A 44,084-nucleotide genomic window follows, 5' to 3' on the forward strand; every position below is an offset into this window, starting at 1 on the left:
TTCCTCTGGTGCGCCCGAGAAGATTCGAACTCCTGACCTTCTGATCCGTAGTCAGACGCTCTATCCAACTGAGCTACGGGCGCATGTTTTGCCGACCCTAGGGTCGTTGGCGGAGAGGGAGGGATTTGAACCCTCGATGGAGGTTTTGCCCCCATACTCCCTTAGCAGGGGAGCGCCTTCAGCCGCTCGGCCACCTCTCCGCGGTGTTCAACCGTCGACCGGGTCCCCGGCCGGCCTCGCCACTGACCTTACCTTGGCGGAGGGTGAGGGATTCGAACCCCCGGACGAGTCTCCCCGTCTACGGTTTTCAAGACCGCCGCCTTCGACCGCTCGGCCAACCCTCCGGTCAACCTGCTACCAACCAGCTCGCGGCAGCTCCCCGTGTACCCGTCCGATACCCGCCGCGGTGGCGTGGCGGGGCCGTCCGTACGGTCAGCGTCGAGAAGTATACGCAGCGCTTCTCGACGGTGTCAACGACACGACACGACGACGCGAGCGGGATCTCGGTAGGGGCAGCAGCTCGGCGCTGCCAGCACCCTCTCGGATCTGCTAACTTCTCCCATGCCCCCGTTCTGCGGCCAAGAGGAGCATCTAGCTACCCTTGCTTCGCGCTGGCAGGCGGTCAGCGAGGGTGGCGGTCCACGGGTGGTCGTCCTCCTGGCCGAGTCGGGTCTCGGCAAGACCCGCCTGGCACAGGAGTTCTACGCGCGCACGGTGCGCGCCGGGCAAGGCGATGGTGGGTATTGGCCGCCGGAGCTGGGCGCAGATGGCGACAACCTCCTCGTGAATCCCCTTCCCGGTAGTTGGAACGGTGCCGCGCGCATGCCGTTCTTATGGTGGGGCGTGCGCCTCTCGCCGCAGGTCGGCCGCAACCAGGTGACCACGGGGGCGCTGGCGGCGCACGTGGACAGTCACCTGGTCCCGCACCTGGAGCCGTTCCACCGCGAGCAGCGCCACCGGCAGCGGCTCGCGCAGTTGGCCAAGGTGGGCGGTGCAGTGGCGCTGGACGCGGTGCTCGACCTGGTCCCCGTACTCGGCCTCATCAAGAAGGTGGGTGAGGTGGGGCTTGAACTCAAGGGGATCCACGACGGTTGGCGCGACGACCGGCAAGCGCTCGACGCGGCCGCCTTGCTGGGGCGAAGGCGCGACTCCTTGGTGCGCCAGCTCATCGACGACCTCTCCAAGCTGTTCAACGGCCCTAGCGGCAGCACCGTACCCGCGGTCATCCTCATCGACGACGCGCAGTTCTCGGACGCCGACCCTGGCGTCAGCGCTTTCGTGGCCGCGCTCCTGACCGCCATGACCGATGGCGGCTGGCCCGTGCTCCTGCTGGTGACTCACTGGGAGCGAGAGTTCGCGGCAGCCGGCCGCGACGGCGCCGAAGACGACGCTTCGGTGGCGGCCGCGTTGACGCGGTATGCCGGCCTTCGGCCCAACACGGTGGAGCTGTTGCACCTGAGGCCCATAGCCGGACTCGAACCGCTGGTGACGGAGCGTCTGCCCGGCCTGACGCCGCACCAGGTGGCCCGCCTGGTCGAGCGGGCAGGCGGCAACCCGCAGTACCTGGACGAGATCGTGCGTCTGGGCCTGGACCCGCGCAGCCGCAGGTGGTTCGAGGATCGCGACCCGAGTGGCGCCTTGACCGAGGACGGCCTCGAGGCCTTGCTCTCCAAGAGCGTGAGTCTTCAGGACGTGGTCGCTGAGCGTTTCGCCAGCAGCCCCGAGGGGGTTCAGAGGGCCGTGTCGTTGGCGGGCCTGCAGGGCGCTGAGTTCCTGGAGCCGCTCGTGCGCTTCACGCACCTGCTCCTGGGAGAGCACGAGGTCTCGGGTGAGGAGGTCAGCGCTGCCCTCGCGGATGCCAGCGAGCGGTTCGGTTACCTGGCCTGGTTGGCGGAGGGGTTGGGGTCGTTCCGCCAGCGCATCTACCATGACGTGGCGCGCGAGTTCCTGCCCGCGTTCTACGGCGAGGCCGAGGCGCTGACCGCTCTGGGCACCGCTGTGCAGCAGCTCATGCTGGGCGAGCTCCCGCTGGACGTGGGGCAGGCCGGGTACCTCTCCTTGATGCGGTCGGCCGCCGCGCTGTTCGAGCGGTCGGACGACGAGGAGCAGCGCCGCCTGGCCGCGCAGGCGTTGCACGAGCTTACGCGGTACGCCTCGGCCGCCGGAGAGCTGGAGGTGGCCCACCGCTTGGCTGTGCGGCAGGCGGAGCTGCTGGGGAGCATCTCCGACGAGCGCCTCGACGGTGACCTGAACTGGCTGCGCGGCGCCAACGACATCCTGGCCACGGCCGGCGACCGCGAGGCGCGGCGTCCCGTGCTCATCCGGCTCGTGCGGCTCGCGGGCCAGACGTACGAGGAGGGCGACGTGAACGCCTGGTCTGGCAGCCTCTACACGCAGGTGCTGCTCGACGTGGCGGAGTTCCACGAGGCGGCCGGCAACCAGGAACGGCGCGCTGACGCCTTGAGCACGGCGGTCGCGGTCATGCACGGCCTAGAGGGGAGCGAACCCGAGGCGGAGGTGCTGGAGGCATCGTTGCGGCTGCACCGCCTCTACGCTGCCTGGCTGGAGGAGCTCGGCGAGACGGGCGACGCGGCGGAGACCTTACGGCACGCCCTCGGCATCGCTCAGCAGTTGCTGGGCCTGGACGACCACCCGGTGCGCCGGCTGCAGGTGGCTTCCGTGCAGAGCGAGGTGGGCGCGAACGCGCTCCTACGTGGCGACGTCCAGGCGGCGCTACTGGACCTGGAGCGGGCCACCGCCACGCTCCGGGAGCTCGCGGCGGGCGGCACGAACATCGATCTCGAGATCCGTCTCGCCATCGCCCTGGACCAGTTGGCGGACGCGTACGCGGCCACCGGCCGCATGCAGGAGGCGGAGGCCTTGTTGCTCGAGGTGCTGGCGGTCATGCGCCGGCACCTGAGCATGGCGCCCACCACGCCCAGGATCATGGCCAACGTCGCGGATTCGCTGGAGCGGCTTGCCGCCGTGCAGTGGCGGCGGGGCGACGGCGAGGGCGCTTGGTCGCGCATCCAGGAGGCGACCGCGGTGCGTAGGGCCGTTGCCGATTCGTCGGGCACGGTGCCCGACTTCGCGTTGCTCGGCTACTCCCTTACGCGCGCCGCGGAGGTGGCGCTCACCGTGGGTCACGCGGTGCAGGGCGAGGGTCTCGTGGCGGAGGCCCTGCGGCTGGCGCGCCTGGTGTGGGCGGGCGACACCAGCGCGCGGGCCGCCTGGCGCCTGATCTACGCCTTGAAGGTGGGCCTGGACCTGGCCCTGCGGCGCATGGACCTGACGGCGGCTCACGGGCTGTTGGCGGAGGTGGACGCCGTGAAGGGGCGCCTGGACGCCGAGGCGTTGGCGCCGGTGACATCCTACTTGCGAGCTCTGGAGGAGGGGCGCGCCCGCGTGTTGGAGGAGAGCGGCGACGCGGAAGGCGCCGCCCGGGCGCGCGCCGCGGCGCGGCTCGAGGGGCGCGGGTCCGTCAACTGAGCGAAGCGTCGATGGCGCCGGGCGCGCCCAGCTGGGTCCCGGTGGTTCATCCGCCACGGCGCGCTTCGGTCGATGAGCCTATGGTGAGACGGTCAGACGCACGCCCAGCACCCCGGCCGCCGTGCGCCGTGACGGAAGGTGGTGGCACGTGAAGGCGTTACTGGTGATCAGCAACGGTAGGGGCATCATCGCGGAGGCCGACGACATGCAGGGCCTGCAGGCCGCTTACGACAAGGCCGTCGACTACCATCACGGTCACGTGGACGAGCACATGCCGCGCTCGGAGCAGCACTGGCCCGCGTTCGGCAGCCTCGGGGAGTGCCACGAGGAGGGCGTCACCGGCACCGTGTGCATCCTCAAGACCGACGACCTGCCCAACGCCGCCAAGGAGTACTACCTGGCCGGCTTCGTGGCGTAACAGCTCCGGGGGCCGGTGCGCCCGGGGGCGGGACGCTCGGCGTGGGCCGCGGCCGCGGGCCGCGTGGCGCTGCCGCCGGCGCCATCCGCCGCGGTCAGGTCTGGGTGGCGCGCTCGGCCGCGCCGGCGACCGCCGCCGCGACCTGATCGGTGAGGCGAGCGACCTGTTCCGGGTCGGCGCCCTCGACCATGACCCGCACCAGCGGCTCCGTGCCGCTGGGTCTAAGCAACACACGACCGGTGCCCGCCAGTTCCGCCTCGGCGGCGTCGACGGCCGCCACCACGCCGGGGTCGGCTGCCACGTGGTCGCGCGCGCCGGGCGGCACCTTCACGTTCTTGAGTAGTTGCGGGTAGACGGGGATCTCGTCCATCCACGCCTCTAGCGGCTTGCCGGATTTCCGCACGGCGGAGAGGGCGATCAACGCGGTGAGCATGCCGTCGCCCGTGGGGGCCTTGTCGAGGAAGAGGAGATGTCCCGACTGCTCGCCGCCCAAGGTGAGGTCGCGGCGCTTGAGCTCCTCGAACACGTAGCGGTCGCCGACCTTGGCGCGGTGCATGGTCACGCCGCGCTCCCGCAGGTAGTTCTCGGTGCCCATGTTGCTCATCTGCGTGGCCACCAGGCCCTTCTCGCCCCGCGACATGGCGGCGATGGCGAGCATGTGGTCGCCCGTCACGACGCGGCCCTTGGCGTCGATCAGGAGGGCGCGGTCGGCGTCGCCGTCGAAGGTGATGCCGACGTCGAAGCCGCCGTCCACCACGTGTTCGACGAGGGCCTCGGGGTGGGTCGAGCCGCACGCCACGTTGATGTTGACCCCGTCGGGAGCGGCGTTGAGGACCTCGAGGCGGGCGCCGAGCTTGGCGAAGAGTTGTGGCGCGATGAGGTGGCTGGCGCCGTGAGCGCAGTCGACCACGACGCGCATGCCGTCGAGGTACGGAGCGTTGTCGAGCAGGTGCTTCACGTAGAGGTTGATGACGCTCGCGTCGGCCCCCGCCGTCGGGCCGGCCGCGTCCCAGGGTCGGGCCACCGTGACGCTGCCGATGCTGCTGCCCGAGACGGTGGGCAGGTCGTCGCCGGCCGTGCCGAGGCGGTCGACGACCTGCTCGATCTCCGCCTCGATCTCGTCGGAGAGCTTCTCGCCGTTGCGGTCGAAGAGCTTGAGGCCGTTGTCGAGGAACGGGTTGTGGCTCGCCGACACCATGAGGCCGGCGTCGGCGCCAAGCGCGCGCGTCAGGAACGACACGCCGGGGGTGGGGAGCACGCCCAGCCACGTCACGTGGACCCCGCGCGAGGTCAGGCCGGCGGCGGCGGCGTGCGCCAGCATCAGGCCGGAACGGCGCGTGTCCATCCCGATGAGCACGTGCGGCGCGCCGCCGCCCGTCGGGTGGACGGTCTCGCCCACGGCCATCCCCAGGCGGAGCGCGAACGTGGCGGTCATCGGATGGACGCCCGCCACGCCCCGAACGCCATCAGTGCCGAAGTAGCGCCTTGCGAACATGGGCAGCATGATAACCGGGTCCGCCCGCGGTGGCCGGGCGAACGACGCCACGGGCTGGTAACGCCCCGCAGTTCAGCTCCGGCTTGCGGGCTACTTGGCGTCGAGCCAGTTGCGGCCCAGGCCGACGGCCGCCTCGAGCGGCACCTTGAGCTCCACCACGCCGGCCATGATGCCCTTGACCTCGGCGGCGGCGCTCTCCGCGTCGTCCTCCGGGACCTCGGCCACGATCTCGTCGTGCACCTGCAACAGCAGGCGTCCGCGGCGGGCAGTAAGCGCCTCCGCCAACTCGAGCATGGCGAGCTTCATGACGTCGGCGGCGCTGCCCTGGATGGGCATGTTGTAGGCAACGCGTTCTGCCGCGTCGCGCACGCTGCGGTTGGGGCTGAGCAGGTCCGGCACCGCGCGGCGCCTGCCCATGATCGTCTCCACGTAACCCGTCTCGCGGGCGGCGGCCAGCGTGTCGTCGATGTAGGCCCTGACCTTGGGGTAGCGCTGGAAGTAGGTCTTGATGAAGGCGTCCGCGCGGTCGTAGCCGATCTCGAGCTCGCGGCTGAGTCGCTGCGCGGACATGCCGTACAGCACGCCGAAGTTGATGACCTTGGCCACGCGCCGCATGTCGCTCGTCACGCTGCCCGGCTCCACGCCGTACACGCCGGCGGCGGTGCTGCGGTGGATGTCCTCGCCGGCCTGGAACGCCTCGATCAGGGCGGGCTCGTCGGCGATGTGCGCGAGCATGCGCAGCTCGATCTGCGAGTAGTCGGCCACGAGGAGCAGGTGACCGGGTCCGGCCACGAACGCCCTGCGCACCTCCCGCCCGCGCGCCGTGCGCACCGGCACGTTCTGGAGGTTCGGGTTCACGCTGGAGAGGCGGCCGGTGGCCACGACCGCCTGCTCGAACGTCGTGTGCACGCGGCCGCGGGCGTCGGCCAACGCCGGCAGGGGGTCGAGGTACGTGCCCTTGAGCTTGGCGATCTCGCGGTGCTCGAGCACGAGGTCGACGGCCTCATGCTGGCCGCGCAGCGGCTCGATGGCGGAGAGCGCCGTGCTCTGCTTGCCCGTGGCCGTGCGGTGGCCCGAGGTCAACCCCAGCTTCTCGAACAAGAGCCACGCCACCTGATCGCGCGAGGCGACGTTGAATGCGGCGTCGCCGGCGATGGCCTGCAGGCGCTCCTCCAGGGCGGCCAGCTCCGCCGCCGCCTCGGCCGACAGGCGCTCGAGGAGCTCCGTGTCGAGCGCGATGCCGGCCACCTCCATGTCGGCGAGCACCGCCTGCAGCGGCCGTTCGATACGGTCGTACACCTGGCGCTGCGAGCCCCTGAGCCTGTCGCTCATGATGCGCAGCAGCTCGGCGCCCACCACGGCGTGCTCGCGGGCGGTGGTTCCCCACTCGCCTGCGCCGAGGCGCCTGGCCAACGTCTCGGCGCTCGCCCCGACCGAGTCGAGGAGGTAGGCCATCAGGAGCGGGTCGTCGCCCGGCACGGCTTCGACGCCGGCCATGCGCGCCGCCACCACGAGGGCCTTGGCGTCGGGCGCGTTGACCGCGCCTGCAACGTGGGGGGTCAGGTCGCCGCCCGGTGGGAGGGGCGCGGCCGCCACCAGGTGGCCGTCGCCCTCCTCGCCCGCCTCGACCGCCAGGGCGAGGTCCACCACGCGCGCGGCGGTGGGCCGCGCGTCGTCGAGGCGGTAACCGTACGACCAGGTGGCCGCGCGGTGGGCGGCGGCGCGCACCTCGGACCACGGCCCGGTCCTGAACGGCACGCGCTCCACCAGCCCGAGCTCGTGGAGGATGCTCCCGAACTCCAGCTCCCGCAACGCGGCCGTGAGCTCGGCGCGCTTCACGCGCCGGTCGGCAGCCGCAGTGAACTCGAGGTCGACCGGGGCGGTCGTGACGATGCGCGAGAGCTCACGCGAGAGCTCGAGGTCGCCCAGGGAGGCGCGGATGGCGTTCGCCTGCGACGTGCTCGGCAGGTCGTCGAGGTTGGCCAGGACACCGTCCAGGTCCCCGTAGCGCGTGAGGAGGTTGCGCGCCGCGACGGGACCGATGCCCTTGACGCCGGGGATGTTGTCGGACGCGTCACCCGTCAGGGCCCGGTAGTCGACCCACTGCTCCGGCGTCACGCCGTACTTCTCCGTGACGCCGGCGCGCGTCATGCGCTGCTTGCCGTCGGGGCTGACGACGGTCACGTTGTCGGTAACGAGTTGCAGGGCGTCGCGGTCGGCGGTGACGATGTCCACCGACCACCCCGCCGCGGCCGCGCCCGTCGCCAGGGAACCGATCAGGTCGTCGGCTTCCAGGCCCGGTTCCTCGACCCGCGTGACTCCCAGCAGGTCGACCAACGCCTTGATCGAGTTGAGTTGCAGGGGGAAGTCCTCGGGGGTCGGGGCGCGCTGCGCCTTGTACTCCTCGTAGCGCTCCTTGCGGAACGTGCGCGCGGGCGCGTCGAAGGCGACCACGAGGCTGTCGGTCGGGGCGAGGCCCTTCAGTAGCTCCAGCAGCGCGCGAACGAAGCCGAACACGGCGTTGGTCGGCCTGCCGCCGGAGGTCGACAGCTCGCGGATGGCGAAGTATGCCCGGTAGGCGAGACCGTGCCCGTCGACGAGCACCAGGCGCCGCGCGGCGCCAGGAGGCGCCGGCTGCTCCGAGCCGAACAGCGTCGGCTGCTCCGGGCCGCGTCCTCGTTTCGCCACGTCACACGTTCCAAGCGCCGGCCACCTCGAGGGTGGTGCCGGTGACGTAGTCGGCGGCCGGGCTCAGGAAGTACCTCACGGCCGCCACGACCTCGTCGAGGCGGCCGACCCGGGCCATGGGCAGCTCCTGCTTGGGGGCGGAGACGCTGTTCTCGATGACGCCCGGGCTCACCACGTTGACGGTCACCCCGGCGGCCGCCTCCGACAACGCCAACGCCTTCGAGTAGAGGATGACGCCGGTCTTGGCGATGCCGTAGGCGGCTATCCCGGGCCGCGCCTTCAGGAGCTCGGCGCCGGCATAACCGATGTTTACGATGCGCCCGCCGCGCGGCGCCAGGCGAAGGTACGGCACGGCCCGCTGGCAGGTGTAGAAGGTGGAGTGCAGGTTGCTGGCGAGCATGTGGTGCCAGACCTCCGCCGAGAGGTCCGCCAGCGGCCCGTGGTGGTAGTCGCCGACGTTGTTGACGAGCACGTCGAGGCGGCCGTGCAGGCCGTGGGCGGCGTCGACGAGGCCGCGGGCCTCCGCCTCCACCGTCACGTCTGCCGCCAGCGCCACGGCGTGAGCGCCGAGCGCCGCCGCCGCCGCGGCCACCGCCTCCGCCTCCGCGCGGCTGCGGCGGTAGTGCACCACCACGTCGAAGCCGTCGGCCGCCAACGCCAGCACGATGGCCTTGCCGATCCCCTTGGCGGACCCCGTCACGAGGGCGGCGGGTCGCGCGTGGTCGGTGGGGCGCGCCGCGCCGACCGAGGCGCCAGGCGCTAAGCCCTTGGTGCTCACGCGGCCCGCGCCGCCCGGCGGTAGCGCGCCACGCGCGCGGCCTGGACGACCAGCAGGTAGGGGACGAGGAGCCAGCTCAGCACGACCCAAGCGTAAGGCATGCCCAGCCAGAGGGCGACGCCAAGCGCCAGGTACTGGGTGCTCAGGCCGAGGTTGACGAGCGCGCCGGTGGAGAAGACGTCCGCCCAACGGCGGCGCTCGCCCGCGTCGGCGCCGTCCCACGCCCGCCCCGCCGCGAGCGCGAAGAGGCGCCGGTCGAGGGCCGCCAGGGCCCGGTCCTGCGGCGCCAGCACGACCCGGTAGAACCCCCGCACGAGCGACAGCGCCCACGGCCACGCGCCGGGCGGCACGGCCGGCGTGGCGCCACGGGGCGGCGCGTGCGCCTCGCGGTGCAAGCGCTCGGCGTTGAAGTCGGCCGAGAGCGCCACCGTGAGGGCAACGCAGCCCGCCGCCGACCCGAGCCACGGGCCGTGCCGCGCGAGCGCCCAGAAGAGAGCAACGTTCACGAGCAGGTCGCACACGGTGTCGAGGTAGCGGCCGAACTCGGTGACGCGCCCCGTTGCCCGCGCCAGGCCGCCGTCCACGTTGTCGAGGACGGTCTTCAACTGGAGGAGCGCCGCCGCCCAGCGCCAACCGGCGGGCGCCGCGCCCGCGACCAGGAACGCGGCAACGAAGCCGAGGAGGGTGTGAGAGAGCACCACCTGCCAGGGAGCCACGCGGGTGGTGGCGAGGCGCGCCACGACGCGGTCGGCGAGGGGCTGCACCAGGAGCATCACCGCCTCGCGTCGAGGCCTGGGCTTGGCGGCCGCCCGCATGGGGCCAGGCTAGCAGGTGCGCGTGGGCGGTTATCATCGAGGGCAGCCGTTAGGTAAGTCAGCACGATCAGCATGGGGAGGCCACCTGGCATGGACGTCAACTTCAAGCTCATCACGTCGAACAGCGTCGAGCACTTCGAGAGGCGCCTGAACGAGTTCGTGGAGGGGTTGAGCCGTGACGACGTCGTCGTCGACGTCAAGTTCTCGACCGCCACCTACGGCACGGGCGTCGAGTTCAGCGCGCTCGTCCAGTACCAGACGACGAGCGACTGGCACGAGTGACGTCTGCGTCGAGGTTGGGCCCGTCCCGGTGCGACTGCGACGGCACGCGGCGAGGTAGCGAACTTCATAAGGACGCCGCCGACGGCGCTGATAGACTCTGCTCGTGACGGCAACACTTGTCCTCGTCGTTGACGACGAACCGTCGATGCTCAAGGTGAGCGAACTGGCGCTGACGGCCGCGGGCTACGCCGTGATCGCCTTCGACGACCCGCGCGAGGCGCTGGAGGAGCTGCGCGACGGCCTCAGGCCCGATGTGGTCGTGTCCGACGTCTCGATGCCGCCCATGGACGGCTTCGAGTTCTACGGCCGCGTCCGCGAGATTGCCGAGCTGCGCGCCGTCCCGTTCCTGTTCCTCACGGCCCTCGAGGACCGCGCCTCCATGCGCAAGGGCATGACGCTCGGCGCCGACGACTACCTCACCAAGCCCGTGCAGAAGGACGAGCTCCTCGAGGCCGTCAACGTTCGCCTCAGGCGCGTGGCGGAGCTGCGGCGCCCCGTCACCGGCAAGGTCGCCGCCCGCGGCTTCGGGCACCCCATGGTCATGCGGGAGGGAGAGCGGCTCGATTGGGACTCGCTCAAGGCCCTCGAGCTCCTCTTCTACCTGCTGGAGCACCGTTCGGGCGTCACCACGTTCGAGGTCGCCGAGGCGCTGTGGCCCGGCAAGACCGAGTCGAAGGCGTCGAGCAGCTTCCACACCACCCTCTACCGGCTGCGCAAGGTGATGGGAGGCGAGCTGGTGGAGAGCGCCAACCGCCGCTACTACCTGCACGACAAGTTCGAGATCGACTACGACGTTGAGGCCTACCGGCGACTGGCGCGTCGCGCCCGCGAATCCGGCGACCTGCGCGACTACCAGGCGGCCGGGAGGCTCTATTCCGGGCACTTCCTCGCGGGCTTCGACTCGGCCTGGGTCGACAACATCAGGCTGCACCTGCAATCCTCGCACCTGTCGCTGCTCGAGGCGGCGGCCGACCTGGCGCGCGAGACGGGCGACCTGGCGCAGGCGACCATGCTGTTCCAGTTGATGACCGAGCACGAGCCGTATAGCGAGACCGCCTGGGAGGGACTCGCGGACACCTGGGAGGCGCGGGGCGAGCGCTCCCGCGCCGCCGAGGCGCGCGAGCGCTTCGAGCGCCTCATGGAAGAGGGCTGAGGCCTTAGCACATTGGCCCCGGCGTTGGCCGGAGCCGTGCGGGCGGCAAGGCGCGGCGCGGTAGACTGCCACGCCGGCCGTAAGGGGCCACCCACGAAGGAGCGTTCATGTACAGCATCGACCTCAGCGGCAAGACCGGCCTCGTCATGGGGGTCGCCAACCAGCGCTCGCTGGCCTGGGCCATCGCGCAACCGCTCGCGCAGGCCGGTGCCCGCCTCGCGTTCAGCTACCAGGCGGACCGCCTGCGCCCCACCCTGGAGAAGCTGACGGAGGGGTTGGTGTCGCCGCTGCTGCTCGAGTGCGACGTGGGCGACGACGCTGCGCTCGACGCCATGTTCGGCGCCGTCGAGGCGGAGTTCGGCCGGCTCGACTACCTCGTGCACGCGCTGGCGTTCGCGCCGGGCGCCACCTTCGAGAACCCGTTCGTGGAGACCTCGCGGCAGGACTGGCAGACCGCCATGGACGTGAGCGCCTACTCGCTCGTGGCGGCCGCCCGGCGCGCCGCCCCCTTGATGACGGGCGGTGGCAGCATGGTCACGCTCAGCTACCTGGCGGCCGAGCGCGTGGTGCCGCACTACAACATGATGGGCGTGGCCAAGGCGGCTCTCGAGGCCAGCGTGCGCTACCTCGCGTACGACCTTGGCCCCCGCGGCGTGCGCGTGAACGCCATCTCGGCGGGCGCCGTCAGGACCATCGCGGCGCGCTCCATCGCCGGCTTCGCGGACCTCTACTCCCAGGCGGGTGAGATGTCGATGCTCAAGCGGAACATCACCCAGGAGGAGGTCGGCGGCCTCGGCATGTCGCTGCTGGTGGAGCAGCTCGGCGGCGGCATCACCGGCGAGACCGTCTACGTGGACGCGGGCTTCCACGCCATCGGGCTGTTCCTGCCGCAGGCGAAGAGCCAGTAGCGTACGTGGTCACGGCAGCGGGCGGGGCTACGGCGCCGCGCCGCGCGCGGGCTATACTCCCCTCCATGACTTCCCTCCACCGTTGGACGGGCGCGCTGGGCCGATGGCGGCGCTTTGGTTGACGCGCCCGGCGCGCGCACCACGCCCGCGGCCCGGGAGCGGCCCCAAGGGGGCACGCTCCCGCCTCAGAAGCCAGTCCACGAACGGAGAGACCCCATGCAGGACAAGCACAGCGGCGCGCCGCCCCTGGCGGCGTCGCCACTAGTACGGCCCGTCTACCGCGAGGTGCTCGCGGACCTCGAGACGCCGCTCACCGCCTACCTGAAGATCGCCGGGCACCCGTCGTTCCTGCTCGAGAGCGTCGAGCAGGGCGAGCGGGTCGCGCGCTACTCCTTCATCGGCACGGGTCAGCGCAGGCGCATCGAGTCGCGCGGCGCCGCCATGACCGTCACGACGTCCGAGGGCGCCACCACCTTCGAGTCGAGCGACCCGCTGAAGGCCCTGTGGGACCTCGTGGTGCGGGGGAGCGAGGCCGCGCCGGGCCTGCCCGCCTTCTGGACGGGCGCCGTCGGTTACGCCGCCTACGACCTCGTCAGGCGCTACGAGCGGCTGCCCGACGCCAACCCGGACCTGATCGGCGCGCCAGACCTGCTGTTCGTGGAACCCGAGCTGGTGGTGGTCTTCGATCACCTGAAGCGCAAGCTGTTCATCATCGCGCCGGCCGCGGTCGGCGACGCGGCGGACGAAGCGCGGGCCCGCGCGCTCGTGGACGCCGCCTACGACCGGTTGCGCGGCCCGCTGCCTGGCGTGCCCGGCGACCGCGCCGGGCGCGTCACGGAGTTCGAGTCGAGCGTCACGCGCGAGGAGTACATGGCCGCCGTCGCGCGCGCCGTCGAGTACATCCACGCCGGCGACGCCTTCCAGGTCGTGCCTAGCCTCCGCCTCTCCGCCGACCTGGCCGCGCACCCGTTCGCCATCTACCGCGCCCTCCGCACCGTCAACCCGAGCCCCTACCTCGGCTACCTCGACCTGGGCGGGATCACCCTCGTCTCGAGCAGCCCCGAGAGCCTGATCCGTTCGGACGGCGTGCGCGTCGAGACCCTGCCCATCGCCGGCACGCGCCCGCGCGGCGCGGACGCGGCCGAGGACGCGCGCCTGGCGGCGGAGCTGCTGGCCGACGAGAAGGAGCGCGCCGAGCACGTCATGCTGGTCGACCTCGGCCGCAACGACCTCGGCCGCGTCTGCGCCCCCGGCAGCGTGGAGGTCACCGACCTGATGCGCGTGGAGCGCTACAGCCACGTCATGCACATCGTGTCGCAGGTCGAGGGGCGGCTGGAGGTCGGCCGCACCCCCCTCGACGCGCTCGCGGCCACGCTCCCGATGGGCACCGCCTCCGGCGCCCCTAAGGTGCGGGCGATGGAGATCATCGACGAGCTCGAGACCGTGCGCCGCGGTCCCTACGCCGGGGCGTTCGGCTACCTTGCGCCCAGCGGCGCCATGGACATGGCCCTCACGCTGAGGACGGTCGTCATCAAGGACGGGCGCATGCACCTGCAGGCCGGCGCGGGCGTGGTGGCCGACTCCGACCCGGCGACCGAGTGGCAGGAGTGCATGAACAAGCTCGCCGCCCTGCGGCGGGCGGTCGAGATGGCCACGGCGGGCCTCGCCTGATGGCCGGCCCTGACGCCGCCACGGTGTTGGTGGTCGACAACTACGACTCGTTCACCTACAACATCGTGCAGTACCTCCGCGAGCTGGGGGCCGAGGTCGTCGTCTGGCGCAACGACGCCTTCGGCGTCGCGCAGGTGACCGAGCTGGCGCCCGACGGGGTCGTCATCTCGCCCGGCCCGTGCACCCCGGCGCAGGCCGGCGTGTCGCTCGAGCTCGTGAGGCGCCTCGGCCCCGACCTCCCCATGCTGGGCGTATGCCTCGGGCACCAGGTGATAGGCGAGGCGTACGGCGCCCGCGTGGTGCGGGCCGAGCGGCTGGTGCACGGCAAGACGGCGCGCATCGACAACGACGGCACCGGCGTGTTCGCCGGCCTGCCGCCGAGCCTGACGGCCACCAGGTACCACTCCCTCGTCGTGGTCGACCTGCCGGAGTCGCTGGTGGCCAACGCCTGGACCACCGAGCCGGCCGAGGGCGGCCGCGTGGTCATGGGCGTCCGCCACGCTCGGCACCCCGTGTGGGGCGTGCAGTTCCACCCGGAGAGCATCCTGACCGAGAACGGGCGAGAGATGTTCGCCAACTTCCTCGCCTTCGCGCGAGGGCGCGCGGGGGTCGCGGCGGGGTGACGGTGACGCGTCCCGCCATCTCGGTCGTGGTGCCCACCCACGACCGGCGTTCGCTCCTCGAACGGAAGCTCCGGGCGCTCGAGGGGGAGGAGGCGTCGTTCGAGGTCGTCGTCGTGGCCGACGGCTGCACCGACGGCACCGAGCGCTTCCTCGCCCGCTACCAGCCCGGCTACCCCCTGTCGTGGGCCACCACGCCCGGGCGGCACGCCGCGCACGCCCGCAACAAGGGGGCGCGCATGGCGCGCGGGTCGGTGCTGCTCTTCAGCGACGACGACATGATCCCCAGGCCCGGCTGGTTGGCTCGCAACCTCGCCCTGCATGAGCTCCCCGACCGGGTCGGCGTGAGCCGGCAGGTGCTGCCGCCGCACCTGAGCCGCGGCGCCACCCTGGGGCGCGTCAACGGCTGGTGGAACGCCGTGGGCGGGTCGTTGAGCATGCGCGCCGAGCTGTTCGCAGCCGTGGGCGGCTACGACGACTCGTTCGACGGTTACGGCGGCGAGGACGCCGACCTCGGCTACCGGCTGAAGGGGGCAGGAGCCGAGTTCAGGTTCCTGCCGGACGCCGTGGTGGAGCACTGGGACGAGGATCGCGCCGCCGACCTTGAGGCCAAGGCCCGCGCGGCGGGCGCCGCGCACGTGCGCGTGTGGCGCAAGCACGGCCGCCCGGAGGTGGCGTGGGCGCTGGGCGTGCACCCCGCCCTCCTGGGAGCGAAGCGGCTCCTGCTCGCCAAGTCGTTCAGGTTGCTGTGGGGCGACGAACGTTATCGCTACGAGGCCGCGTACGCCGCCGGCGCGCGCGAGGCGCTCAGGGAAGGTGCTTGACAGATGACGCACTTCGAGATCGGCAAGTTCCTCAACCGCATCTTCGAGGGACAGACGCTGAGCCGCGACGACGCCCGCGAGGTGCTGGGCCGGTTGATGGACGGGCAGCTCTCGCAGGTGCAGGCCGCGGCGCTCCTGGCGGCGCTGCGCATGCGCGGTGAGACCGTGGACGAGATCACGGGCTTCGCCGAGGCCATGCGGGAGCGCGCCATCAAGGTCCCCGTGCGCCGGGCGGGGCCGCTGGTCGACACGTGCGGCACCGGCGGGACGGGCGTCGACACCATCAACATCAGCACCACCGCCATGTTCGTGGCGGCGGCGGGCGGGGCGCGCATCGCCAAGCACGGCAACGTGGGCGTGACCCGCAGGTCGGGCTCCGCTAACGTGCTGGAGGAGCTCGGCGTCGACCTCGACGCCAGCCCGGAGCGGCTGGCGGAGGAGATCGACGCCACGGGCCTCGCCTTCGTGTACGCGCGCCGCTTCCACCCCGCCATGGGCTTCGTGGCGCCCATCCGCGCCGACCTGCAGGCGCGCACCATCTTCAACAACCTCGGCCCCCTCACCAACCCGGCGGGCGCCGACCGGCAGCTGATGGGCGTCTACGACCCGCGCCTGACCGAGACCCTCGCCGCCGTGCTCCGCGGCCTCGGGCTCGCCCGCGCGCTCGTGGTCCACGGCGACGTCATCGACGACTTCACCGTCACCGGCCCCAGCAAGGTCACCGAGCTGCACGCCGACGGTTCCACCACCACCTACGTGATCACGCCGGAGGAGGTGGGGCTGGGCCGTCACCCCATCGGCGAGCTTGCTGGGGGCGACGCGGCGCGGAACGCCCGCCTCCTCAGGGCCGTGCTGGCCAACGAGGCGAACGGCGCCATGCGCGACGTGACCCTGTTCAACGCCGGGGCCACCCTCTACCTGGCCGAGCTGGCCGGCAGTCTCGCCGAGGGGGTCGAGCTCGCCAGGGAGGCGCTCGCGAGCGGCGCCGCGGCGCGCAAGCTTGAGGAGTACCTGCGCGTCGCGGGTCGCGGCCAGGCCTGATGGCAGTTCCAGGTGGTAGTGGGGCGCCCTCGGACCCTCATCTCCTGTTGCTAGCATGGTGCGCGTGAAGCTCGTACAAGGCCTGTTCCTGCTCCTGTTGACCGCCGTGCTCTCGGTGGGCGCGCTGCTCGCCGCGTCGGCGCTCAAGTGGTCGCAGGAGCTCCCCTCGCTGGAGAAGCTCGACGCGCTCGAGTTCTCGGCCACGTCGCAGGTGTACGCCCGCGACGGCGAGACGCGCATCGGCATCATCGTGCCCGTGGTCGGCGAGGAGCGCGAGTCCACCAACCGCATCCCCGTGAGCCTCGACGAGGTGTCGCCCGCCGCCCTGCAGGCCATCGTGGCGTACGAGGACGACCAGTTCTTCCGCCACTACGGCATGGACATCGCCGCCATCATGCGCGCCGTCTACGAGGAGTTCCTCGGCGACTCGTCGCGGGGCGGCTCCACCATCACCACCCAGGTGATAAAGAACACGTTGCTGCAGGACATCCGCTCCGAGCGCTCGCTCGAGCGCAAGGTCAAGGAGGTGATGCTGGCGCTCGAGCTGGAGCGGCGCCTCACCAAGCCCGAGATCTTGCAGCGTTACGTGAACATGGTGTTCTGGGGCGGCAACGTCTACGGCATCCGCTCGGCGGCGCAGACGTACTTCGGCAAGGACCCCATCGAGCTCAACCTCGCCGAGGGGCTTTACCTCGCGCGCCTCATCCCGGCGCCCAACGCGCGCCACGACGACTTCACGACCACGCGCCGCAGCATGCGCGAGGTCCTCGACAAGATGGTGCGCCAGGGCACGATCAGCGCCGACATGGCGGAGCGCGCCTGGCGCTACCAGCTCGAGCCCGTCGGCTGGGACGTCACGTACGACGGCAACGGCAACATCGTCACGGCGGTCAGGACCGGCGTCGAGGTGGTCGTGCAGTCGAGCGTCAGCTCAGACCTGTCGAGGGCCGTCTTGATCGCCGTTCGCAACTGGCTCACCGACGTGTACGGCGAGAGCGTCGTGTTCGGCAGGGGCGGCCTCAGGGTCGTGACCACCATCGACGTGCAGGCGCAGGTGGCCGCCAACGAGGCGAGCCTCCACGCCGAGCTCCCACCGGGTGCCCAGATGGCCATCGTCGGCCTCGACCCGAGCACGGGCGCCGTGCTGGCGATGGTAGGGCAGAAGCTGAGCGCGGACGGCGCGCTGGGCGAGTTCAACCGCGCCACCCGGGCGCTCCGTCAACCGGGCAGCTCGTTCAAGCCGATCGTGTTCGCCACGGCCATCGAGTTGGGAGCCATGAACCAGTCGACCATCCTGGTCGACGAACCCACGGAGTTCCGCATGCGGGGGCAGCCGCCGTACGAGCCCGGCAACCACGATAAGAAGTTCGACGGCTACCAGACGATAAGGGCGAGCCTGAACCGCAGCCGCAACATCCCGGCGGTCAAGGCGCTCGAGGCCGTGGGCGCCGACGCGGTGGCGGAGAAGGCGCGCGAGCTGGGCTACGACGTCGCGCCCTACTACTCGATGGCGCTCGGCACGTTCGAGGCCACGCCGCTGCAGCACACAGCCGCCATGGCGGCCTTCGCGAACGGCGGCGTCTACACCGAGCCGTACTTCATCGAGCGGGTGGAGGACGCGGACGGCAACGTGCTCTACCAGGCCGCCCCACGCTCGGCGCGCGTCTGGAGCGAGCAGACGGCCTACATCATGCTCGACCTCCTGCACGGCAACGTCGTGGATCGCGACCCGGCGTACGGCCTCTCGAACCGCGCCGTGATCCCGGGCCGCTGGATCGCGGGGAAGACCGGCACCACCAACGAGGAGGTCGACATCTGGTTCGTGGGCATGACCCCGGGTATGGTGGCGTCCGTGTGGATCGGCAACGATGACTCCTCCAGCCTGCCGTCGTCGATGACCCTGGCGGACGGCACCCGCGATCAGGTGAACAGTTCGCGTCAACCCATCTACGCCTGGAACGACTTCGTCGCGGCCGCGTTGCGCGGACGCCCCGCCGCGCCCGACGGCTTCCCCGTGCCGGCCGGGATCGAGTTCCATACCCTCGACCTGAAGACGGGCGCCGTCGACGGCGGCGGGGTGCGGGCCGCCTTCCGCGAGTCCGACGTGCTGTCGACCACCGGCATCGGCACCGCCGTCAAGCTCAAGCTACCGGTCGACACGGCCACCGGCCTGCGCGCCACCGCCGACACGCCCCCGGACCGCGTCGAGATCATCGAGGTCGACCCGGCCGACGTCGCCAAGTACCTCGGCGGGGCCGGCTGATGCCGGGCTCGGGCGAGAACCTCACCCTGACGGCCGTGCGTGGCCTGCTGGTCGGTCATCACACCGACCTCGAGGCGCGCACCGGTTGCACCGTCATCGTCACGCCGGAGGGCGGTTGCGTGGCGTCCGGCGTGGCGCTGGGGCCCGCTCCCGGTTCGCGCGAGTACGTGCTCCTGCAACCCGACAAGACGGTCCAGACCGTCGACGCGGTCGTCCTGACGGGCGGCAGCGCGTTCGGGCTGGCCGCGGCCGACGGGGTCATGGCGTGGCTGGAGGAGCGCGGCCGCGGCGTCGACACCGGCGCGGCCCGCGTGCCCATCGTGCCGGCCGCCGTCCTCTACGACCTGGCGGTCGGCTCGGCCACCGTGCGGCCGGACGCCGCCGCCGGCCGCGCGGCCGCGGAGGCCGCCAGCGCCGAGCCGGTGGCGCAGGGTCGGGTGGGGGCCGGCACGGGCGCCAGCGTCGGCAAGCTGAGGGGCCACGGGCTCGCCACGGCCAGCGGGCTGGGGAGCCACGCGGCGCGGATCGGCGGCGCGGTCGTCGCCGCCCTCGGCGTCAGCAACGCCGTCGGCAACGTCGTGGACCCGGACACCGGGCAGTTGGTGGCCGGCCTCGCCGACGTGCAGGGCCTCGCCGCCGCCGAGGGGTTCGCGGCCATCCCCGGCGCCAACACCACCCTCGTGGTCGTCGCCACCGACGCTCCGCTGACGAAGGCCGAGGCGAACGCCCTGGCGACCAGCGCCCACGTCGGCATCGCGCGCGTGACGCGGCCGTCTCACACCGTCTTCGACGGCGACACCGCCTTCGTCCTCACCACCGGGACGGGCCCGCGAGTGCCGATGGCGGCCCTGTCCGTGGTGGTGCAAGAGGTCGTGGCGGCCGCGCTGCTCAAGGGCGTGCGCGCCGGGGCGCGGCCGTGACCAACCTGTACCACCTGCCGCCCGGGGAGGCCGCGCCCGAGCTGGTGGACGCCGTCATCGAGGTGCCGGTCGGCTCGTCCAACAAGTACGAGTACGACCCGGAGCTGGGCGTCTTCAGGCTCGACCGCGTCCTGTATAGCCCCATGCATTACCCGGGCGACTACGGCTTCATCCCCAGCACCTACGCCGAGGACGGCGACCCGCTCGACATCCTCGTCCTCATGAACCGCCCCACCTTCACGGGCGCCGTCATGCGCGCCAGGCCGCTCGGTTACCTGGAGATGAGCGACGAGAAGGGGCGCGACCAGAAGATCCTCGCCGTGCCCGTCGACGACCCCCGGTACGACGGCAACCGCCACCTCGACTCCATCTCCCGCCACCGCCTGCGGGAGATCGAGCACTTCTTCCGCATCTACAAGGAGCTGGAGGGGAAGAAGACGGTGGTGGAGGATTGGCACGGCATGGACGCCACGCACGCGCTCATCCGCGCGGCCATGGCCGCCTACGCCGAGCAGCTGGCAGGGTCAGGTCACGGCGCCACGCGGTAGATGAGGCCGCCGCTGTAGTCGGCCACGTACAGCTCGCCGTCGACGCCCTCCCCGAAGGTGCTCACGTTGAATCCGGTCTGCAGTAGCGGCGTCACGTCCCAACCCGCGGCGGGGTCCGCGCTCCAGATGCGACCCGAGCTGAAGTCGGCGAACACGTACCGCCCGGCCAGGGCCGGCACGGCCTCGCCACGGTAGACGTAGCCGCCGCTGATGGACGAGCCCCACTGCGGCCCGTGAGGGTACTCGATGACCGGCAACGTCAACCCGGCCTGGTCGCACGAGCCGGCGTCGTAGCAGTGGCTCGCCTCCATGACGTTCCAGCCGTAGTTCTCGCCGCCCCGCGAGCCGGCCGGCTGGAAGTCGACCTCCTCGAAGGCGTTCTGCCCCACGTCGGCGATGTAGAGGTCGCCTGTGGCGCGGTCGAACGAGAAGCGCCACGGGTTGCGCAGGCCGTAGGCCCAGATCTCCGGCTTGGCACCGGGCGTGGTCACGAACGGGTTGTCGGCCGGCACGCGGTACCCCGTCTCCGGCGAGACGTCGAGCCGCAGGAGCTTGGCGAGGAGCGTGCCGAGGTCCTGCCCGTTGCCGTGTGGGTCGCCGCCGCTGCCGCCGTCGCCCAGCCCGAGGTAGAGGTAGCCGTCGGGTCCGAACGCGAGCTGGCCGCCGTTGTGGTTGGAGTACGGCTGGTCGTGCGTCAGGAGGACCTCCTCCGACGTCTCGTCGGCGCGGTCGGGGTTGCCCCGCGTGACCTCGAAGCGCGACAGGACGCTCTCGCCGTTAGCGCCCGTGTAGTAGACGTAGAAGCGCCCGCTGGCGGCGTAATCGGGAGGGAAGGCGAGGCCGAGCAGGCCGCGCTCGCCGCCCGTCGTGACCCTGTCCGACACGTCGAGGAACGGCTCCTTGAGGAGCGCGCCGTCACGGATGATGCGGACCTGGCCGCCCTGCTGCACGACGAAGAGGCGAGCGTCGCCGGCGTGCGTGATGGTGACCGGCTTCTTGAGCCCATCGGCCACCGGCACGAGGCGTTGGGCCGACACGTTCTGCGAGCACGACGCGAGGAGGCACGCCAGCGCGAGCGCGCCGAGGGCGGCGAACGCTCGGCCCGAGTGGGCGCCGCGCGCGAACCGGCGCTGGCGGGTGGTGGCGTGGTGACGACGGTCCGGTACGTGAGCCTCTGACATGGCCCCAGGTTAGACGACGCGCGTGAGAGCGTGTCCGCGCGGCGTCACTCGTCGTCCCGCGCCCACCGCGGCAGCCAGCGCGACGTGAGCGTCGCCAGCTCCGCCTCGCTCAGGGCGGGGCGGTCGTAACGGCCTGCGGCCAGCCGCTGGCGCTGCGCCTCGAACAGGATCACGGCGGCCGCCACGCTGACGTTCAGGGACTGGACCATCCCGAGCATGGGGATGATGACGTGCTCGTCGGCCAGGGCCGCGGCCTCCGGGCTGACGCCCTCCTTCTCGTTGCCGAGCAGCACGGCGCAGGGGGAGGTGTAGTCGACGGTGCGGTAGTCCACCGCCTGCTCCGACAGGTGGGCGGCGAAGACGCGCATGCCGGAAGCCTTGAGCGTCGCGACCGCCGCGGCGACGGAATCGTGCAGCACAAGCTCGACCCACTTGTCGGCGCTGGCGCTGGTGGCGCTGAAGGTGGCCACCCCGCCGGTCGGCTTGACGGCGTGGACGGTGCCGATCCCCACCGCGTCGCAGCTCCTCAAGATGGCCGAGAGGTTGTGCGGCTTGTGCACCTCCTCGGCCAGGACGGTGAGGTCGGGCTGGCGCTTGGCGAGCACGTCGTGGATGCGCCGGCGGCGCCGCATGGTCATGAGGAAGAGGATAACCGTAGGGGTGCGGGGTATCGTCGGCGGATGTCGACGCACAAGGTGAGGGAGTACCTGAGGCGCTTCGGGAAGGCCGACGCGGTCATGGAGTTCACGGATTCGAGCGCCACCGTCGCGCTGGCGGCCGCGAAGGTCGGCACCGAGCCGGCGCGAATCGCCAAGACGCTCGCGTTCTACGATCCCACCGACCCGGCGCGCGCCGTCCTGGTGGTCGCGGCCGGCGACGCCCGGCTGCACAACGGCTCGTTCAAGCGCGCGATGGGCGGCAAGGCGCGCATGCTGGCCGCCGCCGACGTCGAGCCCCTCACGGGCCACCCGGTCGGCGGCGTGTGCCCCTTCGCCAACCCCGCGGGCGCCAGGGTGTTCCTCGATGAGTCGCTCAAGAGGTTCGACGTCGTCTACCCGGCGGCGGGCACGGCGGCCTCGGCCGTGCCCATGACGTGCGCCGAGCTGGAGGAGGCGTCCAACGCGCTGGGTTGGGTGGAGGTCACGAACGGCTGGCGCGACGAGGCGCCCGCCGGCGAGCCGGAATCCGACTCGACCAAGCGGTAGACGGCGCCCCGCGCGAAGTCCGCCAGGTAGAGCTCGCCCGCTGCGTCCTCGCCGAAGGTGCTGATCATCATGCCGGTTTCGAGGAGCAGGGTGGGCTCCCACCCGTCGGCCTCGGCGGTGCGCCAGACCTGGCCGGTCATGAAGTCGCCGAACACGTACCTACCCACCAGCCCGGGGATGGCTTGCCCCCGGTAGACGTAGCCCCCGGTGACCGAGCCGCGCTCGGCGCCGTGAGGGTAGGCGAGGACGGGCGCCACGAACCGCGCCGCGTCGCACTCGCCGGAGGCGTGGCAGCGCGGCCCCTCCATGTGCGGCCAACCGTAGTTCTCGCCGCCACGCGCCGTCGCCGCTTGACGGTCGATCTCCTCCCACGAGTCCTCGCCAACGTCGCCGAGGTACAGGTCCCCCGTCGCGCGGTCGAACGACAGGCGCCACGGGTTGCGTAGGCCGTACGCCCACACCTCGCCGCGAGCCCCGGGGGTGCCGACGAACGGGTTGCTCGTAGGGACCCGGTAGGTGGCGGTCGAGGCGACGTCCAGGCGCAGGACCTTGCCGAGCAACGAACCGAGGTCCTGACTGGCGGTGCCACCCGTCGCGTCGTCGCCGCTCGTCACGTACAGGTAACCGTCGGGACCGAAGGCGAGCTGGCCGCCAACGTGCCACGTGCTCCGCCGCGCGAACCGAAGGATCACGGTGCCGGACCCGACGTCCGCGACGTCCGGGTCGTCGGCAAGCGTCCGGTAGCGGGCGAGGACAGCGGCGCCCTCGGAGTCCGTGTAGTAGACGTAGAACTCCCGGCTCGTCCGGTAGTCGGGCGCGAAGGCGAGTCCCAGGAGCCCCCGCTCGTCCTGGGTGCTCACGACGGCCGTCAGGTCGAGGAACGGGGTCGGGAGGAGGGCTCCCGCCGCGATCACCCGCACGCGCCCGGACTTCTCCACCACGAAGAGCCGGTCGTCGCCCGCGTGCGCGATGCCGAGCGGCCCGGTCAGGCCGGAGGCGACCTCCTCGAGGCGGACGCCGCCCATGGGGGGTGGCGGCGGAGGTCCAGGCGGGTCCGGCGGCCCCGGCGGCGTCGGCCTGACGGTGGCGTCGCAGGCGAACAGGGCGAGAGCCAGCGCGAGCAAGAGGAGGTGCGGCAGGAGCGGGCGCGATGAGCGCGGGGCCGGCGTTCGTTTGGAGCGAGGGTAAGTCGGCTTCATCGACCAAAGGATGACGCCGAAACGCCCGCCGGGCAAGCCCCGGTCGTGCCCGGCGGGGTCGGCTGTGTGGCCGCCGGGCCCTTCCGCCATCACGCTTGACGCCCTCGCGCAGCGGGCGATATCATCGCTTTCGCCTCGTGAACGGCTTCGCCTGCGTTCACAAGACCCTCGCCGAGGTGGCGGAATCGGTAGACGCGCCAGCTTGAGGGGCTGGTGGCCGCAAGGCTGTAGGGGTTCAAGTCCCCTCCTCGGCACCAAGCATGCAGCGCGCCGCCGGAACGGCCCCACGGGCCGGCCGGCGGCGCTCGTTCGTCGTCTCGCCGGCGCGCCCCGGGCGCTCGGGACGGGGCCGGCGGCTCGCGCCTAGGGTGGGCCGGCCGGCGTGACGGGCCGTGATAGCTTGGCGCATGCCCCGCCAACGCTCGTCCCCGGCAGCCGGTGCCGCCGTCCCCGGCGGCGTGTCCGGGGAGGCGCCGCCCCGCTCGTTCCCCTTCCCGGCCTACCGGCCGGGGCAGGCGGAGGCGCTCGCGCGCGCCCGGGGGGCCTTCGCGGGCGGCAAGCGCTTCGTGGTCGTCGAGGCGCCCACCGGGGCGGGCAAGAGCGCCATAGCGGTCACGCTCGCGCGCGAGGCCAAGTCGGCGTTCGTGATCACCAACCAGAAGATCCTGCAGGACCAGTACGTGCGCGACTTCCCCGACCTCGCCCTGCTCAAGGGCCGCGCCAACTACGAGTGCCTGGTGGCACCAACGCACGCCGGCGCCGCGCCGTGCACGGTGGGCCTGCGCTTCCCGGCGTGCGACGCCTGCCCCTACTTCACGGCCAAGGACGTGGCCATGGCCGCCAACGTCGCCACGCTCAACTACGCCTACTTCCTCGCCGAGCTCAACTACGCGGGCGGCTTCGCGCCGCGCGAGCTCCTCGTCCTCGACGAGGCCCACAACGCGGAGGGCGCGCTGATGGGCTTCGTGCAGGTGGCTTTCGCCGAGGGCGCTCTGCAGCGGGCCGGTCTGCCGCGCGCCCTCCCACCCGACCTGGGCGACGAGCTGGCGTTCGAGTTCGCCGAGCTCCTCCTGCCCGAGATGCGCCGCCGCGCCACCGAGATCGAGCGAGCCATGAAGGACGTGGCCGACGAGGACGCCGCCGTGCAACAACTCCGCGTGAAGCAGTGGCTCGACTCGCAGGCGGAGCGCGTGGCGCTGCTGCTCGACAGTCACGAGGCCGGCGAGGTCGAGTGGGTGGTCGAGCGGCGTCGCGGCGCGGAGGGCGCCACGCTCGTCTTCAAGCCCGTCGAGGTGGCGGCGCTCGCCGAGCCGTTCCTCTTCCGGCACGCCGACCGGGTCCTGATGCTCTCCGCCACCATCCTCGACGCGCGCACGTTCCTTCGCGGCCTCGGCATCGATCCGGCGGAGGCCGAGGTCGTCGGCGTGCCGTCGACGTTCCCGCCGGAGAACCGCCCCATCGTCGCCCTCCCCGTGGCGCGCCTCACCCGCCACTACCTCGACCGCGACCTGCCGCGCCTCGCCCGCGCGGTCGACGACCTCGCGCTGCGGCACGCCGACGAGAAGGGCGTGGTGCACGCTCACTCCTACAAGATCGCCTCGTTCATCGCCGCCAACCTGAGCGCGGAGGTCGGCTGGCGAGTCGTCACTCACGTTGACGCCGGGGGCCGCGACGCGGCCCTGGCACGGCACCTCTCCGCCCCGGAACCCACGATCCTCCTCACCCCGAGCATGACGGAGGGCATCGACCTGGCCGAGGACCTGGCGCGCTGGCAGGTGCTCTGCAAGGTCCCGTACCCCTACCTGGGCGACAAGCAGGTGGCGGCCCGCATGGAGCGCGACCGCGACTGGTACGAGTGGCGCACGACCCTCAGCGTGGTGCAGGCGTACGGCCGCAGCGTGAGGAGCGAGACCGACAGCGCCGTCACGTACCTGCTCGACGCCGACTTCCCCGCCTTCATCCGGCGCCAGCGCGGGCGCCTGCCGCCCTGGTTCCTCGAGGCGCTCGACGAGGGCGCCGCCGTGGAGCGTTACGCCGACTACTGAGCGCCGAACGGCAGGGCCGTGTGGCGCTCCAGGTTGGTGCGGAGGACCATCGTCGTCTCCGTGCGCTCCACGCCCTCGGTGGTGAAGAGCCGGTCGAGGAAGGCGTCGAGCGCCACGGAGTCGGGCACGCGCACCTTGGCGATGAACGAGTAGGTGCCCGCCACGGCGTGCAGCTCCTCGATCTCGGGGAACTCGACGAGGCGCTCCACCAGCCGTTGGGCCGGCTTGCGCGGCTGCGGCACGATAGCCACGAAGGCCGTGATGGTGAGCCCCACCGCCGCAGGGTCGATCTCCGCGTGGTAGCCGCGGATCACGCCGGCCTGCTCGAGCTTCTTGACCCGCTCGCCCACGGCGGGCGCCGACAGGCCGACGGCCTTGGCCACCGAGGCGTGCGAGGCCCGCCCGTCGTGCAGCAAGATGTCGAGGATGCGCCGGTCGACCGCGTCGAACTCCATGCTGAGGCGGAATCTATCACGCCCGGCGCGCCCTGGTATCCTGCCGTGTGCGCGTACTCTTCGTGGGCGACGTGTTCGCGACCCCCGGCATGCGGGCGGCCCAGGCCTACCTCGCGCTGGTGAGGGACGACTACGACCTCGTGATCGTCAACGGCGAGAACGCGGCGGGCGGTTTCGGCATCACCCGCAAGCACTTCGAGCAGCTCAGGGCGGCCGGCGCCGACGTGGTCACCCTCGGCAACCACACCTTCGACCAGCCCGACACCGCCGAGCTGCTCGAGGGCACCCCGCGCCTGCTGCGCCCCGCCAACTACCCGCCCGGCACGCCCGGCCTCGGCTGGTCCACGTTCGAGGCGCGGGGCGGGGAGCGCGTCGCCGTGGCGCAGCTCATGGGCCGCGTGTTCATGGAGGCGCTCGACGACCCGTACCGCGCCGCCGATGACATCCTCGAGCAGGTGGGGGAGGGCGTGCCCGTCATCGTCGACTTCCACGCCGAGGCCACCAGCGAGAAGAAGATCATGGGCTACCACCTGGCAGGCCGCGTGAGCGCCGTCCTCGGCACCCACACGCACGTCCCCACGGCCGACGAGCAGCTGTTCAAGGGCACCGCGTACATCACGGACGTCGGCATGACCGGCGTGCAGGCCTCCTCGATCGGGCTGGCGTTCGAGGAGGTCCATAGGCGCTTCGTCACGAAGCTCCCCACGCGCTACCGCCCGGCCGAGGGCGCCGCGACCGTGAACGCCGTGGCCCTCGAGCTGGACGGCGCGCGCGCCGTGAGCATCAGGCGCCTCAGCTGGGAGCACGGGAGGCGGCAGGCATGACGCGCCAGGACGACCTGTTCGGGCTGCTGGCGAACGACGTCGACTTCCTCGCCACCGCGCTGGGCGACGTCCTGAAGGAGCTGGAGGGCCGACGCCTCTTCGAGTTGGTGGAGCGGGTGCGCCACCTCACCAAGGGCCTGCGCGCCGGCGGCGGCGCCGACGCGGCGCGCGAGCTCGACGAGCTCCTCGCCTCGCTCGACACCGCCACCGCCGAGAAGCTGGTGCGCGCCTTCACCGTCTACTTCCAGCTCGTGAACCTGGCGGAGGAGGTGCACCGCGTGCGCGTCAACCGCCACCGCGAGGCGGGCGCCACGCTCGACGAGCCGCGCAGCGAGAGCCTCGCCGCCGCCATCAGGGAGCTCGAGCGCCGCGGTTGGACGCGCCAGGAGACCGCCGACTTCCTCCGTGACCTCGACCTGCAGCTGACCGTGACGGCGCATCCCACCGAGGTGAAGCGCTACACGGTGCGGCTCAAGATCGAGAGGATCGGCGAGGCGCTGCGGCGCCTGCAGGAGGTGGAGCTGGCGCCGCGCGCCGCGCGCGAGCTCCGCGAACGCATCTACGCCGAGATCGCCACCCTGTGGCTCACCCGCGAGGTGGCGCCCGACCGGCCGCAGGTGCTCGACGAGGTGAAGAGCGCCCTCTACTACTTCAGGCGGTCGCTGCTCGAGGCGGTGCCCCGCATCATGGCCGACCTCGAGGAGGCCCTCGCCGACTACTTCCCGGACGCCAACGACCAGGGGCACCTAGGACCCGCCCCGGAGCCGCCAACGCCGCTGCTGCGCTTCCGCTCCTGGATAGGCGGCGACCGCGACGGGAACCCGTACGTGACGCCGAGCGTGATGCGGGAGGCGTTCGAGCTGCAGGCGGGCGTGGCCAACGAGGCGTACGTGGCCGACGTCGAGGGCTTGGTCCAGCGCCTCTCCCAGTGGGAAGGCCGCACCATGCTCACGGACGAGTTCCGCACGGCGCTCGAGGCGCGGGACGCACGGGCGGGCGCCACGGCGCGCTTCGAGGGGGAGCCGTACCGCCGCTGGCTCGAGCACCTCTTCGTCGCGCTGAAGGCCGAGGGCGAGGCGCCCGGCGCCTACCCGGGCGGCGCCGCCGGCTACCGCGCGGACCTCGCCCTCTTGGAGGCCGCCCTGCGCTTCGGACACGGCGCGCGGCCCGCCGAGGCGTTCCTGCGCCCGGCCATGCGGCGCGCGGCGGCGTTCGGCTTCGTCCTCGCCCCGCTCGACGTGCGCGAGCACAGCACCCAGTACGAGGCGGCCATGACGAGCGTGCTGGCCGCCGCGGGCGTCCACCCCGACTACGCCTCGCTGCCGGAGCGTGACCGGGTCGAGGTGTTGGCGCGGGAGCTCGCCTCGGCGCGTCCGCTGCTGGCGCCGGGCGCGGCCGTCAACGCGGAGGCGGAGCGCGCGCTGGCGTTCCTGCGCGAGTTCAGGCGCGTGGAGGAGCAGCTCGGGCCCGACGCGCACGGCAGCACCATCGTCAGCATGACGGCCGGCGTCTCCGACGTGCTGGAGGCGCTCCTGCTGGCCAAGGAGGCGGGCGTGACGGCCATCGAGGCCACCCCGCTGTTCGAGACCCTCGCCGACCTCGAGGCCGCCCCCGGCATCATGCGCGAGCTGTTCGCCGTCGAGCCGTACCTCGCTCACGTGCGGCGCCGCGGCGTGCAGGAGGTGATGATCGGCTACTCCGACTCCAACAAGGACGTCGGCTTCGTCACCGCCACCTGGGCCCTCTACCGCGCCCAGGACGAACTGGCGGCCGTGTGCCGCGAGTTCGGGGTGCCGCTGCGCCTCTTCCACGGGCGCGGCACGAGCATCGGTCGGGGCGGCGGCCCCGCCGGCCAGGCGCTGTTGGCGCAGCCGCCCGGCACGGTGGCGGGGCGCATGCGCCTGACCGAGCAAGGCGAGGCGCTCGCCGACCGCTACTCGGACCCCGACCTGGCGCACCGTCACCTGGAACAGGTGCTGCACGCCTTCATCCTCGCCAGCGCCGGGGCGCGGGAGGAGTCCGCGGCCCTCGAGCCGCGCTACCGCGCCGCGATGGACGCCGCGGCGGAGGCGGCCATGGCCCGTTACCGGGCCCTCACGCGCGACCCGGAGTTCATGGAGTTCTTCCAGCAGGTCACGCCCATCGAGGAGCTGGCGCGACTCAACCTCGGCTCGCGACCGACGCGCCGGGCGGGCGCACCGACCATGGAGAACCTGCGCGCCATCCCGTGGGTGTTCGCGTTCACGCAGTGCCGGGCGAACCTGCCCGGCTGGTACGGCCTCGGAGCCGCGCTGAGCGCCATCGAGCCCGAGCTGGCGGCCGAGATGTACCGCGCCTGGCCCTTCTTCACCACCATGATCGACTTCGCCCAGATGAGCCTCGCGAAGGCCGACATGCCGATCTTTGGCGCCTACCTGAGCCTGGTGGAGCCGCGCCTGCGGCGCTTCGGTACGCTCATCGAGCGGCACCACGCGGAGACGGTCGCGGCGGTGGAGCGCGTCACGGGCGCGCCCCTCCTCGGCAACGACCCAGTGCTCGCGCGGGCGCTGGTGTTGCGGAACCCGTACGTGGACCCCATCAGCCGGCTGCAGGTCGAGTTGCTCAGGCGCCTCAGGCGTCACCCGCCCGAGGGGCCGGAGGCCGAGGCGCTGGCGTACGGCGTGATGCTCTCCCTGCTGGGGGTCAGCGCCGGCATGCGCAACACCGGCTGAGGCGGTCTCCCGCGGCGCCCACCGACCGTGAGCGCGCGCAACATGGCCACGCGACGCCTCCTGCTACCGTGACCCGAAGGTGGCCGCCACGGCGCTTCGCCCGCGCCCGACGCAAGCTCTCATTGCGTTCATGAGGGCCGCACGTAGCATGGCGACCGATGCTTGACCGCGCAAGGAGCGTGGAATGACTGTCACTGAACTACTCTTGAGCGGCGGCCCCATCCTGGTCGTCATCATCCTGGTCTCCCTGTACGCGGTCTACCTGTTCGTGGAACGTTTCCTGAAGCTGCGCCGCGAGCGCTCCGACACGTCGAGCCTCATGGCGCGCGTGAACGCCGCGGTGCGCGAGCGCGACCTCGAGGCCGCCCTGCACGCCTGCGAGCAGCACGGCGGGCCCGTGGCGCGCGTGCTGCACAGCGCCCTGGAGCGGCTGCCCTACGGCCGACCGGCCGTGGAGGCCGCGTTCGAGGAGGCGTCGCTGCGCGAGGAGCAGGCGCTGACACGCGGCCTCACGCCGCTGTCGATCATCGCCAAGATCGCCCCCATGCTCGGCCTGCTCGGCACCGTCACGGGCATGATCATCACGTTCTCGCAGATCTCGCTGCGCGGTTCCGGCGACGCCTCGGAGCTGGCGTACGGCATCGGCCAGGCGCTCGTGACCACGGCCGCCGGTCTGATCGTGGCCATCCCCGTCCTCGTCGGGCACGGCTACCTGTTCAGCCTCGTCGAGAAGCAGCTCGGCGACATCGACCGCCGCCGCGAGGAGCTGATGGGCAACGTGGTGCAGGCCGTTGCCAACCGGCGCGACGAACCCGCCGGCGCCCCCCGCAGAGCCGAACAGGCGGAGGCGGCGCGCGAGGGGCGCGTCGACGCGCGCCCAGACACGCGGCCGGCCACCCAGGCCTGACCCGTGGCGCGGACCCGCAGGCACCGCCGCTCCGGGCTCGTCCCGGAACTCGACCTCACCCCCATGGTCGACGTGGTCTTCCTGTTGATCATCTTCTTCATGGTGTCGACCACCTTCATCACCGTCGAGTCGGGGCTGCCCGTCGACCTCCCCGACGCGCAGATGTCGGTGGCCGAGCCGTCCAACCTGCCGACCGTGACGGTGACCAAGGACGGCAGCGTCTACTTCAGCGGCGCGCAGGTGCAGGAGGCGCGGCTGGCGGTGCTGGTGCGCGAGGAGATCGACCGCAGCGGCATGACCACCGTTGTGCTCCGCGCCGACCGCGACGTCCCCCACGGCACCGCGGTGCGCATCATGGACCTCATCAAGCAGGGTGGGGCCCAGCGCATCGCCATCTCCACGGGCGGGTGAGGGCGAGGTCGGCTTGAGCGTCACCTCCACCACTCCCCGCGGCGAGGCGGAGGCCCCGTTGTGGCGCGACCCCGACAAGCGCCGCGCCCTCGCCGTGTCGGTGACGCTGCACATGCTCGTGCTGCTGCTCGCCCTGCTGGCCGGCCTCCGGCCGCGGGCCGAGGAGAAGCCCACCTACATCGTCATCGACGTCGGCACGCCCGCGCACGCGGAGGAGACGACGCTGGCGGCCACCGCCGAGAACCCGGCGCCGCCCACGCCGTCGCCGCAGGTGGCGTCCGAGACGATCGGCGCGCCGCGCGACCTGGCCGCCCCGCAGACCGAGTCGACCGCGCCTGAGGAGCGCGAGGTGACGGTGCAACCGCCGGCCCCCGCCGCCCCGCCAGCGCAGGCGGCCGCGGCGACGCCCGAAGCGACGGCGGCAGACGTGCCCGTGCCGCCCCTCGCGGTGCCGCAGGTGACGGAGGCGAGCCCTCCCAGCGAGGCGCTGCCGCTGGCCGAGGCGCCAGCCACGCCCCTGCCGGAGATCGACCCCGTGGTCATGACGCCGCGGCCCCTCGCCGACCCGGTCGTCCTCGCCGTTCCGCCCGTCAGCGCCACCGTGGTGGAGGCGCGCGCCATCGCGGCGCGACCCACCGCCACGATCAGCCAGGCGCGCGACCTGGCTCCGCCCAGACCGGAGGCGAACGTCGCGGCGCCCCGCGAGGTCACCGCGCCCGCCGTGAACGCAACGGTGGCGCAGGCCGTGGGCCTCGCCTCGCCGAACGTGCAGGCGTCCGTGACGGCCGCCCGGCCCCTCGACTCGCCCGCCCCGACCGCCCAGGTGGCGGCGGGCACCGCGCTCAGCACCGATGGCGTGAGCGCCAGCGTGGCCGGCACGCGGCCCCTCGCCGCACCCAGCGTGACGGCGCAGGTGGGCGCGACCCGCGACGTGCAGGTCGTCCCGCAAGCGGTGGTGGCGCAGGTGCGCGACGTGCCCGTGCCGGCGCTGCGCGCCGACGTGCTGGCCCCGACCACCGCAGCGGGGGCGCCACGCGGGGACGGCACGCGTCAGGGCGACACCGACGTGCAGGCCACCGCCGTGAGCCCGCTGACGCCGGGCGGCAACGCGGCCACGGCCGGCCAGACGGGGCCCCTCGACCCGAACGCGACCGCCGACGGTCGCGGCCGGGCGGCCGGGCCTGACGGGGTGGGGGAGGGCACGGGCGCGCCGCTGCAGCAGGCGCGACTGCCTTACAGCTTCCAGCGGCAACAGCCCCTCGCCGTGCTCGTCGACAACGTGGGTGGCTACCCGCAGACGGGCCTGCGCGAGGCGAGCATGATCGTGGAGATGCCGGTGGAGGGTGGCCTCACGCGGCTGATGGCCATCTTCGACGACGACTTCCCCAGGCGGGTCGGGCCCGTGCGGAGCGCGCGCGACTACTTCGTCGAGCTGGCGCAGGCGAGTCACGCCGTGCTGGTGCACGACGGCGGTTCTCCGGGCGCGCTCATCGCCATAGCCAACTCGGTGCTGCCCACGCTCAACGCCTACAACAACGGTGCGCTGTTCGCGCGCGACGACGGCCGCAAGGCGCCTTACAACCTCTACGGCAGCGGTGGCGACCTCCGAACGGCCATGTTGCGACTGGTGCCGGAACGGTCGAGGCTGGTGTCGGGCAGCGTGTTCGGGCCCACCGCCGCGGCCGACGAGGTGACGGAGGTGAGCGTCAAGTATAGCGGCGCCTACACGTCGGGCTTCAGGTACGACGCGGTCCTGGGCAACTACCGCTGGGTGCGCGACGGCACGCCCGCCAACCACCCCGACGGTCAGCTGATGCTCTACGACGCGGTCCTGGTGGGGAGCATCACGGCCCGCCAGCTGCCGGGCGACACCGAGGGGCGCCTCTACATCCCGCTGCAGGCGGGTGACGCCACGCTCTACCTGAAGGGGCGGGCGCAGCGCGGCACCTGGTTCGTGAGCCAGGGAGTGGGCGTGAGCTTCAGGACCTCGGAGGGTGAGGTGGTCGACCTGGCGCCCTTCAGGACGTGGGTGATGCTCACCCCCACGTACGACTCGCGCGTGGAGGAGTGACGCGGGCGCTAGGGCGCGTCACTCGGCGCTGAGGCGCGGCACCAACTCGTCGAAGTAGAGGCCGTGCAGCCGCAGGCGGTAGTCGGCGTTGCGCACGTCGACCTCCAGCCAGGCGTACTCGTCCCTGTGCCCGTTCGTGTCGAGCAGCAGCGCGCGACCCTGCGACGCCACGTTCACGCCGGCCCGCACGGGCGTGTGGCCGTACACCCCGAGGCGGTAAGGGGTGCCCTCCAGGAAGTCCCGGTCCTCCTGCAACCAGCGGCGGCGGTTCTCGAGGTAGAACGCCTGGTCGTACGTGTTGTGTTCGGGAAGCGGACCAACGTGCGCGAAGTGCAGGCCCTCGATGGCGATGTCGTGCGGCCAGGAGAGGATCCACGCCTGCAACTCAGGGTCGAGGTCGGAACCGTGCCCCGGCTTCCACTCGAGGTGCGACACGTCGTCGGTGCGCAGCGGGCCCTGCCCCGGGGTGGCCGCGTTGAAGTCGTGGTTGCCGAGGAGGATGGTCATGTTCCCGGCAGGCACGCGCTCCTGGAACCCCTTAACCTCGCGCAGGAAACGCACCTGCAACGCCTCCGCGCGCTCGAGATGGCGGGGGTTGTACTCGTCGTAGCGCCGCACGTTGATCATGTCGGCGTAGCGTTGGCGGCTCTTGGCGTGGACGAGGTCGCCGAGGAGCACCAGCTTGGTGGCGTCGCCGCGAAGCTCGTCGGTTGGACGGTTGTGCTCGTCGGCCAGGCCGGCCTCGCGCAGCATGCGCCACAGCTTCTCGGCCTGCACGTGGATGTCGCCGATGACGACGATGCGCACTCGGTCAGCTCACTTCGCGGGCGTCAACGGGAGGCGTGCGCCTCGAGGTAGGGCAGCGGATCGACCATCTCGCCGTCGACCCTCATCTCGAAGTGGAGGTGCGAGCCGGTGGAGTTGCCGGTGCTCCCCACCAGCGCGATGACGTCTCCCGCCGCCACCGCGGTGCCCTCGGCCACCTCGATCTTGGAGGCGTGCCCGTAGTAGTACTCGGTGTTGCCGTTCGTGACGATGACCAGGTTGCCGTAGCCGCCATGCCAACCGGCGAACGTGACCGTGCCGGGAACGGCCGCCCTGATGGGGTCGCCCGTGTCGCCGTCGATGTCGAGGCCGGTGTGGAAGTTGCTGCCGTTGACCCGCAACTGGCGGTAGCCGAAGCGCGAGGTGATGGTCCCGACGATGGGCCAAAGCATGGCGCCCTCGGCCACGAGGGGCCTGACGGCGGGCGCCTCGACCTTGGCGACCGTGGCCGCGATGTCCGCTCCAGGGAGGATGCGCAGTTCCTGACCCACCACGAGCGCGTCGCCCCTGAGGGAGTTGGCGCTCTTGAGGGCGGCGACCGAGCTGTTGTAGCGGCGCGCCAGCGACCACAGGGTGTCGCCCTTGCCGACCACGACGGTCATGGGGAGGGGGCCACCAACGTCAGTGTCGAGGCCGGCGTACTGGCCGGGTATGGTCAGCTGGTCGCCCACGCGCAGGATGGCGCTCTCGGTGATGCCGTTGGCCGCCGCGATGGCCGCGACCGTGCTGTCGTAACGCCTGGCCAGGACCCAGAGCGAGTCGCCCACGTTCACCTTGACCACCAGCGGTCCGGGCACGGAGTCGCCGGCCAGGAGCTTGAGCTCTTGGCCGGGGTGGATGAGCGTGCCGTCGAGGTCGTTGAACGCGATGAGGTCGCTCACCGACACGCCGTTGGCGAGCGCGATGTCGTAGAGCGTGTCCCCCGCCCTGACGGTGACGGTGGTGGGGGCGGGGAGCGCCTCGTCCTCGCCGGGGACCGTCAGGACCTGCCCTGGCCTGATGGCGTCGGTGGCGAGGTCGTTCATGCTCCTGATGGTGGCAACGTCGGTGCCCTCGCGCTGCGCGATGGCCCAGAGGCTGTCGCCCGGCTGCACGGTGATCGTCTTGGCGGAGGCCGCTGCGGTCCCCAGGACGACCACTGCGAGAAGGGTACGGGCGAGGCCATGTGATCGCATCGTCGCCAAATCTACCAGAAGCGGCGCTGCGCGGAACGGGGAAAAACCCGCATCCGCACACAGCCGTCACGGCGGGAGCGTGGCGAGCGTGCTTAGGAGGTGGTCCGCGCGCCGTGCCAGGCGCGCGGGAGGGAGCCGAGCGGCCGGCACCCGCCGGGCCGTTGCGAGGGAGGGGGCGGGTGCCGAACGGTCAGTCGCGCGGGTCCAGCACGAGGTCGCGTGCCAGGCGGGAACCGAGCTCCAGCTGGATGAGGCAGTAGCGCTCCGTCTCGATGGCGGTGCTCGAGTCGTGGATGATCTTGCACTCGAGTAGACGAGCTTCACGAAGCAGGACGGCAGTGGGTTGGGCGGTGATGTCGTCGTTCATCCCTGGCTCCTAGAGGACCGTCGAGGTTGCGGTCGCCTCAGCGCGCCTCGGCGCGCGCCGGCTGTGACGCCAAGCTACAGGAGCCGTTCTTACGGGACTCTCAACCGCCACGCGGGGAGCGAAAGTCAGTCGGCGACCACGCGCGTGCCGCCGCCCGCCAGCGCCCGCGCCACGCCGCCTGGGTCGCGCCCGTCGGCCACCACGGCGAACGGCGCACCCAGCGCCAGCGCCGTCAGGGCCGCCTCCACCTTGGGGATCATGCCGCCGGCGATGCGCCCATCGGCCACGCGCCTCTCGGCGTCGCCGCGCGTGAGGCGCGGTAGGAGCGTGGCGGGGTCGGCGGGGTCGTCTAGCACGCCAGGCACGTTGGTCAGGAACAGCACGCCCTCCCCGAGGGCAGCGGCCACCGCCCCCGCCGCCTCGTCGCCGTTGACGTTGAGCGGCGCCCCGGCCGCGTCCACCGCCAGGCACGCCAGCACCGGCACCAGTCCGCCGGCGCGCACGGCGCGCACCGCCCGGAGGTCGACGCTCGTCACGCGCCCCACCAGGCCGAGTTCCGGGTCGCGCACCCGCGCGGTGATGGCGCCGGCGTCGCGGGCCGTGAGGCCCACCGCCGGGCCGATCTCCTGCGCCAGTTCCTTGCCTAGGAGCGTGAGGACGCGTTCGATGACGACCATCGACTCGGGGCTCGTCACGCGCAGCCCACGCACGAACGAGTGGGCGAGCCCGGCCGCGTCGAGGGCGGCCTGGATGAACGGGCCGCCGCCATGCACCACGACGGGCGGCGTGGCGTGGGCGGACATGGCCCGCAACCCGGCCGCCACGGCGCGGCGCGTGGCGGGGTCGGTCATGGCGTTGCCGCCGTACTTGATGACTAGGCTCACGCCGACAAGTCTATGTGGCGGGCGGCGCGAGGCGCCAGCGGGTGTTACATTGCGTCAGGCACGCACGCGCCGCGTTCCGCGCGGCGGGCGGCCGGCGCCGTAGGGGGTACGCGGATGGGCCTCGAGGCTGGCGAACTCAAGTTCGGGACCGACGGTTGGCGCGACGTCATCGCCGACCGCTTCACGTTCGCCAACCTGGGCCGCGCCGCCCAGGCCTACGCTGAACACCTGCTGGCGGGCGGCATGTCGCGCGTGCTGGTGGGCTACGACACGCGCTTCCTGGGCCGGCGTTTCGCCCTTCACGTCGCAGACGTCCTCGGCGCCAACGGGTTGAGCGTCGCGGTGAGCACGGAGTACCTGCCGACCCCGGTCCTGTCGTTCGCCGTCAGGCAGGATGGCGCCGACGGCGGCGTGATGGTGACGGCCTCCCACAACCCCGCCGAGTACTCGGGCTTCAAGCTCAAGGGGAGCTACGGGGGCGGCGCGTCGGACGCCACCTACCGCGACGTCGCCGAGCGCGTGCGGGGCGTGGCGCCGGAGCGGGTGGCGCGGGGCGGCCGGCCCGGCGCCGCGCCAGAGGAGTTCGACGCCCGCGAGGCCTACTACGCGGCGCTCGACGCGCTGATCGACGTGGAGGCTCTTAGGCGCTCGAGCGTGCGGATCGTGCACGACGCCATGGGCGGCGCCGGCGCCGGCTGGTTGGCGCGCTACTTCGCGAGCCGTGGCATGGGTGAGAAGCTGATCGAGCTGCGCGGCCGTCCCGACCCGCTCTTCCACGGGGTCAACCCGGAGCCTATCTCCGCCAACCTCGCCGCGACGGCCGCGTGCATGGCCGCGGCGTCCGCCGAGGGGGTCAGCTTCGCCGTGGCCACCGACGGCGACGCCGACCGCCTTGGCGTGGTGCTGCCGGGTGGGACGTACTTCGACTCGCACCAGGTCTTCGCGGCGCTGCTAGACGACCTTCACCGGCGTGGGGAGCGGGGTGCCGTCGTCAAGACCTTCACCGTCAGCCGGGTGGTGGAGCGGCTGGCGGCCGCGCGCGGCCTGCCGGTCGTCGAGACGAAGGTGGGGTTCAAGTACGTGGTCGACGCCATGCTGGCGGGCGGCGTGCTGATAGGGGGCGAGGAGTCGGGCGGCATAGGCGTGAGCGCACACCTGTTCGAGCGCGACGGGTTGGCCAACGCCCTGCTCCTGGCCGCCGCAGAGGCCAGCACGGGCGTGCCCCTGGCGGAGCGCTTCGCGGCGCTCGAGCGGGAGGCGGGGTGGCGCCACGCCTACGACCGGCTCGACCTGCACCTTGACGCCGCCGCGGCGAGCCGCGCCGCCGCGGCGCTGGACGACCCGCCGGCGGCGCTGGCCGGGAGGCAGGTGACGAGCGTGGAGCGGCTCGACGGCACGAAGCTCAACCTGGGCGACGACGCCTGGGTGCTCGTGCGCGGTAGCGGCACGGAGCCGCTCGTGCGCGTCTACTGCGAGGGACCCGACGCCGCCGCCGTGCGCGCAACGCTGGCGGCGGTCAGGGAACTCATCCTGGGCCCGGGCGGCGCCTAGAGGGCCAGGAACGCCTTCGGGCTCTTGGACAGCACCTCGCTGCCGCTCTCCGTGACCACAACGAGGTCCTCGATCCTGAGGCCCGTGAAGCCCGCGCGGTAGACGCCCGGTTCGACGGTGACGACCATGCCGGGCCGCAGCACCGTGTCGCTCTTCTGGCTGAGGCGCGGCTCCTCGTGGATGACGAGGCCCGTGCCGTGGCCGAGCGAGTGCGTGAACTGCTGCTCGAGCCCGTGCTTGGCGAGTACGTCGCGCGCCACCTGGTCCACCTCGCGGCCCGTGCGCCCCGGCGCCACGGCGCCAAGCGCCGCCTCCTGGGCCTCGAGCACGGCGTCGTACATGCGGCGCTCCTCGGCGCCAACCTGGCCGATGGCGACGGTGCGCGTCATGTCGGCGTGGTAGCCGTCGACGACGGCGCCGAAGTCGAGCGTCACGAGCTCGCCGGCGGCGAGCGGCTTGTTGGAGGCGACCCCGTGAGGCATGGCGCCGCGCACGCCGCTGGCGACGATGGTCGAGAAGGCGGGGCCGTCCGCGCCGTGCTGGCGCATCGTGCGTTCCAGCACGAGCGCCACCGTCACCTCGCTGACGCCGGGCGCCATGACCTCCGTGGCGGCGGTGAAGGCGAGGTCGGTGAGGTGCGCGGCGCGCCGCAGGGCCGCCAGCTCGCTCTCCGACTTGATCACGCGCAGCTCCGAGAAGACGGCGCCGAGCAGCGCCGGTTCGTGCCCGAGGCGCTCGGCGAGGCTCCGGTAGCGGCTCACGGTGACGTGGTCGCCCTCGACCGCGAGCCGGCCGCGCCCGCCGGCCAGGCGCGCGACGACGGCGTCGTCGATGCCGGCCACGATCTCGACGGGGATCCCCACCTCATCGGCCGCCTGCGCCGCGTAGCGGCTGTCGGTGAGGAGGGTGGCGCCGACGCCGGGCACGACGAGCACGGCCCCGTCGTCGGGCGCGGAGAAGCGCGACAGGTAACGGACGTTCGCGGGCTTCGTCACGAGTAGCGCGTCGGCGCCCGCCGTCTCGAGGCTGCGCGCCAACGCCTCGAGGCGCGGCGCGATCTCGGCTCGCCAGGTGGCGGTGTTCACGCCGCCGCCGCGATGGCGAGGTAGTCGTCGAGCTGGAGGCTGGCGCCCCCTATGAGGCCGCCGTTCACGTCGGGTTGGGCCAGCAGCTCGGCGGCGTTGCCGGGTTTCATGCTCCCGCCGTAGAGGAGGCGCACGCCGTCCGCCACGGTGGGCAGGAGGCGGCGCAGCAGGCGGCGGATGGCGGCGCCCATGGCGGCGGCGTCGGCGGCGGTGGCGGTGAGGCCCGTGCCGATCGCCCAGACCGGCTCGTAGGCCACGACGAGGGCGGCCGGGTCGGCGGGCGCGAGCCCCTGCAGGGCCCGCTCGACCTGCCCGAGGACGACCTCCTCGGCGCGCCCGGCGTCGCGCTCGGCGCGCTGCTCGCCCACGCAGACGATGGGGACCATGCCGTGGGCCATGACGCGCGCCGCCTTGGCGTTGACGAGCGCGTCGTCCTCGCCGTGGTAGGCGCGGCGCTCCGAGTGGCCGACCACCACGTAGCGCGTGCCGAGGTCGGCGAGCATGGCGGCCGACACCTCGCCCGTGTAGGCGCCCTCCTCGTGGGCGCTGACGTCTTGCGCGCCGAGCGCCACCTGGGTGCCGAACGCCAGGCTGGTCATGGCCGGGAGGTGGGTGTAGGGGACGATGAGAGCGAGCTCGCCCGCCTCGACCGGGGCGCGGTCTAGGCGGGCGAGGAGTTCGCGGGTCCAGGAGACGGCTTCCGACGGGAGCCGGTTCATCTTCCAGTTGCCGGCGATGAGGGGCTGCGGGCGTGACATGCGCCGAGGATACCGCAGCTTCCTCGCGCCCCGACCGGCGGGCTGGGTCAGGCGCGCACGCCGCTGCCCGGCGCCGTGCGGCGCTTGCGGCGCGGCTTCTCGTCGGGCGCCGGTCCCTCCTCGCCGCCCGGGTCGGCGGGCACCAGCGCCTCGAGGGCGGCGAGTCCGCCGACGAGCGCCACGTCGAGCACCTGGTCGAGGTCGGCCACGGGGTGCATGGTGAGGGCCTTGGTGAGGTGAGCGCCGATGTCCTTCATGTCGGCCTCGTTCTGCGTGGGGAAGACGATGTGCTTGATGCCCGCGCGCTTGGCGCCGAGGATCTTCTCCTTGAGGCCGCCGATGGGCAGCACGCGCCCGCGCAGGGTAATCTCGCCGGTCATGGAGACGTCCTTGCGGACCGGCACGCCGGTGAGGGCCGACAGGAGCGAGGTGGCGAGGGCCACGCCGGCACTGGGGCCTTCCTTGGGGGTGGCGCCGGCGGGGATGTGGATGTGGATCTCGGAGTCGTCGAGGAGCGACTGCTTGATGCCGAAGCGCTTGGCGTTGCTCTTGGCGTAGGTGAGGGCGGCGCGGGCCGACTCCTTCATCACGTCGCCCAGTTGGCCCGTGAGCACGAGGCCGCCCTTGCCGGGGGTGACGCTCGTCTCGACGAAGAGGATGTCGCCGCCTACCGGCGTGTAGTACATGCCGGTGGCCACGCCGACGAGGTTGTCGGCCGCCTCCGATTCGGGCGTGAAGCGCTGGGCGCCGATGTACTGCTCGAGGCTGCGCTCGGTGAGGCGCACGCGCTTGGCCTCGCCGTCGGCGATGCGGCGGGCGGCCTTGCGGGACAGGGTGCCGATGAGCCGCTCGAGGTTGCGGACGCCGGCCTCGCGCGTGTACGACGCGATGACGCGCGCGATGGCGCCGTCCGTGAAGCTCACCTGGCCGGGCTTCAGGCCGTTCTCGACGAGCTGCCTTGGCACCAGGTAGCGCTTGGCGATCTCGAGCTTCTCCTGCTCGATGTAGCTGGAGAACTCGATGGCCTCCATGCGGTCGAGGAGCGCCTCGGGGATCTGCTGGGCGTAGTTGGCGGTGGCGATGAAGAGGACCTCGGAGAGGTCGAACGGCACGCCCAGGTAGTGGTCGACGAAGTTGGAGTTCTGGGCCGGGTCGAGGACCTCGAGGAGGGCCGAGGAGGGGTCGCCCTGGTAGGAGACGCCCAGCTTGTCGACCTCGTCGAGGAGGAAGACGGGGTTCTTGGCGCCCGCCTGCCGGATGCCCTGGATGATGCGACCCGGCATGGAACCGATGTAGGTGCGGCGGTGGCCGCGGATGTCGGACTCGTCGCGCGCGCCGCCGAGGCTGATGCGCACGTACTCACGGCCGAGGGCCTTGGCGATGGACTGCGCGATGGACGTCTTGCCCACACCGGGAGGGCCCGCGAAGAGGAGGATGGGGCCCTTGTTGACCTCGAAGGCGTCGAGCTCGCCCTTGGCGGCGCGTTCGCTCTTGAGCTTGCGCACGGCGAGGTACTCGAGGACGCGGTCCTTGACCTTCTCGAGGCCGTAGTGGTCCTCGTCGAGGATCTCCTCGGCCTTGGCCATGTCGAGGCGGTCCTCGGTGCGGACGTTCCAGGGCAGCTCGACGATGGTGGTGAGGTAGGTGCGGATGACGGAGGCCTCGGCCGAGTCGGGGTGCATGCGGCTAAGGCGGTTGAGCTCGCGTTGCGCCTCCTTCATGACGGCCTCGGGGAGCTCGAGGGCGGTGAGCTTCTCCTTGAACGCCTCGACCTCGTCCTCGTCCTCGTCGGAGCCGGACAGTTCCTTCTGGAGGGCCTTGATCTGCTCGCGGAGGAAGTACTCGCGCTGGTTGCGGTCGATCTCCTCCTTGACCTCGCGCTGGAGCCGGCGCTGCGTCTCCTGCAGCTCGATCTCGGTGTCGATGAGGAGCAAGACGCGCTTGATGCGTTCGGCGACCGTGGCCGACTCCAGGACGGCCTGCTTATCGGCGAGCTTGAAGTCGAGGTGGTAGGCCACGTAGTCGGCGAACTGTCCGGGGTCTTCCAGGTTCATGACGAACTGGGCGACCTCGCTCTGGACGGCGCGGCTGCCGTTCTCGACGAGCTCGCGGAACTTCTCCTTGAGCTCGCGGAAGGCGGCCTCTAGCTCCACCGGGTCGCCGGTGGGCACGTCGAGCGGTTCGACGAGCGCCTCGATGACGTCACCGCCCACGTAATCCAGCACCTTCACGCGCGCGAACGCCCGCACGAGCATCTGGATGCTCCCGTCGGGGTTCTTCTTCATGCGCATGATGTTGCAGACCGTGCCGACCTCGAACAGGTCGGTCGGTGCGGGTTCCTCGACGTCGCGGTCCTTCTGGCTCACGATGACGATGGTGCGGTCGCGGTCGAGCGCGGCATTGATGGCGCGGATGCTCACGGGCCGGCCCGCGTCGATGGGCATGACCATGGTGGGGTAGAGCACGGAACCGCGCACCGGACAGACCGGGATGGGGGCCGTGAAATCGGTTCTGGTGGCGACCTCTGCCATGCTGGTCTCCTAGTGGCGGCCCCTGGGGCCGGTGGGGTTGTCTTGGGCGTTCGTGCCGCTACTCGCCGCGGCGGCGTGTGTGGGGGGCGGTAGTTGAGTCAAAGTAGCTCAAGTTTACTGTTTTGTGGAGGCTCAGGATGTTAGTGGGCGACACCGAGCCGAGCGGGCGCGGTCCCCGATTCTACACGCTGGCGGCGCACCTGGACGCGTGTGGTAGCGTTACGCGGTCATGACCGACGTGATCTCCGCCCTGCAGCACGCCGTCGAGGAAGCCGCGGGGTCCCTCGGCGCGGCCGGCGCCGCCGTCCTCATCCAGGAGGTCCCCGAGGGGCGCGCGGGCGATTACGGCACCCCCGTCGCGTTCACGCTCGCGAAGGCGTTGGGTCGCAACCCGGCGGCCATAGCCGCCGAGCTCGTGGCGACGTTGCGGTTGCCCGAGGGCGTTGCCGGCGCCGCCGCGGTGGGCCCTTACATCAACTTCGAGATGGAGCCGGCCGCCTTCGTGCGCTCCGTCTGCGACGGCCCGCGCGAGGCGCGTTCCGAGCGCCTCAAGGTGGTGGTGGAGCACACGAGCGTCAACCCCAACAAGGAGGCGCACGTCGGGCACCTCCGCAACATCGTGCTGGGCGACGCCACCGCCCGCATCCTCCGCGCCGCCGGGCACGACGTGGAGGTGCAGAACTACATCGACGACACCGGCCGGCAGGCCGCCGAGAGCATCTTCGCCGTGACCTACTTCGGGGCGCGCTACGGCACGGAAGGCGGCCGCAAGTACGACCACTGGCTCGGCGAGCTTTACGTTCGCCTCGCGGGCGCCAAGGAGACGGACGGCGACGCCATCGAGCGCGGCGTGACGGAGGTGATGCACCGGCTCGAGCGGGGCGAGCTCCGTCACGAGATCGAGCGGGTGCTGAACTCGCAGCTCCAGACCTACCACGCGCTCGGCGTCGATTACGACCTGCTCGTGTGGGAGTCCGACATCGTGCAGGGCGGGCTGTTGCAGCAGGGCCTCGCCGTCATGGAGGCGAGCCCCTTCGTCAGTCGGCCCGAGACGGGCAAGTACGCCGGCGCGCTGGTGATGGACGTCAGCGAGATCATGCCGGGCCTGGAGGAACCCAACGTGGTGCTCGTGCGCTCCGACGGCAACGCCATGTACGTGGCCAAGGACATCGGCTACCAGTTCTGGAAGGCCGGCATCTTCGAGGGGCTCACGTTCGAGCGTTACGCGGTCCAGCCGAGCGGCAAGCCGCTCTACACCTCCAGCCAGAGCGGCACGCTACACCCGGACGGGCGCTCGTTCGCGCACGCCGGCGAGATCATCAACGTCATCGACGTGCGCCAGACCCACCCACAGACCATCGTGCGCGCCGCCCTCGCCCTCTCCGGCACCCCCGAGGGGCGCGCCGCCTACGAGAACTCCCACCACCTCGCGTACGAGGTCGTGACCCTCGAGGGCCAGGCCATGAGCGGCCGCAAGGGCATCACCCTCTCGATAGACGAGGTGGCGGAGGAGGCCACGCGCCGCGCCCGCGCCGTGGTGGAGGAGAAGAACCCGGGCCTGGCCGACGTCGACAAGGTGGCGCGCCAGGTGGGCATAGGCGCCCTGCGCTTCGGCATGCTCAAGAACGAGGCCAGGAAGGTCATCGACTTCCGCTGGGAGCAGGCGCTCTCCCTGCAGGGCGACTCCGCTCCCTACGTCCAGTACGCGCACGCGCGCGCCTGCAGCATCCTGCGCGCCGCTGCCGCCGAGGGCGTGGACGTGAGGGCCGCGCGCGCCGGCGCCGACTTCACCCAGCTGGGGCCCCTCGAGGTGCGGCTGTCGCGCGTGCTGAGGCGCTTCCCGGACGTGGTCGAGGCGGCGGCGGCCGCGCTGGCGCCGCATCAGGTGGCGCAGTACGCCCTCGACGTGGCCACCGCCTGGAACGCCTACTACAACCACAAGGACGAGAACGGCAGGCCCGACACGCAGGTCATGCGCGCCGGCCC

The 44,084-nt window shown here is 72.0% G+C and carries 35 protein-coding genes and 4 tRNA genes; 22 read left to right on the forward strand and 17 right to left on the reverse strand.

Features of this window, described 5'->3' with window-relative positions; translation table 11 throughout:
- Positions 1–6: 6 nt before the first annotated feature.
- The 3 genes from H3C53_07105 to H3C53_07115 form a co-directional block, all read right to left on the reverse strand.
- Positions 7–83 (reverse strand) — tRNA-Arg (locus H3C53_07105).
- Between the two features lie 24 nt (positions 84–107).
- A tRNA-Ser gene (locus H3C53_07110) sits at positions 108–200 on the reverse strand.
- Between the two features lie 54 nt (positions 201–254).
- A tRNA-Ser gene (locus H3C53_07115) sits at positions 255–344 on the reverse strand.
- A gap of 217 nt (positions 345–561) precedes the next feature.
- Between H3C53_07115 and H3C53_07120 the strand changes: the two genes are divergently transcribed.
- Both H3C53_07120 and H3C53_07125 read left to right on the forward strand, forming a co-directional pair.
- Positions 562–3,489, forward strand: coding sequence for an AAA family ATPase (locus tag H3C53_07120; GenBank protein MBW7916431.1), 2,928 nt, complete (start codon positions 562–564; stop codon positions 3,487–3,489).
- 148 nt (positions 3,490–3,637) lie between these two features.
- Positions 3,638–3,907 carry a hypothetical protein gene (locus tag H3C53_07125; protein MBW7916432.1) on the forward strand — a complete coding sequence of 90 codons (270 nt, stop codon included), beginning with the start codon at positions 3,638–3,640 and terminating at the stop codon, positions 3,905–3,907.
- Between the two features lie 94 nt (positions 3,908–4,001).
- Here H3C53_07125 and glmM read toward each other — a convergent pair whose 3' ends face one another.
- The 4 genes from glmM to H3C53_07145 form a co-directional block, all read right to left on the reverse strand.
- Complete coding sequence (glmM, locus tag H3C53_07130) at positions 4,002–5,402, reverse strand: phosphoglucosamine mutase (protein MBW7916433.1); 1,401 nt, start codon at positions 5,400–5,402, stop codon at positions 4,002–4,004.
- A gap of 90 nt (positions 5,403–5,492) precedes the next feature.
- Positions 5,493–8,054, reverse strand: coding sequence for a DNA polymerase I (polA, locus tag H3C53_07135; protein MBW7916434.1), 2,562 nt, complete (start codon positions 8,052–8,054; stop codon positions 5,493–5,495).
- 37 nt (positions 8,055–8,091) lie between these two features.
- Positions 8,092–8,790: an SDR family oxidoreductase gene (locus tag H3C53_07140; protein MBW7916435.1), complete on the reverse strand. Its 699-nt coding sequence runs from the start codon at positions 8,788–8,790 to the stop codon at positions 8,092–8,094.
- A 74-nt stretch (positions 8,791–8,864) separates the two neighbouring features.
- Entirely contained in the window at positions 8,865–9,683 is an 819-nt protein-coding gene (locus tag H3C53_07145; protein ID MBW7916436.1) for a CDP-alcohol phosphatidyltransferase family protein, read from the reverse strand.
- 90 nt (positions 9,684–9,773) lie between these two features.
- Here H3C53_07145 and H3C53_07150 point away from each other — a divergent pair, with 90 nt between their 5' ends.
- The 10 genes from H3C53_07150 to H3C53_07195 all read left to right on the forward strand — a co-directional run bounded on the left by H3C53_07150 (position 9,774) and on the right by H3C53_07195 (position 19,913).
- Entirely contained in the window at positions 9,774–9,965 is a 192-nt protein-coding gene (locus H3C53_07150; protein MBW7916437.1) for a hypothetical protein, read from the forward strand.
- A 103-nt stretch (positions 9,966–10,068) separates the two neighbouring features.
- On the forward strand, positions 10,069–11,118 hold the full coding sequence (locus H3C53_07155; GenBank protein ID MBW7916438.1) for a response regulator: 1,050 nt from the start codon (positions 10,069–10,071) through the stop codon (positions 11,116–11,118).
- A gap of 107 nt (positions 11,119–11,225) precedes the next feature.
- Entirely contained in the window at positions 11,226–12,026 is an 801-nt protein-coding gene (locus tag H3C53_07160; GenBank protein MBW7916439.1) for an enoyl-ACP reductase, read from the forward strand.
- A 216-nt stretch (positions 12,027–12,242) separates the two neighbouring features.
- Entirely contained in the window at positions 12,243–13,697 is a 1,455-nt protein-coding gene (gene trpE, locus H3C53_07165) for an anthranilate synthase component I (GenBank protein MBW7916440.1), read from the forward strand.
- Positions 13,697–14,320 carry an aminodeoxychorismate/anthranilate synthase component II gene (locus H3C53_07170; protein MBW7916441.1) on the forward strand — a complete coding sequence of 208 codons (624 nt, stop codon included), beginning with the start codon at positions 13,697–13,699 and terminating at the stop codon, positions 14,318–14,320. The genes trpE and H3C53_07170 overlap by 1 nt, the downstream gene beginning before the upstream one ends.
- 2 nt (positions 14,321–14,322) lie before the next feature.
- Positions 14,323–15,141, forward strand: coding sequence for a glycosyltransferase (locus H3C53_07175; GenBank protein ID MBW7916442.1), 819 nt, complete (start codon positions 14,323–14,325; stop codon positions 15,139–15,141).
- A gap of 3 nt (positions 15,142–15,144) precedes the next feature.
- Positions 15,145–16,182, forward strand: a complete 1,038-nt coding sequence (trpD, locus tag H3C53_07180) for an anthranilate phosphoribosyltransferase (protein MBW7916443.1) — start codon at positions 15,145–15,147, stop codon at positions 16,180–16,182.
- Between the two features lie 64 nt (positions 16,183–16,246).
- Positions 16,247–18,445: a transglycosylase domain-containing protein gene (locus tag H3C53_07185; protein ID MBW7916444.1), complete on the forward strand. Its 2,199-nt coding sequence runs from the start codon at positions 16,247–16,249 to the stop codon at positions 18,443–18,445.
- Positions 18,445–19,365, forward strand: a complete 921-nt coding sequence (locus H3C53_07190) for a P1 family peptidase (GenBank protein ID MBW7916445.1) — start codon at positions 18,445–18,447, stop codon at positions 19,363–19,365. The genes H3C53_07185 and H3C53_07190 overlap by 1 nt, the downstream gene beginning before the upstream one ends.
- Positions 19,362–19,913: an inorganic diphosphatase gene (locus H3C53_07195; protein ID MBW7916446.1), complete on the forward strand. Its 552-nt coding sequence runs from the start codon at positions 19,362–19,364 to the stop codon at positions 19,911–19,913. Before H3C53_07190 ends, H3C53_07195 begins: the two co-directional genes overlap by 4 nt.
- Here H3C53_07195 and H3C53_07200 read toward each other — a convergent pair.
- Both H3C53_07200 and trmH read right to left on the reverse strand, forming a co-directional pair.
- Positions 19,895–21,094, reverse strand: a complete 1,200-nt coding sequence (locus tag H3C53_07200) for a PQQ-dependent sugar dehydrogenase (protein ID MBW7916447.1) — start codon at positions 21,092–21,094, stop codon at positions 19,895–19,897. The two genes, H3C53_07195 and H3C53_07200, sit on opposite strands and share 19 nt — an antisense overlap.
- 44 nt (positions 21,095–21,138) lie before the next feature.
- Positions 21,139–21,732 carry a tRNA (guanosine(18)-2'-O)-methyltransferase TrmH gene (trmH, locus tag H3C53_07205; protein ID MBW7916448.1) on the reverse strand — a complete coding sequence of 198 codons (594 nt, stop codon included), beginning with the start codon at positions 21,730–21,732 and terminating at the stop codon, positions 21,139–21,141.
- A 42-nt stretch (positions 21,733–21,774) separates the two neighbouring features.
- Between trmH and H3C53_07210 the strand changes: the two genes are divergently transcribed.
- The 3 genes from H3C53_07210 (at position 21,775) to H3C53_07220 (ending at position 25,543) form a co-directional block, all read left to right on the forward strand.
- A complete protein-coding gene (locus H3C53_07210; protein MBW7916449.1) occupies positions 21,775–22,299 on the forward strand; it encodes a YbaK/EbsC family protein in 525 nt (174 codons plus the stop codon).
- Between the two features lie 1,369 nt (positions 22,300–23,668).
- Positions 23,669–23,755, forward strand: a tRNA-Leu gene (locus tag H3C53_07215).
- 150 nt (positions 23,756–23,905) lie between these two features.
- Positions 23,906–25,543, forward strand: a complete 1,638-nt coding sequence (locus H3C53_07220; protein MBW7916450.1) for an ATP-dependent DNA helicase — start codon at positions 23,906–23,908, stop codon at positions 25,541–25,543.
- Here the strand turns inward: H3C53_07220 and H3C53_07225 are convergent.
- Positions 25,537–25,998 carry an Lrp/AsnC family transcriptional regulator gene (locus H3C53_07225; protein MBW7916451.1) on the reverse strand — a complete coding sequence of 154 codons (462 nt, stop codon included), beginning with the start codon at positions 25,996–25,998 and terminating at the stop codon, positions 25,537–25,539. The genes H3C53_07220 and H3C53_07225 overlap by 7 nt on opposite strands.
- 47 nt (positions 25,999–26,045) lie before the next feature.
- Here H3C53_07225 and H3C53_07230 point away from each other — a divergent pair, with 47 nt between their 5' ends.
- The 5 genes from H3C53_07230 (at position 26,046) to H3C53_07250 (ending at position 32,922) form a co-directional block, all read left to right on the forward strand.
- Entirely contained in the window at positions 26,046–26,822 is a 777-nt protein-coding gene (locus tag H3C53_07230; protein MBW7916452.1) for a YmdB family metallophosphoesterase, read from the forward strand.
- Positions 26,819–29,533: a phosphoenolpyruvate carboxylase gene (gene ppc, locus H3C53_07235; GenBank protein ID MBW7916453.1), complete on the forward strand. Its 2,715-nt coding sequence runs from the start codon at positions 26,819–26,821 to the stop codon at positions 29,531–29,533. Before H3C53_07230 ends, ppc begins: the two co-directional genes overlap by 4 nt.
- Before the next feature lie 184 nt (positions 29,534–29,717).
- Positions 29,718–30,440 carry a MotA/TolQ/ExbB proton channel family protein gene (locus H3C53_07240; GenBank protein ID MBW7916454.1) on the forward strand — a complete coding sequence of 241 codons (723 nt, stop codon included), beginning with the start codon at positions 29,718–29,720 and terminating at the stop codon, positions 30,438–30,440.
- 63 nt (positions 30,441–30,503) lie between these two features.
- Complete coding sequence (locus tag H3C53_07245) at positions 30,504–30,851, forward strand: biopolymer transporter ExbD (protein ID MBW7916455.1); 348 nt, start codon at positions 30,504–30,506, stop codon at positions 30,849–30,851.
- Between the two features lie 13 nt (positions 30,852–30,864).
- Positions 30,865–32,922: a DUF3048 domain-containing protein gene (locus H3C53_07250; GenBank protein MBW7916456.1), complete on the forward strand. Its 2,058-nt coding sequence runs from the start codon at positions 30,865–30,867 to the stop codon at positions 32,920–32,922.
- Between the two features lie 18 nt (positions 32,923–32,940).
- On the opposite strand, the gene H3C53_07255 is transcribed toward H3C53_07250, so the two are convergent.
- The 4 genes from H3C53_07255 to argB form a co-directional block, all read right to left on the reverse strand.
- On the reverse strand, positions 32,941–33,729 hold the full coding sequence (locus H3C53_07255; protein ID MBW7916457.1) for a metallophosphoesterase: 789 nt from the start codon (positions 33,727–33,729) through the stop codon (positions 32,941–32,943).
- Positions 33,730–33,752: 23 nt separating this feature from the next.
- Positions 33,753–34,886 carry a LysM peptidoglycan-binding domain-containing protein gene (locus tag H3C53_07260; GenBank protein ID MBW7916458.1) on the reverse strand — a complete coding sequence of 378 codons (1,134 nt, stop codon included), beginning with the start codon at positions 34,884–34,886 and terminating at the stop codon, positions 33,753–33,755.
- A 226-nt stretch (positions 34,887–35,112) separates the two neighbouring features.
- Positions 35,113–35,289, reverse strand: a complete 177-nt coding sequence (locus tag H3C53_07265) for a hypothetical protein (protein ID MBW7916459.1) — start codon at positions 35,287–35,289, stop codon at positions 35,113–35,115.
- A gap of 125 nt (positions 35,290–35,414) precedes the next feature.
- Entirely contained in the window at positions 35,415–36,173 is a 759-nt protein-coding gene (argB, locus tag H3C53_07270; GenBank protein ID MBW7916460.1) for an acetylglutamate kinase, read from the reverse strand.
- A gap of 114 nt (positions 36,174–36,287) precedes the next feature.
- On the opposite strand from argB, the gene H3C53_07275 reads away from it, so the two are divergent.
- Positions 36,288–37,724, forward strand: coding sequence for a phosphoglucomutase/phosphomannomutase family protein (locus tag H3C53_07275; protein MBW7916461.1), 1,437 nt, complete (start codon positions 36,288–36,290; stop codon positions 37,722–37,724).
- Here H3C53_07275 and H3C53_07280 read toward each other — a convergent pair.
- The 3 genes from H3C53_07280 to lon are packed head-to-tail and all read right to left on the reverse strand — an operon-like array spanning position 37,721 to position 42,098.
- Complete coding sequence (locus H3C53_07280) at positions 37,721–38,761, reverse strand: aminopeptidase P family protein (protein MBW7916462.1); 1,041 nt, start codon at positions 38,759–38,761, stop codon at positions 37,721–37,723. The two genes, H3C53_07275 and H3C53_07280, sit on opposite strands and share 4 nt — an antisense overlap.
- Positions 38,762–38,805: 44 nt before the next feature.
- Positions 38,806–39,567, reverse strand: a complete 762-nt coding sequence (locus tag H3C53_07285; protein ID MBW7916463.1) for a triose-phosphate isomerase — start codon at positions 39,565–39,567, stop codon at positions 38,806–38,808.
- 47 nt (positions 39,568–39,614) lie between these two features.
- Complete coding sequence (gene lon, locus H3C53_07290) at positions 39,615–42,098, reverse strand: endopeptidase La (GenBank protein ID MBW7916464.1); 2,484 nt, start codon at positions 42,096–42,098, stop codon at positions 39,615–39,617.
- A 229-nt stretch (positions 42,099–42,327) separates the two neighbouring features.
- Between lon and H3C53_07295 the strand changes: the two genes are divergently transcribed.
- On the forward strand, positions 42,328–44,084 hold a 1,757-nt coding region (locus H3C53_07295), incomplete at its 3' end, for an arginine--tRNA ligase (protein ID MBW7916465.1).

It is taken from the genome of Trueperaceae bacterium (assembly GCA_019454765.1).
GTDB lineage: Bacteria > Deinococcota > Deinococci > Deinococcales > Trueperaceae > JAAYYF01.

What these genes read in the sequence shown, in the direction of transcription:
- H3C53_07120 (MBW7916431.1), top strand. Translation starts at nt 562, where the DNA reads ATGCCCCCGTTCTGCGGCCAAGAGGAGCATCTAGCTACCCTTGCTTCG.
- glmM (MBW7916433.1), bottom strand. Translation starts at nt 5,402, where the DNA reads ATGTTCGCAAGGCGCTACTTCGGCACTGATGGCGTTCGGGGCGTGGCG.
- H3C53_07145 (MBW7916436.1), bottom strand. Translation starts at nt 9,683, where the DNA reads ATGCGGGCGGCCGCCAAGCCCAGGCCTCGACGCGAGGCGGTGATGCTC.
- H3C53_07150 (MBW7916437.1), top strand. Translation starts at nt 9,774, where the DNA reads ATGGACGTCAACTTCAAGCTCATCACGTCGAACAGCGTCGAGCACTTC.
- H3C53_07160 (MBW7916439.1), top strand. Translation starts at nt 11,226, where the DNA reads ATGTACAGCATCGACCTCAGCGGCAAGACCGGCCTCGTCATGGGGGTC.
- trpE (MBW7916440.1), top strand. Translation starts at nt 12,243, where the DNA reads ATGCAGGACAAGCACAGCGGCGCGCCGCCCCTGGCGGCGTCGCCACTA.
- H3C53_07170 (MBW7916441.1), top strand. Translation starts at nt 13,697, where the DNA reads ATGGCCGGCCCTGACGCCGCCACGGTGTTGGTGGTCGACAACTACGAC.
- trpD (MBW7916443.1), top strand. Translation starts at nt 15,145, where the DNA reads ATGACGCACTTCGAGATCGGCAAGTTCCTCAACCGCATCTTCGAGGGA.
- H3C53_07190 (MBW7916445.1), top strand. Translation starts at nt 18,445, where the DNA reads ATGCCGGGCTCGGGCGAGAACCTCACCCTGACGGCCGTGCGTGGCCTG.
- H3C53_07200 (MBW7916447.1), bottom strand. Translation starts at nt 21,094, where the DNA reads ATGTCAGAGGCTCACGTACCGGACCGTCGTCACCACGCCACCACCCGC.
- trmH (MBW7916448.1), bottom strand. Translation starts at nt 21,732, where the DNA reads ATGACCATGCGGCGCCGCCGGCGCATCCACGACGTGCTCGCCAAGCGC.
- H3C53_07210 (MBW7916449.1), top strand. Translation starts at nt 21,775, where the DNA reads ATGTCGACGCACAAGGTGAGGGAGTACCTGAGGCGCTTCGGGAAGGCC.
- H3C53_07220 (MBW7916450.1), top strand. Translation starts at nt 23,906, where the DNA reads ATGCCCCGCCAACGCTCGTCCCCGGCAGCCGGTGCCGCCGTCCCCGGC.
- H3C53_07225 (MBW7916451.1), bottom strand. Translation starts at nt 25,998, where the DNA reads ATGGAGTTCGACGCGGTCGACCGGCGCATCCTCGACATCTTGCTGCAC.
- ppc (MBW7916453.1), top strand. Translation starts at nt 26,819, where the DNA reads ATGACGCGCCAGGACGACCTGTTCGGGCTGCTGGCGAACGACGTCGAC.
- H3C53_07240 (MBW7916454.1), top strand. Translation starts at nt 29,718, where the DNA reads ATGACTGTCACTGAACTACTCTTGAGCGGCGGCCCCATCCTGGTCGTC.
- H3C53_07245 (MBW7916455.1), top strand. Translation starts at nt 30,504, where the DNA reads ATGGTCGACGTGGTCTTCCTGTTGATCATCTTCTTCATGGTGTCGACC.
- H3C53_07265 (MBW7916459.1), bottom strand. Translation starts at nt 35,289, where the DNA reads ATGAACGACGACATCACCGCCCAACCCACTGCCGTCCTGCTTCGTGAA.
- H3C53_07275 (MBW7916461.1), top strand. Translation starts at nt 36,288, where the DNA reads ATGGGCCTCGAGGCTGGCGAACTCAAGTTCGGGACCGACGGTTGGCGC.
- H3C53_07285 (MBW7916463.1), bottom strand. Translation starts at nt 39,567, where the DNA reads ATGTCACGCCCGCAGCCCCTCATCGCCGGCAACTGGAAGATGAACCGG.
- lon (MBW7916464.1), bottom strand. Translation starts at nt 42,098, where the DNA reads ATGGCAGAGGTCGCCACCAGAACCGATTTCACGGCCCCCATCCCGGTC.